The organism is Pseudonocardia sp. DR1-2 (assembly GCF_023717215.1).
In the GTDB taxonomy this organism is placed as follows: domain Bacteria; phylum Actinomycetota; class Actinomycetes; order Mycobacteriales; family Pseudonocardiaceae; genus Pseudonocardia; species Pseudonocardia alni.
Genome location: NZ_JAMQOF010000002.1, coordinates 55,048 through 112,328, shown reverse-complemented (window position 1 = coordinate 112,328; position 57,281 = coordinate 55,048). Strand labels below are relative to the sequence as shown.

General features: G+C 75.2%; 50 protein-coding genes (2 of these 50 only partly in view). 25 read left to right on the top strand and 25 right to left on the bottom strand.

All coding sequences use genetic code 11. The annotated features are described in order from the left end of the window. The 5 genes from topA to ND486_RS05200 all read right to left on the bottom strand — a co-directional run. Positions 1-2,505, bottom strand: partial view of a type I DNA topoisomerase gene (gene topA, locus ND486_RS05220; protein WP_308215808.1) — the 5' portion only. The gene continues 417 nt to the left of window position 1, outside the view; 2,505 of the gene's 2,922 nt are visible here — the first part of the coding sequence; it begins with the start codon at positions 2,503-2,505; the stop codon falls past the left edge of the window. A gap of 231 nt (positions 2,506-2,736) precedes the next feature. Further along, positions 2,737-3,327 carry a hypothetical protein gene (locus tag ND486_RS05215; protein ID WP_202417815.1) on the bottom strand — a complete coding sequence of 197 codons (591 nt, stop codon included), beginning with the start codon at positions 3,325-3,327 and terminating at the stop codon, positions 2,737-2,739. Between the two features lie 75 nt (positions 3,328-3,402). After that, positions 3,403-4,005, bottom strand: coding sequence for a hypothetical protein (locus ND486_RS05210; RefSeq protein WP_062399624.1), 603 nt, complete (start codon positions 4,003-4,005; stop codon positions 3,403-3,405). A gap of 74 nt (positions 4,006-4,079) precedes the next feature. Further along, entirely contained in the window at positions 4,080-4,685 is a 606-nt protein-coding gene (locus ND486_RS05205; RefSeq protein ID WP_251783083.1) for a hypothetical protein, read from the bottom strand. A 119-nt stretch (positions 4,686-4,804) separates the two neighbouring features. Further along, the gene (locus ND486_RS05200; protein ID WP_251783082.1) at positions 4,805-7,108 is read right to left on the bottom strand and encodes a sodium-translocating pyrophosphatase; all 2,304 of its coding nucleotides are present in this window, start codon (positions 7,106-7,108) and stop codon (positions 4,805-4,807) included. A gap of 367 nt (positions 7,109-7,475) precedes the next feature. On the opposite strand from ND486_RS05200, the gene ND486_RS05195 reads away from it, so the two are divergent. Further along, positions 7,476-10,019, top strand: coding sequence for a DEAD/DEAH box helicase (locus tag ND486_RS05195; RefSeq protein ID WP_251783081.1), 2,544 nt, complete (start codon positions 7,476-7,478; stop codon positions 10,017-10,019). 374 nt (positions 10,020-10,393) lie between these two features. Here the strand turns inward: ND486_RS05195 and ND486_RS05190 are convergent, their stop codons facing one another. From ND486_RS05190 to ssd, 7 genes are read right to left on the bottom strand one after another with little or no spacing between them, the layout of a single operon-like run. Next, entirely contained in the window at positions 10,394-10,828 is a 435-nt protein-coding gene (locus tag ND486_RS05190; RefSeq protein WP_251783080.1) for an Rv3654c family TadE-like protein, read from the bottom strand. Next, positions 10,825-11,340 (bottom strand): TadE family type IV pilus minor pilin, encoded by a 516-nt coding sequence (locus ND486_RS05185; RefSeq protein ID WP_251783079.1) that lies wholly within the window; start codon positions 11,338-11,340, stop codon positions 10,825-10,827. The genes ND486_RS05190 and ND486_RS05185 overlap by 4 nt, the downstream gene beginning before the upstream one ends. Then, positions 11,318-11,518 carry a DUF4244 domain-containing protein gene (locus ND486_RS05180; RefSeq protein ID WP_208823421.1) on the bottom strand — a complete coding sequence of 67 codons (201 nt, stop codon included), beginning with the start codon at positions 11,516-11,518 and terminating at the stop codon, positions 11,318-11,320. The genes ND486_RS05185 and ND486_RS05180 overlap by 23 nt, the downstream gene beginning before the upstream one ends. A gap of 58 nt (positions 11,519-11,576) precedes the next feature. Continuing rightward, on the bottom strand, positions 11,577-12,290 hold the full coding sequence (locus tag ND486_RS29570) for a type II secretion system F family protein (RefSeq protein ID WP_251783078.1): 714 nt from the start codon (positions 12,288-12,290) through the stop codon (positions 11,577-11,579). Further along, on the bottom strand, positions 12,287-13,108 hold the full coding sequence (locus tag ND486_RS05170; RefSeq protein ID WP_251783077.1) for a type II secretion system F family protein: 822 nt from the start codon (positions 13,106-13,108) through the stop codon (positions 12,287-12,289). The genes ND486_RS29570 and ND486_RS05170 overlap by 4 nt, the downstream gene beginning before the upstream one ends. Beyond that, complete coding sequence (locus ND486_RS05165) at positions 13,102-14,259, bottom strand: TadA family conjugal transfer-associated ATPase (RefSeq protein WP_251783076.1); 1,158 nt, start codon at positions 14,257-14,259, stop codon at positions 13,102-13,104. Before ND486_RS05165 ends, ND486_RS05170 begins: the two co-directional genes overlap by 7 nt. After that, positions 14,256-15,347 (bottom strand): septum site-determining protein Ssd, encoded by a 1,092-nt coding sequence (gene ssd / locus ND486_RS05160; protein WP_251783075.1) that lies wholly within the window; start codon positions 15,345-15,347, stop codon positions 14,256-14,258. Before ssd ends, ND486_RS05165 begins: the two co-directional genes overlap by 4 nt. A gap of 602 nt (positions 15,348-15,949) precedes the next feature. Here ssd and ND486_RS05155 point away from each other — a divergent pair. Next, positions 15,950-16,969, top strand: coding sequence for an HAD family phosphatase (locus ND486_RS05155; RefSeq protein WP_251783074.1), 1,020 nt, complete (start codon positions 15,950-15,952; stop codon positions 16,967-16,969). A 976-nt stretch (positions 16,970-17,945) separates the two neighbouring features. On the opposite strand, the gene ND486_RS05150 is transcribed toward ND486_RS05155, so the two are convergent. Further along, complete coding sequence (locus ND486_RS05150; protein ID WP_208823431.1) at positions 17,946-18,698, bottom strand: oxidoreductase; 753 nt, start codon at positions 18,696-18,698, stop codon at positions 17,946-17,948. Between the two features lie 336 nt (positions 18,699-19,034). Between ND486_RS05150 and acs the strand changes: the two genes are divergently transcribed. From acs to ND486_RS05115, 7 genes are all read left to right on the top strand, one after another. Then, a complete protein-coding gene (gene acs, locus ND486_RS05145) occupies positions 19,035-21,011 on the top strand; it encodes an acetate--CoA ligase (protein WP_208823434.1) in 1,977 nt (658 codons plus the stop codon). Between the two features lie 73 nt (positions 21,012-21,084). After that, entirely contained in the window at positions 21,085-21,510 is a 426-nt protein-coding gene (arfB, locus tag ND486_RS05140) for an alternative ribosome rescue aminoacyl-tRNA hydrolase ArfB (protein ID WP_062399635.1), read from the top strand. 133 nt (positions 21,511-21,643) lie between these two features. Further along, the gene (locus ND486_RS05135) at positions 21,644-22,165 is read left to right on the top strand and encodes a phage holin family protein (protein WP_251783073.1); all 522 of its coding nucleotides are present in this window, start codon (positions 21,644-21,646) and stop codon (positions 22,163-22,165) included. A gap of 6 nt (positions 22,166-22,171) precedes the next feature. Next, positions 22,172-23,122, top strand: coding sequence for an alpha/beta fold hydrolase (locus ND486_RS05130; RefSeq protein ID WP_224403772.1), 951 nt, complete (start codon positions 22,172-22,174; stop codon positions 23,120-23,122). Between the two features lie 50 nt (positions 23,123-23,172). Next, positions 23,173-24,441, top strand: coding sequence for a phosphoribosylamine--glycine ligase (purD, locus tag ND486_RS05125; protein WP_251783072.1), 1,269 nt, complete (start codon positions 23,173-23,175; stop codon positions 24,439-24,441). A 198-nt stretch (positions 24,442-24,639) separates the two neighbouring features. Then, complete coding sequence (locus ND486_RS05120) at positions 24,640-24,849, top strand: hypothetical protein (protein WP_139282823.1); 210 nt, start codon at positions 24,640-24,642, stop codon at positions 24,847-24,849. A 166-nt stretch (positions 24,850-25,015) separates the two neighbouring features. Next, the gene (locus ND486_RS05115) at positions 25,016-26,134 is read left to right on the top strand and encodes an aminotransferase class I/II-fold pyridoxal phosphate-dependent enzyme (protein WP_251783673.1); all 1,119 of its coding nucleotides are present in this window, start codon (positions 25,016-25,018) and stop codon (positions 26,132-26,134) included. Between the two features lie 7 nt (positions 26,135-26,141). Here the strand turns inward: ND486_RS05115 and ND486_RS05110 are convergent, their stop codons facing one another. From ND486_RS05110 to ND486_RS05100, 3 genes are all read right to left on the bottom strand, one after another. Next, on the bottom strand, positions 26,142-28,292 hold the full coding sequence (locus ND486_RS05110; protein ID WP_251783071.1) for a YhgE/Pip domain-containing protein: 2,151 nt from the start codon (positions 28,290-28,292) through the stop codon (positions 26,142-26,144). Next, positions 28,289-29,245, bottom strand: coding sequence for an ATP-binding cassette domain-containing protein (locus tag ND486_RS05105; RefSeq protein WP_251783070.1), 957 nt, complete (start codon positions 29,243-29,245; stop codon positions 28,289-28,291). The genes ND486_RS05110 and ND486_RS05105 overlap by 4 nt, the downstream gene beginning before the upstream one ends. Before the next feature lie 363 nt (positions 29,246-29,608). Continuing rightward, positions 29,609-30,664, bottom strand: a complete 1,056-nt coding sequence (locus ND486_RS05100; RefSeq protein WP_285898348.1) for a low specificity L-threonine aldolase — start codon at positions 30,662-30,664, stop codon at positions 29,609-29,611. A 222-nt stretch (positions 30,665-30,886) separates the two neighbouring features. Here ND486_RS05100 and ND486_RS05095 point away from each other — a divergent pair, with 222 nt between their 5' ends. Genes ND486_RS05095 through ND486_RS05085 form a run of 3 tightly spaced genes read left to right on the top strand, consistent with a single transcriptional unit; the run spans position 30,887 to position 33,797 of the window. After that, positions 30,887-31,471, top strand: coding sequence for a TetR/AcrR family transcriptional regulator (locus ND486_RS05095; RefSeq protein ID WP_251783069.1), 585 nt, complete (start codon positions 30,887-30,889; stop codon positions 31,469-31,471). Positions 31,472-31,524: 53 nt separating this feature from the next. After that, positions 31,525-32,943 (top strand): adenylosuccinate lyase, encoded by a 1,419-nt coding sequence (gene purB, locus ND486_RS05090; protein ID WP_251783068.1) that lies wholly within the window; start codon positions 31,525-31,527, stop codon positions 32,941-32,943. Next, the gene (locus ND486_RS05085; protein ID WP_251783067.1) at positions 32,940-33,797 is read left to right on the top strand and encodes a phosphoribosylaminoimidazolesuccinocarboxamide synthase; all 858 of its coding nucleotides are present in this window, start codon (positions 32,940-32,942) and stop codon (positions 33,795-33,797) included. Before purB ends, ND486_RS05085 begins: the two co-directional genes overlap by 4 nt. A 425-nt stretch (positions 33,798-34,222) precedes the next feature. On the opposite strand, the gene ND486_RS05080 is transcribed toward ND486_RS05085, so the two are convergent. Further along, positions 34,223-35,173, bottom strand: a complete 951-nt coding sequence (locus ND486_RS05080; protein WP_062404069.1) for a sugar-binding transcriptional regulator — start codon at positions 35,171-35,173, stop codon at positions 34,223-34,225. A 154-nt stretch (positions 35,174-35,327) separates the two neighbouring features. Here ND486_RS05080 and ND486_RS05075 point away from each other — a divergent pair, with 154 nt between their 5' ends. The 6 genes from ND486_RS05075 to ND486_RS05050 all read left to right on the top strand — a co-directional run bounded on the left by ND486_RS05075 (position 35,328) and on the right by ND486_RS05050 (position 41,550). After that, positions 35,328-36,419, top strand: coding sequence for an alcohol dehydrogenase catalytic domain-containing protein (locus tag ND486_RS05075; RefSeq protein ID WP_208820587.1), 1,092 nt, complete (start codon positions 35,328-35,330; stop codon positions 36,417-36,419). Positions 36,420-36,430: 11 nt separating this feature from the next. Continuing rightward, on the top strand, positions 36,431-37,753 hold the full coding sequence (locus ND486_RS05070; protein WP_178374790.1) for an RbtT/DalT/CsbX family MFS transporter: 1,323 nt from the start codon (positions 36,431-36,433) through the stop codon (positions 37,751-37,753). Then, positions 37,750-39,477, top strand: coding sequence for a dihydroxyacetone kinase family protein (locus ND486_RS05065; RefSeq protein ID WP_251783066.1), 1,728 nt, complete (start codon positions 37,750-37,752; stop codon positions 39,475-39,477). Before ND486_RS05070 ends, ND486_RS05065 begins: the two co-directional genes overlap by 4 nt. Next, positions 39,474-39,980: a ribose-5-phosphate isomerase gene (locus ND486_RS05060; protein WP_251783065.1), complete on the top strand. Its 507-nt coding sequence runs from the start codon at positions 39,474-39,476 to the stop codon at positions 39,978-39,980. Before ND486_RS05065 ends, ND486_RS05060 begins: the two co-directional genes overlap by 4 nt. Next, positions 39,980-40,702 (top strand): GolD/DthD family dehydrogenase, encoded by a 723-nt coding sequence (locus ND486_RS05055; RefSeq protein ID WP_251783064.1) that lies wholly within the window; start codon positions 39,980-39,982, stop codon positions 40,700-40,702. The genes ND486_RS05060 and ND486_RS05055 overlap by 1 nt, the downstream gene beginning before the upstream one ends. Before the next feature lie 89 nt (positions 40,703-40,791). After that, complete coding sequence (locus ND486_RS05050; protein WP_251783063.1) at positions 40,792-41,550, top strand: DUF2334 domain-containing protein; 759 nt, start codon at positions 40,792-40,794, stop codon at positions 41,548-41,550. Between the two features lie 77 nt (positions 41,551-41,627). Here the strand turns inward: ND486_RS05050 and ND486_RS05045 are convergent, their stop codons facing one another. The 3 genes from ND486_RS05045 to ND486_RS05035 all read right to left on the bottom strand — a co-directional run bounded on the left by ND486_RS05045 (position 41,628) and on the right by ND486_RS05035 (position 43,778). Next, positions 41,628-41,999: a VOC family protein gene (locus ND486_RS05045; RefSeq protein ID WP_251783062.1), complete on the bottom strand. Its 372-nt coding sequence runs from the start codon at positions 41,997-41,999 to the stop codon at positions 41,628-41,630. Next, the gene (locus ND486_RS05040; protein ID WP_208820596.1) at positions 41,999-42,631 is read right to left on the bottom strand and encodes an MBL fold metallo-hydrolase; all 633 of its coding nucleotides are present in this window, start codon (positions 42,629-42,631) and stop codon (positions 41,999-42,001) included. Before ND486_RS05040 ends, ND486_RS05045 begins: the two co-directional genes overlap by 1 nt. A gap of 136 nt (positions 42,632-42,767) precedes the next feature. Then, complete coding sequence (locus ND486_RS05035; RefSeq protein WP_251783061.1) at positions 42,768-43,778, bottom strand: NAD-dependent epimerase/dehydratase family protein; 1,011 nt, start codon at positions 43,776-43,778, stop codon at positions 42,768-42,770. A 60-nt stretch (positions 43,779-43,838) separates the two neighbouring features. Between ND486_RS05035 and purS the strand changes: the two genes are divergently transcribed. Both purS and purQ read left to right on the top strand, forming a co-directional pair. After that, a complete protein-coding gene (gene purS / locus ND486_RS05030) occupies positions 43,839-44,072 on the top strand; it encodes a phosphoribosylformylglycinamidine synthase subunit PurS (protein ID WP_251783060.1) in 234 nt (77 codons plus the stop codon). Further along, complete coding sequence (gene purQ / locus ND486_RS05025; protein WP_251783059.1) at positions 44,069-44,743, top strand: phosphoribosylformylglycinamidine synthase subunit PurQ; 675 nt, start codon at positions 44,069-44,071, stop codon at positions 44,741-44,743. The genes purS and purQ overlap by 4 nt, the downstream gene beginning before the upstream one ends. A gap of 64 nt (positions 44,744-44,807) precedes the next feature. Here the strand turns inward: purQ and ND486_RS05020 are convergent, their stop codons facing one another. From ND486_RS05020 to ND486_RS05005, 4 genes are read right to left on the bottom strand one after another with little or no spacing between them, the layout of a single operon-like run. Continuing rightward, positions 44,808-46,694, bottom strand: a complete 1,887-nt coding sequence (locus ND486_RS05020) for a serine/threonine-protein kinase (RefSeq protein ID WP_251783669.1) — start codon at positions 46,692-46,694, stop codon at positions 44,808-44,810. Between the two features lie 49 nt (positions 46,695-46,743). Beyond that, positions 46,744-48,738 carry a dynamin family protein gene (locus ND486_RS05015; RefSeq protein ID WP_251783058.1) on the bottom strand — a complete coding sequence of 665 codons (1,995 nt, stop codon included), beginning with the start codon at positions 48,736-48,738 and terminating at the stop codon, positions 46,744-46,746. Next, positions 48,735-50,615 carry a dynamin family protein gene (locus ND486_RS05010; protein WP_251783057.1) on the bottom strand — a complete coding sequence of 627 codons (1,881 nt, stop codon included), beginning with the start codon at positions 50,613-50,615 and terminating at the stop codon, positions 48,735-48,737. Before ND486_RS05010 ends, ND486_RS05015 begins: the two co-directional genes overlap by 4 nt. Continuing rightward, positions 50,612-50,800: a hypothetical protein gene (locus tag ND486_RS05005; protein ID WP_251783056.1), complete on the bottom strand. Its 189-nt coding sequence runs from the start codon at positions 50,798-50,800 to the stop codon at positions 50,612-50,614. The genes ND486_RS05010 and ND486_RS05005 overlap by 4 nt, the downstream gene beginning before the upstream one ends. Before the next feature lie 89 nt (positions 50,801-50,889). On the opposite strand from ND486_RS05005, the gene ND486_RS05000 reads away from it, so the two are divergent. Then, the gene (locus ND486_RS05000; RefSeq protein WP_251783055.1) at positions 50,890-51,453 is read left to right on the top strand and encodes an RNA polymerase sigma factor; all 564 of its coding nucleotides are present in this window, start codon (positions 50,890-50,892) and stop codon (positions 51,451-51,453) included. A gap of 56 nt (positions 51,454-51,509) precedes the next feature. Here the strand turns inward: ND486_RS05000 and ND486_RS04995 are convergent, their stop codons facing one another. Further along, complete coding sequence (locus tag ND486_RS04995; RefSeq protein WP_251783054.1) at positions 51,510-51,923, bottom strand: hypothetical protein; 414 nt, start codon at positions 51,921-51,923, stop codon at positions 51,510-51,512. Between the two features lie 150 nt (positions 51,924-52,073). On the opposite strand from ND486_RS04995, the gene purL reads away from it, so the two are divergent. The 4 genes from purL to purM form a co-directional block, all read left to right on the top strand. Continuing rightward, entirely contained in the window at positions 52,074-54,380 is a 2,307-nt protein-coding gene (purL, locus tag ND486_RS04990) for a phosphoribosylformylglycinamidine synthase subunit PurL (protein WP_208820616.1), read from the top strand. After that, the gene (locus ND486_RS04985; RefSeq protein WP_251783053.1) at positions 54,380-54,718 is read left to right on the top strand and encodes a sterol carrier family protein; all 339 of its coding nucleotides are present in this window, start codon (positions 54,380-54,382) and stop codon (positions 54,716-54,718) included. The genes purL and ND486_RS04985 overlap by 1 nt, the downstream gene beginning before the upstream one ends. Before the next feature lie 119 nt (positions 54,719-54,837). Beyond that, positions 54,838-56,424, top strand: a complete 1,587-nt coding sequence (gene purF, locus ND486_RS04980) for an amidophosphoribosyltransferase (protein WP_285898309.1) — start codon at positions 54,838-54,840, stop codon at positions 56,422-56,424. A 43-nt stretch (positions 56,425-56,467) separates the two neighbouring features. Then, positions 56,468-57,281, top strand: the 5' portion of a protein-coding gene (gene purM, locus ND486_RS04975; RefSeq protein WP_208820618.1) for a phosphoribosylformylglycinamidine cyclo-ligase. 284 nt of this gene lie beyond the right edge of the window; the window shows 814 of its 1,098 coding nt (coding positions 1-814); its start codon is at positions 56,468-56,470; its stop codon lies beyond the right edge, outside the window.

Below are 57,281 nucleotides of genomic sequence, written 5' to 3'. Positions count from 1 at the left end.
CTCCTCCAGGGTGACCGTGAAGAGCTGCTCCTCGCCGGAGAGCGACCGCGAGTCCGTGCCCTTCTTCAGGTACGGGCCGTAGCGGCCGTTCTGCGCGGTGATCTCGTCACCGGAGTCCGGGTCCGTACCGACGATCCGCGGCAGCGACAGCAGCCGCAGCGCGTCCTCGAGGGTGATGGTGTCGACCGTCATCGACTTGAACAGCGAGCCGGTGCGCGGCTTCGGCTTGGCCGGCTTCTTCCTGGCGCCCTCGGGCACCTCGGGCTCGGGCAGGAGCTCGGTGACGTAGGGGCCGAAGCGGCCCTCCTTGGCCACGATCTCGTGGCCGGTGACCGGGTCGGTGCCCAGCTTGCGGCCCTCCTGCGGCACCGAGAACAGCTTCTCGGCGATCTCCTCGGACAGCTCGTCCGGGGCCAGGTCGTCGGGCAGGTTCGCGCGCTGGGACTCGCCGTCGACGATCCGCTCCAGGTACGGGCCGTAGCGCCCCACCCGGACGACGACGTCGTTGCCCGCCGCGTCGGCGAACATCGGGATCGAGTTCACCGTGCGGGCGTCGATCTCCTCCAGGTTCGACCCGACGAGCTTCTTCAGCCCACCGGCCCGGGCGATCTCCGAGCCGCTGCTCGCGCCGTCGGTGCCGAAGTAGAACCCGGACAGCCAGTGCACGCGGGAGTCGTCACCGGAGGCGATGGAGTCGAGGTCGTCCTCCATCGCGGCCGTGAAGTCGTAGTCGACGAGCTGGCCGAAGTGCTGCTCCATCAGCCCGACGACGGCGAACGCCACCCAGGACGGGACGAGCGCGGAGCCCTTCTTCCAGACGTAGCCGCGGTCGAGGATCGTCTTGATCGTCGACGCGTACGTCGACGGCCGGCCGATCCCCATCTCCTCCATCGCCTTGACCAGCGCGGGCTCGGTGAACCGCGACGGCGGGCTGGTGGAGTGCCCGTCGGGCACCAGCTCGGTGGCGGTCAACGGCTGGCCCTCGGTCAGCTCGGGCAGCCGGGACTCGGCGTCGTCGGCCTGCTGGCCCGAGGCCTCGTCGTCGAGGGTCTCGACGTAGGCCTTGAGGAAGCCGGGGAAGGTGATCGTGCGGCCGGAGGACGCGAACACGACCTTCTCGCCGGTCCCCGCGGTGCCCGCGATCCGGACGCTCACGGTGGTCCCGCGGGCGTCGTTCATCTGCGAGGCGATGGTCCGCTGCCAGATCATCTCGTACAGGCGGAAGTCGTCGCCGTCGACCTCGCGGGCGATGGCACCCGGGGTCCGGAAGGTCTCGCCGGCGGGACGGATGGCCTCGTGGGCCTCCTGGGCGTTCTTCACCTTGCGCGTGTACTGGCGCGGCGAGTCCGCGACGTAGGCGTCGCCGTACAGCTCACGGGCCTGCGAGCGGGCCGCCTCGATGGCCGTCGCCGACAGCGTCGTCGAGTCCGTACGCATGTAGGTGATGTAGCCGTTCTCGTACAGACGCTGCGCGCTGCGCATCGTGCGCTCGGAGGAGAACCGCAGCTTGCGGCCCGCCTCCTGCTGCAGCGTCGAGGTCATGAACGGCGGGTACGGCTTGCGCGTGTAGGGCTTGGAGTCGACCGACGCGACCTCCATCGGACGGTCCTGCAGCCCCTCGGCGAGGCGGCGCGCCTCGGCCTCGTTCAGGGTGACGACCTCCGCGGAGCCCTTCTTCAGCTGCCCGAGCGAGTCGAAGTCGCGGCCGGTGGCGACGCGCTTGTCGTCGACCTGCAGCAGCCGCGCACCGAACGAGCGCGGGGTGGCCTTCTCCCCGGCGTCGAGGGTCGCGGCGATGTCCCAGTACTCCGCGGAGCGGAACGCGATGCGGTCCCGCTCGCGCTGCACGATCAGCCGGGTCGCGACCGACTGGACGCGGCCCGCCGACAGCTTCGGCATGACCTTCTTCCACAGCACGGGGGAGACCTCGTAGCCGTAGAGGCGGTCCAGGATGCGGCGGGTCTCCTGCGCGTCGACGAGGTGCTGGTCGAGCTCGCGGGTGTTCTCGGCGGCCGCGCGGATCGCCGACTCGGTGATCTCGTGGAAGACCATCCGCCGGACCGGGACCTTCGGCTGGAGGGTCTCCAGCAGGTGCCAGGCGATGGCCTCGCCCTCACGGTCGGGGTCCGTCGCGAGCAGGAGCTCGTCGACGGTCTTCAGCGCCTCGCGCAGCTCCGAGACGGTGCTGCGCTTCTCCGGCGTGACGATGTAGAGCGGGCTGAACTGGTTGTCGACGTCGACGCCGAGCCGCGCCCAGGACTCGCCCTTGTACTTGGCCGGGACGTCCGCCGCGCCGCGCGGCAGGTCACGGATGTGACCGACCGAGGACTCGACGACGTAGTCGTTGCCCAGGTAGGGCTGGATCTTCTTCGCCTTGCTGGGGGACTCGACGATCACCAGGCGGCGCGTCGGGCGGCCGGATGCGTTCGCCGTCGAGGTCGGCTTGCGCGTGCTGCCCCCCGACGTGCGTGCCGAACCCGTCGTTCCCGTTGTCGCTGCTGCCACGTGGTCCTACCTCATCTCCTCGGCTGCGTCGCGGTCCCTGCGACGTCGTAGCCGTTTCCCGACCCCGCACTGTTACACCGTGCGGTCCCGGAGCGTGCCGGGACGGTTGCGCTGAGCGTCTTCTCCGGGGTCGACGATCGCACGATCTCACACCGTCGTCGCCCCGTGTCGTGGCTCGTGCCACTGGGAGCGGGCGAGTCGCCAGCGTAGACCCGGCCGTGGTTCGGCAGGTCAGGCGGCCGGTCGGCCATGGTGCCGGGGCCACTCGGTCGGGCTTGTCATCCGCGGCGCGGGGCCCACCAGTTCCACCAGTCGGGCCAGTCGGCGCGCTCCGTGCAGACGCAACGCCGGGCCGGGCGCGCCGTGTTCCCCCGGGGCGAGCCGTGCCGGGGGAAGGCCGGCCCGGGTGGCGGCGGCGATCAGCGGGCCGTGCGTCCACGGGGCCTGCGGGTCGAGCAGCAGCAGGTGCCCGCCCCGCAGGTCGGGGGTGCCCGCGGAGAGCGCCCACAGCCGGAGTGTGGCGCCGTCGAGCTGGAAGTCCGGCGGGATCTGCTTGCGCCCGTCCGGCGTGCACCAGGCGCGGGCCAGCGGGACCAGGTCGCGCCGGAACGCGCTGCGCATCCCGGACGCGCCGGGGGCGAGGGTGACGCCGCGGGCCGCCGCCAGCGCGGCCAGCGCCGTCTCGCGCCCCTCGATCGGCAGCGGGACGTCGAACCGGGCCGTGTCACCGGCGCCGAACCGCTCGATCCGCCCGGGCCCGCAGAGCAGCCCGGCCAGGTCGGTCAGCCCGGCCGGCCGGGCCTCCGCGGAGAACAGCGACATCTGCGGCACCCGCGAAGCATAGAACGCATGTTCGAGCTTGCCCAGCAGGGAGCGCCGGACGGGTGACGCGCCGGGTCAGGCGGGACCGTTGATCTTCTTGAGGGCGACGCACTTCGGCGCGGTCGCGAACGCCTTGTCCAGCCGCGGGGTCGGGCCGATCTTGTCCAGGCCCTGGGCACCGGAGATCGTCCGCAGCTTCTGCTGGGCGCCGTCGAGCTTGCCCTTGAAGCCCTGGACGTCGTTCGGGTCGATCGCGTCGACGTCCTTCTTGGCCTGGGCGATCGTCGTGCCGGACCGGTCGAGCATGTCGCGCACCGCGGTCGCCCACGCGTCGCCGCCGCTCACCGGGGACTCGCCGGCCGCGGTCAGCTGCTTCTTGCCGGTGTCGATGCCGGCCGCGACCTTGCCGAGGTACTCCGACAGCCGCGTCTTGATGCCGGCGAGGTCGGCGCCGTCGTAGTTCGGCGGGGTGTTGAGCGGCTGGTAGTAGGCCAGGGTCGCGCCGCAGACCTTGTCGCCCCAGGCGACCGGGTCGGCGCCGACGCCCGCGGTCGGCCGCGGAGCCGGGTCCGCCGCGGGGGTGCCGGCCACGCTCGACGCGCAGCCGCCGGCCAGGAGCGCGGCGAGCAGGGTGGGGAGCAGGACCCGGGCGGTTCGCGCCGGGCGGGGGGTGGCCATCGTCGGGCTCCAGGGTCGGGGCCCGTCGGGGCCCGGGGCACGGACAGTGGTCGACGGTAGGACGCCGTCGCCGGTCAGCTGCTTCCACCCTCCCCGGTTGGCCCGTTCGGAGCAGCAGCGGGTGCGCCGGGCGGTGGTGTGGCGCGGGCCTGCTCCGCCGACCGGGTGAGATCTGTGCAGGTTGTCGAGGCCCGGAACGCCGAGGCGATCGCCGGGTTGCCGGTGACCTCGTCGAGGGGTCCGGTGGTGCCGCCGAGGCGGGCGAGCGGCTCCAGCGCGGCGGGCAGGTCGCGCTGCACCGCGGCCGGGTCGGCCGGGTCGATGGCGTCGACCCGCGAACGCGCCCCGGAGAACGCCGAGCGGATCTCGCCGAGCCCGCCCTGGAGCCGTGCGGAGAGGGCCTCGCCGTCGTCGACGGGGGCCGGGCCGAGCCGGTCCAGGTCGCCCAGCGCGCCGTCGGCGGCCTGGGTGGTGCGGGTCAGGTAGTCCGAGAGGGCCCGCAGCCGCTGCGCGGGGTCCGGGGTCTCGCCGGGGGTGTCGACGGCGGTGCGGACGAAGGGCAGCACGGCCGCGCACATCGACTCGGTCCACTGCTCGACGGTCGGCCCGGAGGGGCCGCAGCCCGCCAGCAGGACGGCCGGGGCGACGAGGAGTCCGGCGAGACCTCGCGATGTCCGCATCGCTCCTCCGTCGGGGTGATCACTGCCGTCCGGCGGAGAGTATCCGAATCGTCCCGCGACGCAGGACGACCGCCCGTCCCGATGGGACGAGCGGCCGCCGTGGTCCTGCGAGGTGTCGGTCAGCCGACCGAGCTCTCGGCCGGGGTGTCGGTGATCGCCGAGGTGCGCCGCTTCGAGACCACCACCGCGGCCGCGATGATCACCACGGCGACGATCGCGATGACGATCCGGATCACCGGGTTGGCGTCGGGGGTGGACAGCACCACGACCGCCGGGGCGATCAGCACCGAGACCAGGTTCATGACCTTGATCAGCGGGTTGATCGCGGGGCCCGCGGTGTCCTTGAACGGGTCGCCGACGGTGTCGCCGATGATCGTCGCCTCGTGGGCGTCGGAACCCTTGCCGCCGTGGTTGCCGTCCTCGACGAGCTTCTTGGCGTTGTCCCAGGCGCCGCCCGAGTTGGCCAGGAAGATCGCCATCAGGACACCGGTCGCGATGGCACCGGCCAGGTAGCCGGCCAGCGGGCCGACACCGAGACCGAACCCGACCGCGATCGGGGCGAAGATGGCGAGCAGACCGGGGGTGGCCAGCTCGCGCAGCGAGTCCCGGGTGCAGATGTCGACGACGCGGCCGTACTCCGGGCGCTCGGTGCGGTCCATGATCCCGGGGTGCTCGCGGAACTGGCGGCGCACCTCGTAGACCACCGCGCCCGCGGCGCGGGTCACCGCGTTGACCGCGAGACCGGAGAACATGAAGACCACCGAGGCGCCGATGATCACACCGACCAGGGTGTTCGGGCTGAACACCTCGTAGGCGAAGGCCGTCCCGGCGTCCTGCGCGGCGATGTTCACCCCGGCCAGGGCCTGGCTGATCGCGTCGCGGTAGGAGCCGAACAGCGCCGTCGCGGCGAGCACCGCGGTCGCGATCGCGATGCCCTTGGTGATCGCCTTGGTGGTGTTCCCGACCGCGTCGAGCTCGGTGAGGATGTCGACGCCCTCGCCCTCGACGTCGCCGGACATCTCCGCGATGCCCTGGGCGTTGTCCGAGACCGGGCCGAAGGTGTCCATCGCGACGATGACGCCGACCGTGGTCAGCAGGCCGGTACCGGCCAGCGCGACCGCGAACAGCGACACGACGATCGAGCCGGACAGCAGGAACGCGCCGTAGACGGCCGCGGAGATGACGAGGGCGGTGTAGACGGCGGACTCGAAGCCGATCGAGATGCCGGACAGGATCACGGTGGCCGCGCCGGTCAGCGAGGACTCGCCGACGTCCTTGACCGGACGGTCCTCGGTGCCGGTGTAGTAGCCGGTCAGCTTGAGGATGACCGCGGCCAGCACGATGCCGATGACGACCGCGACCGAGGCGATCAGGCGCGGGTCGCCGGCGAGGCCGACGACGCTGGTGTCGGTCGGGTTCAGCAGCTCGCCGAAGGTGCCCGGGAGGTAGACGTAGGCGGCGACGATCGAGAGCACCCCGGCGAACAGCGCCGAGAGGTAGAAGCTGCGGTTGATCGCGCGCAGGGTGTTCTCCCCGGCGCGGGCCTTGGTCAGGTAGACGCCGAGGATCGCGGTGATCACGCCGATCGCGGGGACGATCAGCGGGAACAGCAGTCCCTGCAGACCGAACGCCGCGGTGCCGAGGATTAGCGCGGCGACCAGGGTCACCGCGTAGGACTCGAACAGGTCGGCGGCCATGCCGGCGCAGTCGCCGACGTTGTCGCCCACGTTGTCGGCGATGGTGGCCGCGTTGCGGGGGTCGTCCTCGGGGATGCCCTGCTCGACCTTGCCGACCAGGTCGGCGCCGACGTCGGCGGCCTTGGTGAAGATGCCGCCGCCGACCCGCATGAACATCGCGAGCAGTGCCGCGCCGAAGCCGAAGCCCTCCAGGACGCGGGGCGCCTGGCCGGCGTAGACGAGCACGACGATCGCGGCCCCGAAGAGGCCGAGGCCGACGGTGAACATGCCGACGACGCCGCCGGTGCGGAACGCGATGCGGGTCGCCTTCTCGCGGCCGCCCGTCTCGCGCGAGGCGGCTGCGACCCGGATGTTCGCGCGCGTCGCGAGCCACATGCCCAGGTAGCCGATGATCGCGGAGAAGACCGCGCCGACGACGAAGAAGATCGACCGGCCGATGCGTTCGCCGAGGTCCTCGGCGGGGAGCGCGAAGAGCAGGACGAACACGATCGCGGCGAAGATCGCGAGCGTGCGGAACTGACGGTTGAGGTACGCCGTGGCGCCTTCCTGGACCGCGCGGCCGATCTCCTGCATGTTCGGGGTGCCCTCGCCGTAGGAGAGCACCTCCCGCAACAGGAGACCGCCGACGACCAGGGCGACGAGGGCGACCACCGCGACCACGCCGACGATGGCGAGGTCCCCGCCGCCGAGCTCGAGGCCCTGGGCGAGGTAGGTGGGCTGGGACATCCGTGTCCTCCCGGTGGAAAGGATCCGGCCGGCGAGGTCCCCGGCGGCCGGGACGGGCCGGTGTGGCTCGACCCGTCCGGGCGGCGACGGCCTCGTCGGCGTCGACTGGGCCCGGGCGGCGTCCACCGGTGACCGGGCTGGTGCAGTCTAGGAGTGTGGTGCATCCCTCAGTGCGATTGGGATCACAAGACGTAACGAACTGGCAAAAGTGATCAATCCCACACGATGTCGCGACGCAATCCGGGAACCTGCAGATCAACTGCGGTGCAACGACTTCCGCGATCCGACCGGCTGCGGGCCGGCGGTTCGGGTCGGCCACCGGGAGCGACGGCGGAGCGTTCGAACATCTGTGCCATCGTGGTCGGTCGTGGGAGCGACGGCGGAGAGCACGCAGGGCCCGGACGGGTCGCAGCGCGGGGTGGAGCTGCTGCGTCGCGTGCTGGCGGGCTCGGGGCTCGACCCGGCCCGCGCCGACACCACGTGGGCGTCCGGTGCCGCCGACACGGACGCGCCGGGGCCGGGGCCGGGTGCCGGGATGTTCGCCGCGCAGGACGGCTTCGACGGTCCTGACGGTCTCCGCGGTTCCGACCGTTCTCACGAATCCCGCGGCTCCGTCGACGACGGGGTCGGCGCCGTCGACGACCCGCTGCGGCACGTCGTGCGGATCCCGGCGCGGGCCGGGAACCCCGTCGACTGGCCGGGCTGGACGCCCGAGCCGCTGCGCACGGCCTGGGCGGCCCGCGGCGTGACCCGCCCGTGGTCGCACCAGGCGCAGGGTGCGGAGCTGGTGCACTCCGGCGCCGACGTCGTCGTCGCGACGGGGACGGCGTCGGGGAAGTCGCTGGTCTACCAGCTGCCGGTGCTCGCCGGGCTGGCCGAGGACCCGCGGGCCACGGCGCTGTACCTCGCCCCGACCAAGGCACTCGCGGCCGACCAGCTGCGGTCCCTCGACGGGCTCGCCCCGGACGGGGTCCGGCCCGCCGCGTTCGACGGCGACACCCCCATGGACCAGCGTGACTGGGTCCGCAGGCACTGCCGGTGGGTGTTCTCCAACCCGGACATGCTGCACCGGTCGATCCTTCCCCGGCACGGACGCTGGACGACCTTCCTCCGCCGGCTGCGCTACGTCGTGGTCGACGAGTGCCACACCTACCGGGGGGTGTTCGGCTCGCACGTGGCACTGCTGCTGCGCAGGCTGCTGCGCCTCGCCGCGCGCTACGGCGCGCGTCCCGTGATCGTGCTCGCGTCGGCGACGGTGGCCCGCCCGGAGGAGTTCGCGTCCCGGCTGACCGGACGGGGCGTCGTCGCCGTCACCGAGGACGGGTCCCCGCACGCCGGGCGCACCGTCGCGTTCTGGGAGCCGCCTCTGCTCGCCGAGATCACCGGGGAGAACGGGGCGCCGGTCCGCCGCTCGGCCGGGGCCGAGGTCGCCCGGATGCTCGCCGACCTCGTCCTGACCGACGCCCGCACCCTGGCGTTCGTCCGGTCCCGGCGGGCCGCCGAGCTCACCGCGCTCGGTGCGAAGCGCCAGGTCGCCGAGATCGCTCCGGAGCTGGCCGCGCGGGTGGCCGCCTACCGCGGCGGCTACCTGCCCGAGGAACGCCGCGCGCTGGAGGCCGACCTGATGTCGGGCGAGCTGCTCGGGGTCGCGACCACCAACGCGCTCGAGCTCGGCGTCGACATCTCCGGGCTCGACGCCGTGGTGCAGGCCGGTTTCCCGGGCACCCGCGCGTCGTTCTGGCAGCAGGCCGGGCGCGCCGGACGGGCCGCCGACGAGGCGCTCGTCGTGCTCGTCGCCCGCGACGACCCGCTCGACACCTACCTCGTGCACCACCCGCGCTCGCTGATCGGGGCGCCCGTGGAGAGCTGCGTGCTCAATCCGGTCAACCCGTACGTGCTCGCGCCGCAGCTGGCGTGCGCGGCCGCGGAGATGCCACTGACCACGGTCGACGTCGAGGAGATCTTCGGGGGAGCCCCCGCGGTGGAGGTCCTCGACGCCCTGGTCGACGAGGGCGTGCTGCGCCGACGACCGCACGGCTGGTTCTGGCCCGACACCGGCGACGCCCCCGCCGCGCACGTCGACATCCGGGGCTCCGGGCTCGGGCAGGTCGCCGTGGTGGAGGCGGCGACCGGGCGGATGCTCGGCACCGTCGACGGCGGCTCGGCTCCGGGCACCATCCACTCCGGTGCGGTGTACCTGCACCGCGGCGACAGCTTCGTCGTCGACGAGCTCGACCTCGACGACGGCGTCGCGCTCGTCCACGCCGAGGACCCGGACTGGCGCACCGAGGCCCAGTCGGTCTCCGACGTCACCGTGCTCGAGGTGATGGAGCACCGCGGGTACGGACCGGTGCAGGTCTGCTTCGGCGCGACCACGGTGACCAGCCAGGTCGTCGCCTACCGGCGACGCACCCCGGACGGGACGGTGCTCGACCAGACGGCGCTGGACCTGCCGCCGCAGAGCCTGGACACCCGCTCGGTCTGGTACACGATCGACCCCGACGCGCTCGCCGACGCCGGCATCGACGAGGCACGCCTCCCCGGCGCACTGCACGCCGCCGAGCACGCCGCGATCGGTCTGCTCCCGCTGTTCGCGATCTGCGACCGCTGGGACATCGGTGGCCTGTCCACCGCGCTGCACCCCGACACCGGGCTCCCGACGGTGTTCGTGCACGACGGGCACCCCGGAGGCGCGGGCCTGGCCGAACGCGGCCACGAGGTGCTGGGGCGGTGGCTGACGGCGACCCGCGCCGCGGTCCGGGACTGTGAGTGCCGCACGGGCTGCCCGTCCTGCGTGCAGTCCCCGAAGTGCGGCAACGGCAACAACCCGCTGGACAAGACAGGGGCGGTGCAGGTGCTGGACCTGGTCCTCGCCGCGCTGGAAGGCGGTGCCCCGACCGGTTCGCGATGATCGCGGAACCGGACGGGGTACCACCGGCCCGCCCGTCGGGGGCGGGGGCGGGCCGGTGGCAACCACGTGCGACGACATCGGACGGGGGCGCCAGGGGCGCTCCGACGTCGTCGCTGTCTGGGGAGCGTGGTCTTCGTGGCGGGAGCGGACCGGACCCTGCCCGTCCCTGCGACTCCCAGTAGGCCCGAGTGTCGCGACGGTGACCAGATGCGGGCCGCGCGACGTCGGTGATCGGTCAGGCCCCCACGACGAAACGCGGTCGCGCTGGGACGTTCGTCGTAAGCACTCGTGATGACGGTGTGCTCCGGGGTTCGCCGTCCGTTCATCCGGGGGCGTGGACCGCTCACCGAGATCGTGATCACGTCCGGGGGAGTTCACGACGGCTCCGCGGTGGGGTCGGAACCGTCCACGGTCCCGCTCGCCGGGGGCGGGCCGGTGTCCACGGGAGCCGGGCCTGCACGTGCCCTCGCCCGCGCGGGACCGCGCAGCGGGAGCAGCCCCGACCAGGCGACCCGGGTCTCGACCAGGGCGTCCCAGCCGTCGAGGCGGCAGGTCAGGAGCTCGGCGCCGTTGCGGTCGGCCAGGTCGGCGGCACGGGCGCAGGCAGCGGCCGTGCCGTCCACCGATCGGCCGGCGGCCGCGAGCGCGGACAGGTCCGCGGCGGCGGAGGCGACGTGCCGGGAGCGGGTGGCGGCGGCCAGGTCGACGCCGACGATGCCGACGAGCAGCAGCACCGCCGCCGCCGTCGCGGCCCACACCGAGGCGACGCCCGCGTCGTCGCCCCGGCGCGGAGGGGCCGGGCGGCTCATGACGCGCCGCCGGGCGGGGCCGACCCGGCTGTGACGCCGGGCCGGGCCGCCTGGGCCCCGGACCGGGCCGCGTCGGTCGCGACGCCGGGTTCGACCGCGGCGCTCGCGGTGCCGCTGATCGTGACCGGCAGCAGCCCGACCGGCTGGACCCGCACCGTCACGACGACGAGATCGCCGTCGAGACGCAGCTCCGGTTCGGCCCCGGCCGGGGCCAGCTGCGCGGCCACGGCCCGGCCCCGTTCGGTGTCGCCACGTGCGGCCTGGCGGGCCAGCTCGCGGGCGGCGTCGGTGCAGCGGACCCCGGCCGCCACCGCGGCGACGGCTCCGACCGCCGCCGCGGTGACCGCGACCAGGGTGCCGAGCGCCAGCGCCGCCTCGACGGTGACCGCACCGTCGTCGTCCGCCGCGGAGTTCGCCAGGCCGTTCGTGGCGCCGACGGCTGCACCCCGGCCGACGGTGGGGTGACCGCCGCGGCCGGTGCGGTGGGGGTCAGAGCGTCGTGGACAGCGCACGTTGCACGATCCCGGTGAGGGCGGCGAGGACGTCGCCGCCGCTGACGATCGCGTAGAGGAGCGCGGCGAACGCCGCAGCCGCGACGGTGCCGACGGCGTACTCGACGGTGGACATGCCGTCGTCGTCGGAGGCGAGTGCGTGCAGCCGGCGGTGCAGCTGGGAACGGGTGGGGGTCATCGGTGTCTCCTTCGTCGGGGGCCCGCGGGGTGCGGACCCGGTCGCCGCGCGGCGGTGGTCACCACCGCGCGAACGCCTCCCCGGCCAGCCCGATCACGACCGGCACGATGCCGAGGACCAGGAAGGCGGGCAGGAAGCAGAGCCCCAGCGGGGCGGTGATGCGGACCGCGGCGCGCTGCGCCCGCTCCTCGGCGAGGTCCGCCAGACCGGCGCGCAGCCGGGCCGCCTCCGCCGCGGCGGAGCGTCCGAGGGCGGCACCGGTACGGGCCGACCGGCCCGCCGCGCGGGCGAACCCGGCGAGTTCGGGGACCGGGGCGGCGGCGGCCCAGGCGTCGTCGGGGTCGGCGCCCAGGGCGAGCAGGCCCGCGACCCGGCGCAGCGCCTCACCGGCCGGGCCGTCGAGCCGCCGGGCCGCGGCTCCGACGGCGTCCGCGACGGCGAGACCGGCGGCCAGACACGTCGCCAGGAGGTCCCAGGCGGCGGCCAGGTCCGCGGAGTCCACCGGCGCGGCCGGCCCGCGGGCCGCCTGCCGGGCGAGCCACAGCAGCCCGCCGCCCGTCGCCGCGCCGACGACCGCGCCACCCGCCCCGCCGAGGGCTCCGCCGAGTGCGGCCCCGGCGGGGACCAGCAGTGCGAGGACCGCCGTGCGGGGCGGCGCCGCGGCCGCAGCCGTGCCGACGACGGCACGCAGCCCGCGCAGCCGTCCCGTCCCGGGACGCCCGCCGCCGACGGCCAGGGCGAGCGCGGCGAGCCCGAGCGCGGCCGCGGTCACGTCGGCACCGCCGCACGCAGGATCCGGTCGGCCCACGCCGCCCCGGTGACCGTGAGGACGACCCCCGTCAGCAGCAGCGCCGGCCCGTGCAGGCCGGTGCGCAGCACGGTCAGCGGCGCGATACCCATGAGCTGCCCGAGACCGATCCCGGCCAACGGCAACCCGGTCAGCACCGACGCCGTCGCCCGGGGTCCGGCCAGCTGGGCCCGCACCCGGGCGCCGTGCGCGATCCGCCAGCGGATGTCGTCGAGCAGCCCGGTGAGCAGGTCGGCGAGCGGGGCGCCGTGGGTGTCGGCGAGCTCCCAGGCCGCTGCGACCCGTTCGACGTCGCGCCGGGCGGGCCCCCGCGCCGTCCGGCGCAGTGCCTCCGGTACCGGTTCACCGATCCGCGCGGCGACGGCGGCCGGCTCGAGCAGCACGCGGGCGAGCGGCCCGTCGTGCACGTGTCCGGCCAGTGCGGCCGCGGGGTGCGCGCCGGTGCGCAGCTCGTCGGTGATCCGGGCGAGCGCGTCGGCGAGCTCGGCCGCCGTCGACCCGGCCCGTTCCGCGGCGCGGCGCGCGGCGACCCGGCGCCGCGCACCCCAGGCCACCCCCGCCGCGCACACCGCACCGGCGGGGCCCAGGAGCAGCCACCCCAGCGGCGCGGCGAGCAGGGGCAACGGCGGGGCGAGCAGCCGGGCCGTCGGGAGGCCGGCCGCGGTGCCGGTCAGGGCCCGCCACCGGGACCGGCCCGGGGCCGCAGGCAGTGCCAGCACCGCCAGCGCGAGCAGGGTGGGGACCGCCACGCCCTGCGCTGTCCCGGGCAGTGTGCTCAGCACGGCACACCGACCCCGCGCTCGCACAGCAGCGTGGCGAGCTCGTCGCGGCCCGGTCCGGCCCCGCTGCCGCGGCTCCAGGCGGCGGTGACGCGGGGGGCGCCGTCGTCGGAGCGGCCCAGCACGCCGATCTCGTCGAGCGTCCGGCCGGCGCCGGGGCGGCGTCGCATGTGCAGTACGACCTGGACGGCCGCGGTCAGCTGCCCGTCGAGCGCGGCGGGGGACATGCCGCCGAGCCCGGCGAGCGCGCGCATCCGGGCCGGGATCTCGCGGACCGAGTTGGCGTGCACGGTGCAGCCGCCGCCGTCGTGACCGGTGTTCATCGCGGCCAGCAGGTCGCACACCTCGGCGCCGCGGACCTCGCCGACGACCAGCCGGTCCGGACGCATCCGCAACGCCTGACGCACCAGCTCGCGCAGCGGCACGCCACCCGAGCCCTCGATGTTCGGCGGCCGCGCGACCAGCCGCACGACGTGTGGATGGCGCGGGGAGAGCTCCTCGGCGTCCTCGACGGTGATGAGCCGCTCGCCCGGGTCGACCGCGCCCAGCAGCGCATTGAGCAGCGTGGTCTTGCCACTGCCCGTCCCACCGGCCACGAGCACGGCCAGCCGGGCGGCGACGATCGCGCGCAGCAGGGCCTCGCCGGTCGCGTCGAGGGTGCCGGTCCGCCGGAGGGCGGCCAGGTCGTGTCCGGCGGGGCGCAGCACCCTCAGCGAGATCGCGGTCCCGGCGGCCGCCACCGGTGGGAGGACGGCGTGCAGCCGGACCCCGGCGTCGGGGAGTCTGCCGTCGACGCAGGGACTCGCGTCGTCGAGCCTGCGGCCCGCGGCGAGCGCCAGGCGCTGGGCGAGCCGCCGGACCGCGGCCTCGTCGGTGAAGGTGATGCCGGTGCGGCGCAGCCCGTCGCCGCGGTCGACCCAGACGGCGTCGGGCGCGGTGACCAGCACGTCGGTGGTCGCCGGATCGCGCAGCAGCGCGTCGAGCGGGCCCGCTCCGGTGAACTCCTGGCGCAGGGTGCGGAGCGCGGCGAGGACGTCCAGATCGGACGCGACCCCACCGGACTCGGCCCGCACCGCCGCGGCGACGGCGGCCGGCCCGGTCTCGCCGCCGGCGTCGGCCAGTCGGGCCCGCACCCGGTCGACCAGCGGGTTCACGACGCCACCCGCCGGGAGCCGGCCGAGCCGGAGAGACGCTCGTGCACGGCCCGGGCCGCGGTGGCGAGCGGGCCCCGCCCGGAGCCGGGGGGTCGCCCCCGTTCGAGGGCACCGGCGAGGTCCCGCTCCGGGCGCATGGTCGTGAGCAGCGGCAGCCCGAGGGAGGCGACGACCTCGTCGGGGGTGATGCCGCCGGGGGACGGCCCGCGCACGACCAGCTCCACGGCCCGGGCGTGTTCGGCGAGCACGTCGGCGACCCGGGCGGCCGCGGCGCAGGACCGCAGCCCGGCGGGGACCACCAGGACGGTCAGATCGGCGGTGCCGAGAGCGGTGAGTGCGGCGTCGGTGGGGTAGCGGGGCAGGTCGCACACGACGGTGCCGCCCGCGCGACGCCCGGCGTCGAGGACCGCGGTGACCGCGGCCGGCTCGGGGCCGTGCGGGGAGCGCGCGCAGGACAGCACCGACAACGCGGTGCGTCCGGACCCGGCCCGCGGCAGCGCGGCGTGCAGCGACGCGGCGCGCACCCGGCCGTCGCCGACCGACAGCTCCGGCCAGCGCAGCCCGGCCTCCTGCTCCAGACCGACCATCAGGTCGAGGCCGCCGCCGAGCGGGTCGCAGTCGACCAGCAGCGCGGACTCCCCGGCCCGCGCGGAGGTCAGTGCGACGGCGGTGGCGAGCACCGAGGCGCCCGCCCCACCGCTGCCGCCGACTACGGCCAGCACCCGGCCGGCCCGCCCGTCGCCCGCCGCGCGCTCCCGGGCGTCGGCGAGGATCCCGGCCAGCCCGGCCTCGCCCTGGGGAAGCTGCACGACCCGGTCCGCGCCGAGGGCGACCGCGATCCGCCAGTCCTCCGCGGCGGGCTCGCCGGGGACGGTGATCACGACGCCGTCGCGGCGTGGGAAACCGGCCTCACCGCAGCGCCGGGCCCCGGCCCGATCGAGCAGCACGACCGGTGCGCGGGCCCAGGCACGGCGGGCGTCGGCCGCGTCGACCGCGCGCTGGGCGTCCATGTCGGCTGCCGCGGCGAGCCGCAGCAGCGCGTCGAGCAGCTCGGGATCGTCGGCCACGATCAGGCAGCGCCGGTCCATCGCGTCGTCCTCCACACCGGCCCGCCGGTGCGGGCCCCGGTGTCGAGCGTGCGGTCCCGGGACGGCCCCGACGGCCCCGATCGCGGGCCTGTGGACAACGTGGTGGAAACGGCCCGACCTGTGGACAACCCACCGGTTCCGTCGGTGTCGTGCGGGAGGATGGAGCACGGGGGAGGGCCCTCGCGGGCGCGCCACGGAGGAGCAGAACCGGAGCGCCGGGGAGGCGGGCGACCGACACGACCGTGTCGTCCGACCCCGGACGTAGGACGACCCCCGCCAGGGGGGATTGGCGGGGGCCGTCGGGCGGTTCAGCCCCGGGGGGTCGAGCTGAACCCGCTCGGACCACGTCCGAGCTCGGTCAACTGTAGCCGGAACATGCCGGTCGCGCCCATACTCCGGCCGTGGCCTGCGCCGACCGGTACCGGCGGCGATGTCGCTCTCGACCCCGACGGGGTGAACTGCGCCACTGACCGGTGAGCCCGTCCGGGCGACCGTTCGCGTACGGTCGATTACTCTCCGCTGCTGGTCACCGGCGTGGTCGTACCCCCGGCCGGGCGGTGCGGGGACGGGCGGCGCCCACCGTGGGGCCGACGGTCGGCGGGATGTGGACGGAGCCGGGGACCGCGGACGAGCCGCGTCCCGGTTCGGGCAGGCTGGACGTCGTGCCCGAGTCCTCCACAGCCCCCGTCGCGCCGGACCGGACCGCCGGTGCCGCCGTCCCCCGGGCGGTGTTCCTCGATCTCGACAACACGATCATCGCCGGGTCGAGTGCGCTGGCGTTCGCGCGTCCGTTCGCCCGCGCCGGTCTGATCGACCGCGCGACCGTACTGCGCGGGGCGTGGGCCCAGCTGCTGCTCGTGCTCGCCGGCGCGGACGCGTCCACGATGGACACCCTGCGCCGGCGGATGGTGCTGGTCTGCCAGGGCTGGGAGGTGGCGCGGGTCCGTGCGATCGTCGCCGAGACGTTGCAGGAGATCGTGGGCCCGCTCGTCTACCCCGAGGCGGTCCGGCTGATCGAGCACCACCGCGCGCAGGGGGCGGAGATCGTGCTGCTGTCGGCGTCGGGGCTGGAGGTCGTCGAGCCGATCGCCGAGCTGGTCGGGATCACGCGCTTCCGGGCGACCCGGATGCACATCGAGGACGGCCGCTACGCCGGGGAGATCGCGTTCTACTGCTACGGCGAGGGCAAGGCCGTCGCTGCCCGGGAGATCGCCGAGGAGCTGGGACTCGACCTCGCGCGGTGCGCCGCCTACACCGACTCGATCACCGACCTGCCGCTGCTGGAGGCGGTCGGGCAGCCCTCCGTGGTGAACCCGGACCGTGAGCTGCGGGCGATCGCCCGTGAGCGGGGGTGGCCGGTGCTCGCGTTCGTGCGCACCGCCTCCCGCCGGGACCGGCTGTTCCGGCTGCGCGACCGGCTGTCCGACCGGTTCGCGGCCGGGGCCCGCGGTGGTGTCCACGCCGGGCGGGCGACCGAGGGGACCGGGGAGGACACCGGTGGGGCCGGTGCGGGCGGGCCGTGGCGGGACCCGGCGCTGCTCGGTGCGGCGGCGGTCGGCGGGGTGCTCGCGGCGCTGGTGGCGGGGGCGGCCGTCGCCCGGTCCGCCCGCGGTGGCCGCTGACGCGACGGCCGACCTGTGGGCAGGGCGTCGCCGGCCGCGCCGAGCGGCGCGCTGCCCGGCTCGTCCGGCACCCCCGCCCGTCCCCGCCGCGACCCCGCCGCGACCACCGCGGACCCGACCGCGTCGCGACCGTCGATCAGTACGCCGATGCTGTCCGGGCAGCCTGCGAGCACGCTCGTGTACTGATCGACACGCGGTGAGCGGACTGCCGGGGGGCGAGGCGCGGGACGGTGCGGAGCGCCCCGGGGACCGACCGTCGATCAGTACACGACTGCTGCCCGACCGCCGTCGGACAGCGCTGATGCACTGATCGACGGAGCCGTGCGGCTCGGTGGCGGAATCCGGCCGGTGCGGCGTGGCCGGCCGTGCCGGTGCGGGCGGTGGGGCCGGTCGTGCCGGTGCCGGTGGCGGGGTGGCCGTGCGGGCAGCGCGGTGGCGGTGCGGGTAGCGGGGCGGCGACCCGGCGCCGGCAGTGTCGGGCCGGAAAGCGGCCCGTATGCCGCGCGCGACCGCCGACCGGGCGTCGTCGTGCACCCACCCGGCGGCCGTCGACGGTCACCCTGTGCTGCTGAACCGGTGCATCCCGGTGCGAGGGTTGCCCGCATCACGTTCCGGGTCTACGAAGGAGGCACGGACCCCGGCCGGTCCAGGGGCGTCTCGGAGGAGAAGAGGCGTCTCCCCTGACCGGGCTCCGTACGTGGGAACCGGATCACGTCCACGCCGAGCACGCCGCGGGAGGCATGTCGTCGTGGGCCTGCGAACCGGGACGCCGGGCGCCGAGGCCGCACAACACGACACGTAGTGCACGCCAGGACGCCGGTTCCCACGTCGGGCCGGGTGGCGCCCCTCGGGGCACCACCCGGCTCTGTCGTGTCCGAGCCCGGCCGGAGTGCGGGAGCGCGGCCGGGGGTGCAGCGGCTCGGCCGGGGTGCAGCGGCTCGACCGAGGGCGCGAGGCCCGTGCCGAGTGCGGGGGCTCAGCCGGACTGCGCGGCGGCGATCGACAGGCCCTCCCGGCCGCCCGCCTCCCACTCCGCGCAGGTGTGGACGATCCAGCGGGCCAGACCGTCGGGCGTCCCGGACGCGAACGCCGCCGCGGCCTCCCGGTACTCCGCGGTGCGGCGCAGGAACCCCACCTCGGGCACCGACAGACCGCGCGGGTCCAGCCCGGTCGACATCGCGGTCAGCCGGGCCGCGGCCCGGGCCACGACGCCGTCGGCGGTGCCGAACGGGGCCAGGGTCAGCAGCTCGCCGTGCACGACGGCGACCAGCACCGGTGCCGGCACGGAGGTGCCCCCGCCGATCAGGTCGGCCAGCGCCGCGAGCCGTCCCGACGTCGCCGGGCGCGGCCTGCCCAGCACCTGCTCGTGCTCGGCGGCGGGCACGAGGTCGCCCGCGGCCAGCACGTGCAGCCGGGCGAGCCCCTGCAGCGGTGCGCGCCCCCAGGTGTCGAGGAGCTTCGCGCGCTCGTCGGCGATCCGGACGGCGCCTGCGAGGACCGGGTCCGAGACGTGGTCGGCGGTGACCGGCCGCAGCGGGGCACCGTCGACCGCGGCGGAGGAGCGGGCCGCGCGCAGGGCGGCCTCGGCCGCCGTCGCGGGCCAGCCGCGCCGGTTGACCGGCTGGTTGTGCACCTCGGTGGCCGCGTCGCGGGCGCGGGAGACCGCCTCGGGGACGCCGGGGAGGGCGGCGAGCGGGGCGAGCGGATCGGCTGCTGCGGGGCGGGCCATGGGCGTCATCGTCCCAACCCGTGGGTTACCGTCGGGTAGTACCCCTGCGGTGCGGACCGCTCGGCGACCGGTCGTGGTGATCCACCGACCGCCGGACGTCCGTCCGTCCACCGCCGAGGGTCTCGCGAACCCCCGTGACGCACCGGGGAGCGGGCCCCGACCTGCGCGGACGGTCAGGTGCAGCAGTCGTCTCCTGTCCGTACCTGTCCCGACAGACGGTGCACGGGCCACGACGTTTCACTAGCGTCGTACAGCACACGTGTGCGCACACCGAGTGCGACCGAGGCCGCCACACCGGCCCGAAGTGACCCGCCGCGTCGAGGAGGACACGAGGACATGGCCGAGTCCGAGAAGAGCTCTGCGCTCAGCGCACTCTCCACCGAGAGCCGGTCGTTCCCTCCGCCGGAGGAGTTCGCCGCGCAGGCGAACGCCACCGCCGAGTGGTACGACCGCGCCGATGCCGACCGCGAGGGCTTCTGGGCCGAGCAGGCGGACCGTCTGCACTGGACGACGAAGTGGGACCGGGTCCTCGACTGGGAGCCCCCCTTCGCGAAGTGGTTCGTCGGCGGCGAGCTCAACGTCGCCTACAACTGCGCCGACCGGCACGTCGAGGAGGGCAACGGCGACCGCGTCGCCATCCACTGGGAGGGCGAGCCCGGCGACTCCCGCACCATCACCTACGCCGACCTGCAGCGCGAGGTCTCCAAGACCGCGAACGCGCTGACCGAGCTGGGCGTCGGCAAGGGCGACCGGGTCGCCATCCAGCTGCCGATGATCCCCGAGGCCGTCTTCTCGATGCTGGCCTGCGCCCGCCTGGGCGCGCTGCACAGCGTCGTGTTCGGCGGGTTCTCCCCGGGCGCGCTCAAGGCGCGCATCGAGGACGCCGAGGCCAAGGTGCTGATCACCAGCGACGGCCAGTACCGCCGCGGCAAGCCGGCACCGATGAAGGAGAACACCGACGAGGCCGTCGAGGGCACCTCGATCGAGAAGGTCCTCGTCGTCAAGCGGACCGAGACCGACGTGCCGTGGACCGACGGCCGCGACGTGTGGTGGCACGACGCCGTCGACGGCGCGTCCGACCAGCACACCCCGGAGTCCTTCGACTCCGAGCACCCGCTGTTCATCCTCTACACCTCGGGCACCACCGGGAAGCCGAAGGGCATCCTGCACACCTCCGGCGGCTACCTCACGCAGTCCGCCTACACCCACAACGTGGTGTTCGACCACAAGCCGGGCGAGAGCGTCTACTGGTGCACCGCCGACATCGGCTGGGTCACCGGGCACACCTACATCGTCTACGGGCCGCTCGCGAACGGCGCCACGCAGGTGATCTACGAGGGGACGCCGAACACCCCGCACGAGGGCCGGCACTGGGAGATCGTCGACAAGTACAAGGTCTCGATCTACTACACCGCCCCGACGCTGATCCGCACGTTCATGAAGTGGGGCGAGGACATCCCCGCGAAGTACGACCTGTCCTCGCTGAAGGTGCTCGGCACGGTCGGCGAGCCGATCAACCCCGAGGCCTGGATGTGGTTCCGGGAGAAGATCGGCAAGGAGAACTGCCCGATCGTCGACACCTGGTGGCAGACCGAGACCGGCTCGCAGATGATCGCGCCGCTCCCGGGCGTCACCGCGACCAAGCCGGGCTCGGCCATGCGTGCGCTGCCGGGCATCTCCGCCACCGTCGTCGACGACACCGGCACCCCGGTCGGCAACGGCGAGGGCGGCTACCTGGTCCTCGACAAGCCGTGGCCGTCGATGCTGCGCGGCATCTGGGGCGACACCGAGCGCTACAAGGACACCTACTGGTCCCGCTTCGCCGAGCAGGGCTACTACTTCGCCGGTGACGGCGCCAAGTACGACGACGACGGCGCCATCTGGCTGCTCGGCCGCGTCGACGACGTCATGAACATCTCCGGGCACCGCATCTCGACCACCGAGGTGGAGTCGGCGCTGGTCAGCCACCCGACCGTCGCCGAGGCCGCGGTCGTGGGCGCCTCGGACGAGACCACCGGCCAGGGGATCGTCGCGTTCGTGATCCTGCGCGGGAGCGCGTCGAAGGACGAGGCGAAGGGCGAGGAGGCCATCAAGGCGCTCCGCGACCACGTCTCCAAGGAGATCGGCCCGATCGCCAAGCCGCGCCAGATCCTGGTCGTGGAGGAGCTGCCGAAGACCCGCTCCGGCAAGATCATGCGCCGCCTGCTGCGCGACGTCGCCGAGAACCGGGACGTCGGCGACGTCTCGACCCTCGCCGACTCGTCGGTGATGGACCTGATCTCGTCCGGCATGAGCGAGTCCAAGGAGGACTGACCCTCCGGTCCCGGCGGCCCGGGTCCCGTGCTCACCGCACGGGTCCCGGGGCCGATCGGCGACACTGGTCGGTGTGGACGACCCGATCGAGGTGCGGCGGGGCTTCGTCGTGCCCGCCCGCGAGCTGCACTGGCGGTTCTCCCGCGCCTCGGGGCCCGGCGGGCAGGGCGTCAACACCACCGACTCGCGGGTGGAGCTGTCCTTCGATCTCGCGGCCTCGCCGAGCGTCCCCGACGACCTGCGCGACCGCGCCCTGTCGCGGCTGGCGAACCGGCTCGTCGACGGCGTGCTGACCGTCGTCGCCTCCGAGCACCGCAGCCAGCTCCGCAACCGCGAGGCCGCCCGCGGGCGGCTCGCGACCCTGCTCGGCGAGGCGACCGCGGCGGGCCCGCGCACCCGTCGCCCGACCCGTCCGACGCGCGGTTCGCAGCGTCGCAGGCTCGACGCCAAGAACCGGCGCGGACAGATCAAGAAACTGCGCGGCCGCCCGGACGAGTGAGGCCGTGTCCCCGGCGTGGCGCAGCCGAGCGGGTCGCCGGGCCCCGTGGCACGATGGCGGCTCACCGAACGACGGCCGTCCGGGGGATCCCCAGCGCCCCGGGTAGGCGAGTGCACCAGCAGGAGGGAAGACGGTGGCCAGCAACAGCCAGTCGGGCAACGCGGAGGTTCCGCCGGTCCTGCCCTCGATCCCGCTCACGAACGAGCCGGGGCCGCGCGACGCGTCCCTCGGTGCCCTCGCGAAGGACGTCACCACCCACCTCTCCACCCTGGTCCGGTCGGAGGTGGAGCTCGCCAAGGCCGAGGTCACGGCCGAGGTGAAGAAGGGCGTGCAGGGCAGCGTCTTCTTCGTGATCGCCGCGGTGATCGGGCTGTTCAGCCTGTTCTACCTGTTCTTCACCCTGGCCGAGTTCCTGTCGCTGTGGCTCAACCGCGCCGCGGGCTTCGGGATCACGTTCCTGTTCATGCTGCTCGTCGCCGGCCTGTTCGGCTTCCTCGGCTACCTGCGGGTCCGCAAGATCCGCAAGCCCGAGCGCACCATCGACTCGCTCAAGGACTCCGCCCAGGTGCTCGCCCAGCGCGGTCACCGCAGCGACCGCGACAACGTCCGCGAGATCGCCGACGGCACCTCCGGGCGGCACGCCGCCGCGGGCTGACCCGGCGTGTCCGCGGCGACCGGTACCCCGCCCGACCCCTCGGTCGTCCGGGTGCCCGGCCCGTGGACGCACCGTGCGGTGTCGGCCAACGGCATCCGCATCCACCTCGCCGAGTACGGCCCGCCGACCGGCCCGCTGGTCGTGCTGCTGCACGGCTTCCCGGAGTTCTGGTGGACCTGGCGCCACCAGCTCCTCGCCCTCGGCGACGCCGGCTACCGGGTCGTCGCGCCCGACCTGCGCGGCTACGGCGACACCGACAAGACCCCCCGCGGCTACGACCTGTGGACCCTCGCCGGTGACTGCGCCGGGCTGATCCGGGCACTGGGGGAGCCGCGTGCCCACGTCGTCGGGCACGACTGGGGTGCCGCGATCGGCTGGACGGTGGCCACGCTGCACCCGCGGCTGGTCGTCTCGCTCACCGGGCTCGGGGCGCCGCACCCGGTCGTGATGCGCGACGCGGTGCTGCGCGACCCGCTCGGCCAGGGTCGCGCGAGCCGCTACATGGCCGGGTTCCAGCTGCCACGGCTGCCGGAGCGTTCCCTGCGTGCCGACGGCGGCGCCCGGGTCGGGCGGATCATGCGGGCCTGGGCGGGTCCGGAGTGGGTCGCCACCACCGACTTCGCCGACGCCGTCGCCCGCAACGCGGAGGCGATGCGGATCTCCACCGTCGCCCACTGCAGCCTCGAGTACTACCGCTGGTCGATGCGTTCCCAGGTGCGCCCCGACGGCCGCCGGTTCGCCCGCGAGCTCTCCCGGCCGGTCGGGGTGCCGGTGCTGCAGGTGCACGGCGCCGACGACCCGTGCGTGCTCGACACCACCATGCGCGGCGACGAGCGGTTCGCCGGCGCCGGGCTGACCCACCACACGCTCCCGGCCACCGGGCACTTCCCGCAGCAGGAGCACCCCACCCACGTCACCGCGCTGATCGGGGCCCACCTGCAACGCTGCGACGGCTGAGCGGACACCGGTTCCCCGTCGTCCGACGTGCACGGATACGCTCGGCCACCGTGCGGATCCTGATCGTGGGAAGCGGTGCGCGTGAGCACGCCATCGCCGTGGCTCTGGCGCAGGACCCGGAGGTGACGGCGCTGGCCGTCGCCCCCGGCAACGCGGGGACGGCCGCGGTGTCCGAGCAGCTCGGGCTCGACGTCACCGACAACGGCGCCGTCGTCGACCTGGCGCGGACCTGGCAGGCGGACCTCGTGGTCGTCGGGCCGGAGGGCCCGCTGGTCAACGGTGCGGCCGACGCGGTGCGCGAGGCCGGCATCCCCTGCTTCGGCCCGAGCGCCGAGGCGGCCCGGATCGAGGGGTCCAAGGCGTTCGCGAAGGCCGTCATGAGCGCGGCCGGGGTGCCGACGGCCTCGTCGGTCGTCGTCGACAACCCGGCGCACCTCGACACCGCGCTGTCGGTGTTCACCCCGCCCTACGTCGTCAAGGACGACGGACTGGCCGCGGGCAAGGGCGTCGTCGTGTCCGGCGACATCGAGGTGGCCCGCGCACACGCCCTCGGGCTGCTCGACGCCGGCCACCCGGCGCTGCTGGAGTCCTTCCTCGACGGGCCCGAGGCGTCGCTGTTCTGCCTCGTCGACGGCGCCACCGTCGTGCCGCTGCTGCCCGCGCAGGACTTCAAGCGCGTCGGCGACGACGACTCCGGCCCCAACACCGGCGGCATGGGCGCCTACTGCCCGCTGCCCTGGGCGGGCGAGGACCTCGCCGAGGAGCTGGTCGCCCGGGTCGTCGCGCCGGTCGCCGAGGAGATGGTGCGCCGCGGCACCCCGTTCACCGGGCTGCTCTACGCCGGTCTCGCGCTGACCTCGCAGGGCCCCGCGGTCATCGAGTTCAACTGCCGCTTCGGGGACCCGGAGACCCAGGCCGTGCTGGCGCTGCTGCGCACCCCGCTGTCGCAGCTGCTGCTCGCCACCGCGACCGGCACCCTCGCCGACCAGCCCGCGATCGAGTGGGCCGACGGGTCGGCGGTGACGGTCGTCGTCGCCGCGGAGGGCTACCCGGCCACCCCGCGGCTCGGTGACGTCATCACCGGCGCCGAGGGGGAGGGCGTGCTGCACGCCGGTACCCGTCGCCGCGAGGACGGCGCGGTCGTCTCCTCCGGTGGGCGCGTCCTGTCGGTCGTGGGCACCGGCTCCGACCTCGCCGCCGCCCGGGCCGAGGCCTACGCCCGGCTGGAGCCGGTCCGCCTCGCGGGCTCGCACCACCGCACCGACATCGGGCTGAAGGCCGAGCGCGGAGAGGTCAGCGTGCCCGTCGCGCAGGCCTGATGTTGCGCGGGTGTTACCGCCGTATGGCGTAACCCCAATAGTCCGAATGGCCTGACCTGGCCCTTCGTTCCCGGTTGTTCGATGATCATGAAGAGCCGGTAAAACCGGACACCAGGGTTTGATCTCCACCGGTCCGTCGAGGAATCGTCCTGTGGCACAGGGACACAGCCCGTGTCCCTGAACCACAGGAGGATCACCATGGCCCACGCTCCCCAGCAGGCCCGTCGTCGTCGCGCCCTCGCCCTCGTGGGTGGCGTCGTCGCCGCGCCGCTCGCCGCCCTGGCGCTCACCGGCACCGCGCAGGCGGCCGAGCTGACCCCGGTCGCCGAGTACCTCGACGACACCGTCGCCGACACCGACGCGCAGATCGGCGCCGTCGTCGACGCCCTGGGCTTCGAGGCCGAGTGACACCGGGCGGGCCCCGCGCCCGCTCCGGTTCGTGACCGACCGCGCGCCCGGGAGTGGGCTCCCGCCCGGGCGCGCGGTCCGGTCCCGTGCGGGGCCGCCGCCTAGGCTCGGCGGCGTGACCCGCCTGACCGTCGCCGCCCGTGCCGCCGTCGCCCCGTTCCACGTCATGGACGTCTGGGCGGCCGCCGCCGAACGGGCCCGCACCCACGGCGACCTGATCAACCTGTCGGCCGGGCAGCCGTCGACCCCGGCGCCGGAACCCGTGCGCGCGGCCGCCGTCGCCGCGGTGCAGTCGGAGGTGCTCGGCTACACCGTCGCCCCCGGCATCGCGGAGCTGCGCGAGGCCGTCGCGGGGCACTACCGGCGCACCCGGGAGCTGGAGGTCGACCCGGGCGACGTCGTGCTCACCACCGGGTCCTCCGGCGGGTTCCTGCTGGCCTTCCTCGCCGCGTTCGACGCGGGTGACCGCGTCGCCATGGCCCGCCCCGGCTACCCCTGCTACCGCAACATCCTCGCCGCGCTGGGCTGCGAGGTCGTCGAGCTGCCGTGCGGGCCGGCGACCCGGTTCCAGCCCACCGTGGAGATGCTGGAGGCGCTCGACGAGCCGGTGAAGGGCCTGATCGTGGCCAGCCCGGCGAACCCCACCGGCACCGTCCTCGACCCCGCCGAGCTGGCGGCACTCGCGTCGTACTGCGAGGAGCAGGGCATCCAGCTCGTCAGCGACGAGATTTACCACGGCATCACGTTCCCGGGCAGTCCCGCGACGAGCAGCGCCTGGGAGACCTCGCGGGAGGCCGTGCTGGTCAACTCGTTCTCGAAGTACTTCTCGATGACCGGCTGGCGGCTCGGCTGGCTGGTGTGCCCGCCGCGGCTGCGCCGCACCGTGGAGGGGCTGGCCGGCAACTTCACCGTCTGCCCGCCCGCGCTGCCCCAGCACGCGGCGCTCGCCGCGTTCGACGAGGCGAGCTACGCCGAGGCCGACTCCCACGTCGTGCGCTACGGCCGCAACCGGGACCTGCTGCTCGACGGCCTGCGCGGGCTCGGGATCACCCGGCTCGCGCCCGCCGACGGCGCGTTCTACGTCTACGCCGACATCGCGCACCTGCTGCGGGAGGGCGAGGACTCGATGGCCCTGACCTACCGGTTGCTCGCCGACACCGGTATCGCCGTCGCACCGGGACAGGACTTCGACCCGGTCGACGGCGGCGCCTACATCCGCTTCTCCGGCGCCGGGACGCCCGAGGGCATCACCGAGGCGCTGGAGCGGCTGCGGGCCTGGGTCTGAGCGGGCCTCAGAGCACCAGCTCGGGCTTCACCGCCGTCGCCGTCCACACCCGCTTGCGGTACGCCGCGAACGTCGCCAGCGCCAGCGCCCCCACGAACCAGGCCAGCAGCACCGGCACCGCCGTCCCGACGACACCGGCCAGCTCACCGCCGTACATCAGGTGGCGCAGCGCGTCGACGGCGTAGCCCATCGGCATCACGTGGTGCACCGGGTAGAGCGGCCCGGGGATGGTCTGCCACGGGAACGTGCCGCCTGCCGAGACGAGCTGCAGCACCATCAGGACCAGCCCGAGGAACTGCCCGACCGCGCCGAGCAGGGCGTTGAGGGCGTGCACGATCGCGGTGAACGTCATCGAGGTCAGCCACAGCAGCGCCAGCGTCGCGAACGGGTGCACCGGGATGATCCCCAGCAGCAGCGACACCACCGCGTACATGCCGGTGACCTGCATGACTCCCAGCAGGCCGGCCGGGATCCAGCCGCCCAGCGCGATCCGCAGCGGGCTCTGCCCGGCCGCGATCGCCCGTCGGGACAGGGGCTGGACCAGCAGGAACAGCACGTAGCCGCCGATCCAGGTGGCGAGTGCCATGAAGAACGGGGCCAGCCCGGCGCCGTAGGTGTCGGCCTGGGAGTAGGCGACGTCGCGGGTGGCGACGGGGTCGCCGATGTTCGCGGCGGTGGCCTCCCGGACGCCCGGGGCCGGGTTCGGGATGTCGTCCAGGCCCGAGGCCAGGCCGTCGTGCAGCTGCGTCGCGCCGGTGGCGAGCTCACCGGTGCCCGAGTCGAGCCGGCGCGCCCCGTCGGCGAGCCGGTCGGTCCCGTCGACCGCGGTGCGCTCCCCGTCGGCGAGCCGGTCCGCCCCGGTCCGCAGCGCCGTGGCGCCGGTGGACAGCTGCGTGGCGCCGTCGGAGAGCCTCCGGACGCCGCCGGACAGCTCGGTCGCGCCGTCGCGCAGGGTCCCGGCGCCGTCGGCGGCGCTCGCGATGCCCTGGCTGAGCTGCGGGGCCGACGCGGCGAGCTGCTCGGCGCCGTCGGCGACCTGCCCCGCGCCGGAACCGAGGCGGTCGAGCCGGCCGGACACCTGCTGGACGCGGGCGTTGCCGTCGACCAGCGGCTGCTTCGCGGTCGCCAGCGCGGCCAGGGCCTGCTGCACCTGCTCGTCGGTGAACCCGCGCTCGCGCAGGCCCGCCGCGATGGTGCCGTCGGCGGCGTCGAGCTGGTCGGCCAGCCGGGCACTCTCCTGCGCGACCCGGTCCCCGGCCGCGGCCAGCTGCGCATTGCCGTCGGCGACCTGGCGGGCGCCGTCGGCGAGGCGCCGCGACTGCGCGGGCAGGTCGGCGGTGGCCTGGCGCAGGGTGCCCAGCCCGGTCGCGAGCTCCCCGGCGCCCGCGGACAGCCGGTCCGCGCCGGACGCGGCGGTGCCCGCCCCGGTGGCGAGGGTCCCGGCCCCGGTCGCGAGCTCGCCCGCGCCGCCGGAGAGCTGCTGGGCGCCGTCGAGGAGCGTGCGCTGGCCGGTCGCCAGCTCACCGGCGCCGGACGCCAGCCGGGCGGCCCCGTCGTGGGCGGTGGCCGCGCCGTCGGCGAGCCTCCCGGCGCCGTCCGCGGCCTCCTGGGTCCTGGTGTGGATGGTGGAGAAGCCGGTGAGGAACCGGTCCGCCGCCTGCGTCCCGACCTCCTTGGCGACCGACTCGCGGACCCGGGTGGTGAGGGTGTCGGCGATCGTGCGGGCCAGGTAGTTGTTGGCGTCGTTGGTGGTGAGCACGAGGATCCCCTGGCGCGGGGTGAACTCGCCGGAGGACTGCAGGGCCGCGGTGAAGTCGCGCGGGATCGTCACGGCGAAGGTGTAGACGTTGTCGCGCACACCGCGGTCGGCCTCGGCGGCCGAGACCCGGTGGAAGTCGAACGAGCCGGAGTCGGTCAGCTCCGTCGCGACGTCCTGGCCGACGTTCTGTGCCTTCCCGTCGGCGTCGGTGCCGCCCGCGTCGTCGACGACGAGTGCGGCGGGCACCTGGTCCAGGCGGGAGTAGGGGTCGCCGTTGGCGTAGAGGTAGAAGCCCGCGTAGAGCATCGGGATCATCAGCAGCGCGAGCACGGCCAGGACCGGCAGGCGCCCGGCGGTGATCCGCCGCAGCTCGCTGATCGCCATCCGGATCGCGCTCATGAGGTCCGCTCCGTGCTCTCGTCGCCGTCGGTGGTCCCGGGGGTGAGGTCGGGCCCGGGCAGGATCGCCGTACCCGCGTCCTGCGGTGGCTCCCCGGTGCCGGGCGGCGGAGCGTCCGCGGTCCCGGCGGGGCGGCGGCGCAGCAGGCGCCGGGTCCAGCCCTGGGGCAGGTCGTCGGCCCCCTGCGGCGCGACGACGGTCAGCGGCCCCGTCGGGTCCTCGGGCCTGCTGTGCCGCCCGGGCGGCTCCGGCAGCGCGCCGGCGTCGCCGCCACCGAGCCGCACCGCGGGCACCCCCAGCAGCGCCGCCGACCCCTCGGTGCAGGTCACGACGACGGCGAACCCGGCGCGGGCGTGCTCGGAGGCCACCTGCCACCAGGTCACCGGGGTGCCGCCGTGTCGGTCCGGCGCCGTCAGCACGAGCACCCGCACCCCGGGCCGGGACGCTGCCAGCGCGGTCATCAGCCCGATCCGCACGGGCGCGGGCACGTCCTCGAACCGCGAGCGCACCCAGCTCTGCGCGCCCCGCGCGCCCAGCCACTCGGTCACCGCCCGCGGGGTGGTGCCGCGACCGGCCATCGCCAGCTCCTCGCCGACGACGGTCCGCAGCGGCAGCACCGGCTCCGGCTCGCTGACCCCGGGCGTGTCGACGACGGCGACGGCGCGGCGCAGGCGGCGCGGGTCGTCGTCGCCGTCGAGGGTGACGGTGCCGTGGTCGGGCCGCATCCGCCCGGCCAGCGCCAGGGCCAGCGCGGTGTGCCCGGAGCCGGGGGTGCCCGCGACCAGCAGCACCGAGCCGGGGACGGCGCGCAGCGAGGTCGGCGCGAGCAGCACCCCGTGGGTGCCGTCGACGGCGACGCCCTCGGCGACGAGGGCGGCCTCGGGGGCGGGGGCGCCCCCGGGGACGGCGGCGGTCTCGGTATCGGGGGCGGGCGAGGGGGCGGAGCTGGTCATGACGGTCCTGCTGTCCTGGGCGCCCCGGGCCGCACGACACCCGGCGATCGCGGGTCCGCGCAGCTCACCGGCACCGGTCGTGGGTCGGAGCCACCGGCGCCCGGCGGTGCGTACGCACGGGCGCGACGGCGGCGGAAGCCTAGGCCGACGCCTGCTCCGGCGTCCGGCCGTCGCCCAGTGTGGACCCGATCGTGCGGGCCGACTTGACCTCGGACGACAGTGAGTTGACCCGGCGCGACACTGTGACGGCGGCGACGAGGGACGCCCGGGGCGCCCGGCCCGGGTGCCGCGGGCACGTCCGGCGCCGGGGCCGCAGGCGGCCCGGAGCGCCGGCGGAGGGCGGCGCGGGGTGGGACCGGGGACTCAGCCGCCGAGGGCGGTGCGGGGCAGCGGCGCAGGGCCGCCGGGGGAGCCGGTGCTGGACGGGCCGACCTCGCCGATCCGGTCCAGCGCCGCCCTGATGTGCTTGTCGCCGACGTCGCGGTGGGTCATCAGCCGCAGCTTGCCCGCGATGGCGCCGGCGCGGACACCGGCCTCGGCGAACGCGGCGATCGTGCCGCGCACGTCGGCCACGTCCACCAGCACGATGTTGGTCTGCGGCTCGCGGACCCGCCAGCCGCGCTCGCGCAGTCCGGCGGCGAGCCGCGTCGCGAGGTCGTGGTCCTCGGCGAGCCGGTCGACGTCCTCCAGCGCGACGAGGCCGGCCGCGGCCAGCACCCCGCCCTGCCGGACGCCGCCGCCGAGCATCTTGCGCAGCCGCCGGGCGTGCTCGACGAACTCCGCCGACCCCGCGACGACCGACCCGACCGGCGCGCCGAGCCCCTTGGACAGGCACACCGCGACCGTGTCGGCGCCGACGGTCAGCGCGCCCGGCGGGACCCCGAGCGCGACGGCAGCGTTCCACAGCCGGGCGCCGTCGAGGTGCACCGAGAGCCGGGCGGCCCGCGCCGCGGCGGCGACGGAGGCGTGCTCCTCCGGTGCGGTCACGGTGCCGCCCGCGGAGTTGTGGGTGTTCTCCAGGCACAGCAGCACCGGGCGCAGGGAGGCGTAGAAGCCGTCGTCGGCGGCGGCCCGGCGCACGGCGGACGCGGTGACCTTGCCGGGTCCCGCGTCGTGCGGCAGCGGCCGCGGCATCCCGCCGGCCAGCCACGCGGCCGTGCCCAGTTCGAAGTCGAGCACGTGCGCGCCCTGGGGGGCGAGGAAGGAGTCGCCGCGGCCGAGCCGGCTCATCAGCGCGATGAGGTTCGCCATCGAGCCGGTGGGCGTCCACAGCGCGTCGGCGGCGCCGAGCAGGCCGGCGACCCGTTCCTCCAGCTCGCGCATGGTGGGGTCGCCGTCGAGCACGTCGTCGCCGACCTCGGCCTCGGCCATCGCCCGGCGCATCGCCTCGGTCGGCAGCGTGACGGTGTCCGATCGCAGGTCGACGGGCTCGCCGGGGGCCGGGGCGGCCGCTGCCCCGCGCGCACCACCGCGCGGTGACCAGCGGCTTCTGGGTGACGGACGCACACCACCAGTGTGTTCCATCGCGGCGGCGGTGAGAACGGCAGGGTCACGAAACGGTCACGGTCACCCCGTCCGACCTGGGCGTCGAGTCCGGTATCTCACTCGTCCGGACGGGTCCCGTCTTGGCACTATGTGGCGATGGCGGCCCCGAAGCAGACCGAGAAGGGTGAGCGTCGCCGCGCCCTGCTCGTCGCGGCGGCCGCGGAGCTGCTCGCCGAGAGCGGGTTCGACGCGATCCGCCACCGTGCCGTCGCCGAGCGCGCCGGGGTGCCGCTGGCGGCCACGACCTACTACTTCTCCTCGCTGGAGGACCTGGTGTCCGCCGCGCTCGACCGGCTCGCGCACACCGAGCTGGCCGACGCCCACGACTGCCTCGCCCGGCGCGACGACCCGGCCGAGATCGTGCTCGACCTGCTCCTCGGGCCGCGCTCGCGCACCGGCGGCCTCGACGCCGTCCTGGGCCGGTTCGAGCGGCTGATCGGGTCCGGCCGGCGCCCGTTCCTGGCCGGGCTGCTGCGCGCCCAGCGCGTCGAGTTCGACGCCCTGCTCGACGAGGCCCTCACCCGCGCGACCGGCCGTCGACCGGGGCCGGGGGAGGTGCGCAGGCTCACCGCGCTCGTCGACGGCGTCGTGCTCACCGCGCTGATCGAGGCCGACCCCGACCCGCGCGCGGTCGGCCGGGAGGCGCTGCGCGAGGTGCTGGAGTCCCTGCCCCGGGTGTGAGGCCGCGCTCCCGCCGGTCACAGGGCCCCCACCAGCCATTATCATCGCGCCACGTGATTCCCAACGTGCTGGCCGCGCGCTACGCGAGCCCCGAGCTGGTCCGCCTCTGGTCTCCGGAGTACAAGATCCAGCTGGAGCGACGGCTGTGGATCGCGGTGCTCCGCGCCCAGCGCGACCTCGGCATCGAGGTGCCGTCGTCGGTCGTCGACGACTACGAGGCCGTCGTCGAACAGGTCGACCTGGGCTCGATCGCCGCCCGCGAGCGCGTCACCCGGCACGACGTGAAGGCCCGCATCGAGGAGTTCAACGCCCTCGCCGGCCACGAGCACGTGCACAAGGGCATGACCAGCCGCGACCTCACCGAGAACGTGGAGCAGCTGCAGATCCGGCTGTCGCTGGAGCTCGTCGCCGACCGGACCGTCGCGGTGCTGGCGCGGCTCGGGCGTCGCGCGTCGGAGTACGCCGAGCTGGTCATGGCCGGGCGCAGCCACAACGTCGCCGCGCAGACCACCACCCTGGGCAAGCGGTTCGCCTCCGCCGCCGACGAGCTGCTCGTCGCGCACGCCCGCCTGGAGGACCTGCGCTCGCGCTACCCGCTGCGCGGCATCAAGGGCCCGATGGGCACCAGCCAGGACATGCTCGACCTGCTCGACGGCGATGCCGCGAAGCTGGACGAGCTGGAGCAGCGCGTCGCCACCCACCTGGGGTTCGCCGAGGCGTTCACCAGCGTCGGGCAGGTCTACCCGCGCTCGCTCGACCACGACGTCGTCACCGCGCTGGTGCAGCTGGCGGCGGCGCCGTCGTCGCTGGCCACGACGATCCGGCTGATGGCGGGCGCCGAGCTCGCCACCGAGGGCTTCGCCCCCGGCCAGGTCGGGTCGTCCGCCATGCCGCACAAGATGAACGCGCGTTCCGCGGAACGCATCAACGGCCTCATGGTGATCCTGCGCGGCCTGTCGGTCATGACCGCCGAGCTCGCCGGCTCCCAGTGGAACGAGGGCGACGTCTCCTGCTCGGTGGTGCGCCGCGTCGCGCTGCCGGACGCGTTCTTCGCCCTCGACGGCCTCTACGAGACCACGCTGACCGTGCTCGACGAGTTCGGCGCCTACCCGGCCGTGATCGCCCGCGAGCTCGACCGCTACCTGCCCTTCCTCACCACGACCGCCGTGCTGATGGCCGCCGTCCGCGCCGGGGTCGGCCGGGAGACCGCGCACGAGGTCATCAAGGAGCACGCGGTCGCCGTCGCACTGGCGATGCGCGAGCAGGGCCAGGCCGACAACGACCTGCTCCAGCGGCTGGCCGGCGACGACCGGCTCGGCCTGCCCGCCGGCACGCTGGACCGGCTGCTGGAGGACCCGCTGCGCTTCACCGGCGCCGCGTCCGCGCAGGTGGCCACGGTGACGGAGAAGATCGCCGCGATCACCGCGAAGCACCCCGAGGCCGCCGCCTACACCCCCGGAGGGATCCTGTGAGGCTCGTCCACTCCGGCAAGGTCCGCGAGCTCTACCTCGACGAGTCCCGCGACCCGGCCCAGCTGCTGCTCGTGGCCTCGGACCGGCTCTCGATCTACGACGTCGTGCTCCCGACGCCCGTCCCGGACAAGGGCGCGATCCTCACCGCGCTGTCGCTGTACTGGTTCGAGCGCACCGGCGACCTCGTGCCCAACCACGTCATCGGCACCGACGACATCCCCGCCGGGTTCGCCGGGCGCGCCGTCCGCTGCCGTCCGCTGGAGATGCTGCCGGTCGAGTGCATCGCCCGCGGCTACCTCACCGGGCTCGGGCTGAAGGAGTACCAGCGCACCGGCGCCGTCTCCGGCGTCACGCTGCCCGCCGGCCTGGTCGAGGGCTCGAAGCTCCCCGAGCCGATCTTCACCCCGACCACCAAGGCGCCGGTCGGTGAGCACGACGAGTTCATGACCTTCGACGACGTCGTGGCGCAGCTGGGCGCCGACACCGCGACCCGGCTGCGGGACCTGACCCTGGAGGTCTACCGGCGCGGCGCGGAGTCCGCGGCCGAGGGCGGGATCATCGTCGCCGACACCAAGCTGGAGTTCGGCCGGGACACCTCCGGCGAGATCGTCCTCGGTGACGAGGTGCTCACCCCGGACTCGTCGCGGTTCTGGCCCGCCGACTCCTACGAGCCCGGCCGGGTGCAGTTCTCCTTCGACAAGCAGTACGTCCGCGACTGGTCCGCCGGGCTGGACTGGGACCGCACCGCCCCCGGCCCCGAGGTCCCCGACGAGGTCGTGAAGGTCGTCCACGACCGCTACGCCGAGGTCTACCGCCGCATCACCGGCACCGCCTGGACCTCACCCACCGCCTGACCCGCCGCGGCCACACCCCTCGTCGGCCCCCACACCCCTCGCGACGGGTGTGGACGTCGGACGAGGGGTGTGGACGTCGGGTGTGATCGGCCCGTCGGTGGGGCCGGCCGTGCGGCAGGCCCTTCCGCGCCGAATCCGCTCACCGGGTGAGCGAGTTCTCGGCCGACGACGGCGGACCGTGGGATGGCCGTCCGGGCGACGGTCCGACCCGAGCGCCCGCCCTCTGGGATCCGCTTACCGGGTAAGCGGATCGGCGGAAGGGCAGAAGCTCGATGTGACGGCGCAGTGTGCTCCCGCGCGCCGAGCCGGCGACGACGCCTCCTCGGAACCGGGTGGATGGCGGGCCTCGTCCGATCACGCCGAGCGGTGCGAGGACTCGCTCCGCTCACCGGGCACCTTCGCCGCCGTCCGACGTCGTCGGTGGGTCAGCCGGGGCCGAGGGCGTCCAGCAGGGCCTGGGCGGTCGGGGCGTCGGTCACCAGGCGGTTGAACAGGCCCGCCCGCGCCCCGCCGACGATGCTCGGCACCTTCTCCTCCCCGACGGCGACGGCGATCGTCCGCGGCACCCGTCGCAGCTGCTCCGGGGAGATCCGCACCATCCGGTCGCTGCCCGGGAAGGCGATCGGGCGGCCGTCGGCGCGGTAGAAGTTCAGGCAGACGTCGCCGACGCCGTCCTGGAGGCCCTCGTCGTCGAGCGGGACCGAGGTCGAGATCGACGCGCGGCCCGCGGGCGGGGCGCCGACGCCGACCAGCGCGGCCTGTGCGCGCATCCAGAACCCGGTGACCCGCCGGAACTCCGGGTCCTCGGCGAGCGTGCGGCTCATCGCCGGTGACGGCATGGCCTGGGTGAACAGGAAGTGCGGGCGTCCGTGTCCGCGTTCGGCGACCGACCGGACGATCTCGTTGGTCTGGTGCCACGCCTCGGGTTCGGCGACCCCGCCGACGGTCGGCACGATCTCGCAGCCGGCCAGCGCGGGCAGCGCGGTGTGGCTGAGCTCCCACACGGTGCGCCCGGAGGAGACGAGCAGGACGTCACCGGCGCGCAGCCCGGCCTCCCGCAGCGCCTCGCCGACCGGCTCGGCGAGCGACTGACCGAGGTCGGTGGCGGGGCGCGGGGCCAGCCACACGCGGTCCAGCCCGAGCGCGGCGGCGAGCCGGGGTGCGTCGTCGCCACCGGTGTGCAGCGAGTCCGGGTCGTGCACGGTGATCTGCACGATCCCGACCCGGCGGGCCTCGGCGAGCAGCCGGGAGACGGTCGGACGCGACACGGTGAGCCGGTCGGCGATCGCGGCCTGGTTGAGCTCGTCGACGTAGTACAGCCGCGCGGCCCGGTGCATCAGCCCCAGGTCGCGCCGGGAGACGTCGTGCGGCGCCATCGCCACCTCCTCCGCCGGTCCGGATCGGTACCAGTCAAGCGTACTGCACGTTTGTTCAAGTCGGAACCGATGTGTTGACGGATGTTCACACTGGAACGCATGCTCAACGCCAGTCGCATGCAGCACCCCGCATGGCACCAACGGAGGTTTCGCCGTGGGAGAGAACATCCCGACCCGGATGCAGGCGGTCGTCGTGCACGGCCCCGAGGACTACCGGCTGGAGGAGGTGGACGTCCCCCGGCCCGGCCCCGGCGAGCTGCTGATGCAGGTCGAGGCCGTCGGCGTGTGTGCCAGCGACCTGAAGTGCTACCACGGCGCCGCGAAGTTCTGGGGCGACGACAACCGGCCCGCCTGGGCCCAGACCGGTGTCACGCCCGGTCACGAGTTCGTCGGCCGGATCGTCTCCGGTGACGACGAGGGCCTCGCCCTGCACGGCGTGTCCGTCGGCGACCGCGTCGCCTGCGAGCAGATCGTCCCGTGCGAGCAGTGCCGCTACTGCCTGCGCGGCCAGTACTGGATGTGCGGGCCGCACGACATGTTCGGCTTCCGGAACTTCGACGGCGCGATGGCCCAGTACATGCTGGTCCCGACGCGCGCCCGGGTGCACCGTGTCTCGCCGGACCTGGAACCGCAGCACGCCGCGTTCGCCGAGCCCCTGTCCTGCGCGCTGCACGCCGTCGAGCGGGGCACCATCGGGTTCGACGACGTCGTGGTCGTCGCCGGGTGCGGCCCGATCGGCCTCGGCCTGATCGCCGGCGCCCGCGCGAAGAACCCGCGGCTGCTGATCGCGCTCGACCTCGACGACGAGAAGCTGGAGCTCGGCCGCCGCACCGGCGCCGACCTCACGATCAACATCGCCCGCGAGGACGCCGTCGCGAAGGTCAAGGAACTCACCGACGGCTACGGCGCCGACGTCTACCTGGAGGGCTCCGGCGCCGTCCCGGCCGTCGCGCAGGGGCTCAACCTGCTGCGCAAGCTCGGCACCTACGTCGAGTACTCGGTCTTCGGGTCCGAGGTCACCGTGGACTGGTCGATCATCTCCGACGACAAGGAGCTCGACGTCCGCGGCGCCCACCTCGGCCCGCACTGCTGGCCCGCCGCGATCAAGATGCTGGAGGACGGCAAGCTCCCGATCTCCGACATCTGCACCCACCAGGTGCCGCTCGCGGAGTTCCAGAAGGCCCTCGACCTCGTCGGCGACACCTCCGGTGCGTCGGTCAAGGTCTCGATCCTCCCGAACGCCTGAGGGGGTCGACGATGAGCAGCGCCGCTCCGCAGCACGAGACCTTCCTCGACCGCATCGGCATCCCGCACTCCCTGCGCTGGGGCTTCCTCGGCGTGCTGGTCTTCATGACCGGCAACGGGACCGAGTCCAACTTCATCTCCCCGCACATCGAGGCGGTGCTCGGCTCGCCCGAGGCCACCGTCGCGACGATCATCACCGGCTACAGCCTGGCCGTGCTCGTCGCCAGCTACCTGTCCGGCGCGCTGGCCGACCTGTGGGGTCCGCGCCGCGTCATGACCCTCGGCGTCGCCGTCTGGGTCGTGTTCGAGGTGCTGTTCCTGCTGAGCCTGCAGATCGGCAGCCTCCCGCTGGTCGCCGCCACCTACTTCCTGCGCGGCTTCGGCTTCCCGCTCTTCGCGTTCGCGTTCCTGGTGTGGATCAACGTCGTCACGCCGTACTCGCGCAACGGCGTCGCCGTCGGCTGGTTCTACGTCATGTTCACCGGCGGCCTGCCCACCCTGGGCTCTCTGTTCGCGCTCGGCATGATCCCGGCCTTCGGCGGGGGCACCGGCGGCGAGACCGCCGCGATGGTCGGCTCGACCGCGCTCGTCGTCGCCGGGTACCTGATCGCCCGCTTCGGGGTGCACGAGCCGCACGCCACCCGTCGGCTCGCGCCGGCGGGGGAGACCACGGGCCAGGTGCTCAGCGCCGGGCTGCGGCTCACCGCGGCCAACCCGAAGATCCTCATGGGCTTCCTGGTCCGGCTGATCAACACCGCGCCGCAGTACGGCATGTTCATCATCCTGCCGACCGTCATCGCGGTGGACCTCGGCTGGGGCCAGAGCCGCTGGCTGACCATGACCGTGTTCGTCTACGCGACGAACATCCTGGTCAACGCGGTGTTCGGGGCCGTCGGCGACCGGTGGGGCTGGCGCCGCACGGTGCAGTGGTTCGGCGTCTTCGGCTCCGCCGTCGGCCTGCTGCTGTGGTGGTACGTCCCGCAGCTCGTCCCGGCCGGCTCGACCTGGGGCTTCTGGGTCTCGGTCGCCGCGGGCTGCGTGTTCGGCTGCCTGCTCGCCGGGTTCGTCCCGATGGGCGCGATCATGCCCGCGCTCGCACCCGACCACAAGGGCGCCGCGATGGCCATGTACACGACCGCCGCGGGCGGTGCCGCGTTCCTCGGGTCCGGCGTCGTCGCGCTGATGCTCGGGGTCGGGGCCGGGAACGTCGGTGTCGTGTGGGCCTTCGTCGCCCTCTACGCGGCCGCCTTCGTGATGGTCTCGTTCCTGAACGTCCCGCAGGACGCCCCCGAGCCGCGCGCCGCCGTCGCGACCCCGGTGAAGGAGACCTCGTGACCAGGATCTACGACGACCCCGCCACGTTCGCCGACGACCAGCTCGACGGCTTCCTCGACCTCTACGCCGACCGTGTCCGAGGGGTGCACGGCGGCGTGGTCGCCCACCGTGGCGACGGCGGCCCGCAGGTCGCCGTCGTCATCGGGGGCGGGTCCGGCCACTACCCGGCGTTCTGCGGGACGGTCGGGCCGGGGATGGCGCACGGCGCCGTCGTCGGCAACATCTTCACCTCGCCGTCGGCGGCCCAGGCGTACTCGGTCGCGAAGGCCGCCGACCAGGGCCGCGGTGTGGTCTTCAGCTTCGGCAACTACGCCGGCGACACGATCAACTTCGGGATCGCGGCCGACCGGCTGCGCGAGGAGGGCATCGACACCCGCATCGTGGTCGTCACCGACGACGTCGCCTCCGCCGACGAGGAGTCGCGGCGCCGCGGGATCGCCGGCGACTTCACCGTGTTCAAGGCGATGGGCGCCGCCGCCGCGCGCGGTGCGGACCTCGACGAGGTCGAGCGGCTCGGCCGGGCCGCCAACGCGGCCACCCGCAGCCTCGGCGTCGCGTTCACCGGCTGCACGATGCCCGGCGAGGACGAGCCGCTGTTCTCGGTGCCCGAGGGACATCTCGGGCTCGGCCTGGGCATCCACGGCGAGCCCGGCATCCGCGACGTCCCGATGCTGCCCGCCCGCGAGCTGGCGGAGCTGCTGGTCGACGACGTGCTGAAGCACGCGCCCACGGGAGCGCCCGGCCGGGTCGGGGCGATCCTCAACGGGCTGGGCACCACGAAGTACGAGGAGCTGTTCCTGCTGTGGCGTCACGTCGCGCCGCGGCTGCGCGACGCCGGGTACGAGATCGTCGACCCGGAGGTCGGCGAGCTCGTGACCAGCCTCGACATGGGCGGCTGTTCGCTCACCCTGATGTGGCTCGACGACGAGCTGGAACCGCTGTGGCGGGCGGACGCCTACACCCCCGCCTACCGCAAGACCGCCGCACCGCTGGCGGCGCTGCGCGAGCCGACCGCCGACGAGCTCGCCGAGGCCGACGCCGTCGTCACCGCGCCCGCGGCGAGCGATGCGGCCCGGGACGTCGCCGGCGCCGTCCGCGCCGCGCTGGCGGCGGCGGAGTCGACGATCCGCTCCCACGAGCACGAGCTGGGCCGGATCGACGCCGTCGCGGGCGACGGCGACCACGGCCGCGGCATGCTCAAGGGGATCACCGCCGCCACCGCCCGGGTCGGCGAGCTCGGCGACGACGTCGGCGGCGGCTGGGTGCTCCAGCAGGCCGGGCAGGCCTGGGCCGAGCGCGCCGGCGGCACCTCCGGGGTGCTGTGGGGCGCCGCGCTCGAGGCGTTCGGGCGGCACCTCGGCGACACCGCCGACGGCTACCCGGCCGCGACCGTCGCCGCCGGCGTCCGCGGGTTCGCGACGACCATCGAGCAGCTCGGCGGCGCACGGGCGGGGGACAAGACCCTGCTCGACGCGCTGCTGCCCTTCGTCGACGAGCTGGAGCGCCGGGTCGGCGACGGCGATCCGCTCGCCGGGGCGTGGGCCGCGGCCGCCGAGGTCGCCACGGCCCGGGCGCGGGACACCGCCGACCTGCGGCCCCGGATCGGCCGGGCCCGCCCGCTGGCCGAGAAGAGCGTGGGCACACCCGACGCCGGGGCGGTCAGCCTCGGCCTGATCGTCACGGCCGTCGCCGACGTCCTGACACCGCAGGAGGAGCAGACGTGAGCGAGAAGCTCCGCATCGTCGTCGGCGCGGACGACGCCGGGTACGAGTACAAGGAGGCGCTGAAGGCCGACCTGGAGGCCGACGACCGCGTCGCCGAGGTCGTCGACGTCGGCGTCGGCGCGGACGGGCACACCGCCTACCCGCACATCGGCGTCGCCGCGGCACGCAGGGTCGCCGACGGGCAGGCCGACCGCGGCCTGCTCATCTGCGGGACCGGGCTGGGCGTCGCGATCTCGGCGAACAAGGTGCCGGGTGTCCGCGCGGTCACCGCGCACGACCCGTTCTCCGTCGAGCGCTCGGTGAAGTCCAACAACGCGCAGGTCCTCTGCATGGGCCAGCGCGTGGTCGGGCTGGAGCTGGCCCGCACGCTCGTCGACGGCTGGCTCGACCACCGCTTCGACCCGGGCAGCGCCTCGGCGGAGAAGGTCGCCGCGCTGGACTCCTACGACCGCCGCGACGGTGACCGGCTCGCCGAGGCGGGCACGGTCGGGACGGACTGCTGATGTTCGATCTCACCGGTTCGGTCGCGCTGGTCACCGGCGCGGCGTCGGGCATCGGCGCCGAGGCGGCCCGGGCGCTCGCCGGGCAGGGCGCCGTGGTCGCCGGTGCGGACCTGCGCACCGACGGCGTCCCGGAGGTCTGCGCGTCGGCGCACGTCGTCGACGTCGCGGACCCCGACGCGGCCCAGGCCTGCGTCGACGAGGTCGTCGCCCGGCACGGCCGGGTCGACGTGCTGGTCAACTCGGCCGGGATCGCGCTGCTCGCCCCGGCGCTGGAGCTGGGGGTCGACGACTGGCGCCGCACCCTGGACGTCAACCTCACCGGGTCCTGGCTGATGGCGCGGGCCGCGGGCCGGGTCATGGTGGAGTGCGGGTACGGGCGGATCGTGAACCTCGCCTCGCAGGCGGCGAGCAGCGGGCTGGAGCAGCACGCGGCCTACTGCGCGTCCAAGGCGGGGATCACCGGGCTGACCCGCACCCTCGCCGTCGAGTGGGGGCCGTACGGGGTGACGGTGAACGCGGTGTCGCCGACGGTCGTGCTCACCGACCTGGGGCGGGCGGCGTGGGACAACCCGGCCGGGGACGCCCACCGCGCCGAGATCCCGGCGCGGCGGTTCGCGGAGCCGTCGGAGATCGCCGCGGCCGTGGTCTACCTGGCCTCGGCCGAGGCCGCGATGGTCAACGGCGCCGAGCTGCGGGTCGACGGCGGGTTCACGGCCCGCTGAGGACGGCTGCCGAGAACGCCCGCCGATCGTCGTCCGCGCGATCCGGCGGCTCCACGCGGGGTTCACCTCGGTCGGGTCGGATGGGGGCCATGAGCACGCTGCTGGTCTCGCTGTCCGGCCTGACCGACTCCGACGACGCCGACCGCGCCCGCGCCGCCGCGTTCGCCGCGGAGCTGGACCGGCGCGCCGTGCCGCTGACCCACCTCGTGCAGCCCAAGGGGCCCGACGGGCCGCTGCGCCGCGGCGACGACCTGGTCCGCTGGATCGCCGGCCGCGTCCGCGCCGGGGACGACCTGCTCCTGCACGGTTTCGACCACACGAGCGACCCGGTGGGCGCCTGGCAGAACGGCTCCGTGCCGCGGATCGGGCGCCGCACCGAGTTCGGGGCGCTGCCCCGGCACGAGGCGGGCCTGCGGCTGACCGGCGCCCGGCGGATCCTGCTCGCGACCGGGCTGTCCACCGACGGCTTCGCCCCGCCCGGCTGGATCGCCTCCGAGGGCACCCTCGACGCGCTCGCCGACCTCGGCTTCGGCCTCTGCGCCGACGAGACGACCGTCCGCGCGACCGGCGGTCCGGTGCTGCGCTCGCGCGTGCTGACCTTCCGGGCGTCCGAGCCCTGGCGGGGCGGGCGCCGCGCCGGGGAGCGCCGCCGCGGACGGGCACTGGAGCAGCAGGCCGTGCGCACCGCCGAGCGCGGCGGGCTCGTCCGGCTCGCGCTGCGGGCCAAGGACCTGCGTCGCGAGCACCGCGTCGAGGCCGCGCTGGCCGCCGTCGACGCGGCGTGCGGGGCGGGCGCCGTCGGCGCCGTGCACCGCACGCTGTTCCCCGCCGCGGCCCCGGCCGCCTAGGAACTCCCCGGCGATCGGCCCGGTTGTCCACAGTGTGTGCTCTCCTGTGGACAACCGGTGCCACCTGTGGACAGGTGTCAGGCCCGCCGCTCGCCGAGCACGCAGAACTCGTTGCCCTCGGGGTCGGCGAGCACCGTCCAGGACACCTCGTCGGCCGGGGCCCGGTGCTGGCCCACGTTGACCCGGGTGGCACCCAGCATCAGCAGCCGGGCGACCTCGGAGTCGCGGACGCCGTCCGGCCGCAGGTCGATGTGCAGGCGGTTCTTGGTCCGCTTCCCCTCCGCGACCGGCACGAAGATCAGCCCCGGGACGACGCCCTCGGCGGGCTGGATCTCGAACTCCGTCGCCGAGGCGTTCACGACCGTCCAGTCCAGGGCCTCGGCCCACCAGCGGCCGAGCCGGACCGGGTCCCGGGCGTCGACGACGACCTGCTCCCACTGCAGGGCCATCAGACGTCGACCGCCGTCTCCCGGTCGGGGACCAGGAGCGTCGTGGCGTCGGGCCCCAGGTTGTCGAAGAACCGGTAGTGGAGCGTGGGGTCGGCGAGGGTGCCCTCGTGGATCGGCACCACCGTCCGCGGGGCGACCGACCGCAGGTAGTCGACGGCCTCGGACACCTTCAGCCAGGGGGCGCCGGTGGGGAGCAGCAGCGTCGCCAGCTCGTCGACGCCCGGCGGGACGTACGCGTCGCCGGGGTGGAGCAGCGCGCCGTCGACGAGGTAGCCGTTGTTCGCGACCAGCGGGATGTCCGGGTGGATCTGCGCGTGGTCCCCGGACCCGACGACGGACACCTCGGCGCCGCCGAGGGCCAGCACGTCGCCGGGCGCGGCGGTGCGGGCGTCGATGCCGTCGAGCTGCCCGGCGGTCTGGCCGTCGGTGACCAGGGCGGCGTCGGGGTTGGCGCGCAGCAGGGTGCGCAGCGCGTCGGCGTCGACGTGGTCGAAGTGCTGGTGGGTGACGAGGATCGCGTCGAGGCCCTCCAGGCCGCTGAACCCGGAGGAGAAGGCACCGGGGTCGAACAGCAGGCGTGCGGCTCCGGTGTCGACCAGGACGCAGGCGTGGCCGTAGTGCGTCAGCTTCATGGGCACAGCATCCCGCCTCGCGGCGGCGCGGCGCCCGGCGGCCGCGCCGACGAGTTCGGGTGGCCCGGCACGCCGGCGGAGTTCGCGGTCCGGCTGCGCGAGCCGTCCGGCTGAGCGGTCTTCCCGGCCGACGGCGTCAGCCCCCGGTGTGCGCCATCAGCACCGCCCGTTCCTCGGCGGCGGTCAGTCCGGCGGCCCGTCCGCGGTCGAGACCGAGCTCGCGTTCCCACGCCAGCGCCGCCCGGGCTGTGGCGGCGAGCGGGCGGGTCTCCAGCCCGGCGGCGACGGTCGCGGTGACGTCGCGGTCGGCGATGCCCCAGTGCGTCTCCGGCAGCCACAGGGGCAGCGATCGCGGGCCCGCCCAGATCGCGACGTCCAGCGACCGCAGGGTCTCCCCGGGCACGCGGACCAGCTCGAGGTCGTCGGCGCCGACGGCCTCCGCGGTCGCCGCGAGCACCCGGTCCAGGGTGGACCGCGGACCGGTGCCGTCGTGGGTGCCCGTGGCGCCGGTCTCGGCGCGCGCCACGACCCAGGCCGCCAGGTCGTCGACGTCGACCACCTGCATCGGCTGCGCGGGCGCGTCCGGCACCACCACCCGGCCGCCGCGGGCGAACCGGTTCGCCCAGTAGCCGTAGCGGTCGTGCCGGTCCCCGTGCCCGCACAGCAGCCCGGCGCGGACGACGTGCGCACGGTCGCCCGCCCGCTCGCGCACCGCGTGCTCGCTGCCGACCTTCGCCGCGCCGTAGACGTCGGGATCGGTGCGGGACCGCTCCGGGCCGGGTTCGTCGTGCAGCGGCGCCAGGGTCGGCTGGTCGACGGTCCCGCCACGCACCGCCGGGTCGGCGTAGGCGTTGATCGAGGACACGAACGTCCAGTGCCCGAAGCGGCCGTCCAGGGCGTCGAGGGCGTCGCGGACCCAGGGCGCGGACATCGTCGCCACATCGACGACGGCGTCGGCGGTCCGCCCGTCCAGCGCCGCGGCGAGCGACCCGGGCCGCGAGCGGTCCGCCACCAGCACCTCCGCGCCGTCCGGCGGCGCCCCGGACACACCCCGCGACACGCACGTCACCGCATGCCCGGCCGCCAGTGCGGCCGCGGCGACCGCGCGCGAGAGGAAGACCGTCCCACCCAGCACCAGGAATCGCATGCGCCGATGGTGAGGGCACGCACGTCGAGTTGTCCGCCCCGTTCACCGTAGGCTGACCCCGTGGCCAGAGTGGTGGTGGACGTGATGCCCAAGCCCGAGATCCTCGACGTGCAGGGTCAGGCCGTGACCCGGGCGCTCGACCGGATCGGTGTGTCCGGCGTGAGCGGGGTGCGGCAGGGCAAGCACTTCGAGCTCGAGGTCTCGGACGGCATCGACGACGAGACCCTGCACCGGCTCGCCGGCACGCTGCTGGCGAACCCGGTGATCGAGGACTGGACGGTGACCCGGCTGTGAGCACCCGCGTCGGTGTGATCACCTTCCCGGGTACCCTGGACGACGTCGACGCCGCCCGCGCGGTCCGCCGCGCCGGCGCCGAGGCCGTCCCGCTGTGGCACGGCGACCACGACCTGCAGGGTGTGGACGCCGTCGTCGTGCCGGGCGGGTTCTCCTACGGCGACTACCTGCGCGCCGGCGCGATCGCGAGCCTGGCGCCGATCATGACCGAGGTCGTGGCCGGAGCCGGGCGCGGTCTGCCGGTGCTCGGCATCTGCAACGGCTTCCAGATCCTCTGCGAGGCGCACCTGCTCCCCGGCGCGCTCGTCGCGAACGCCGGGATGCACTTCCTGTGCCGCGATCTCGAGCTGACCGTGGAGAACGCGCAGACCGCGTGGACCCGTGACTACACCGCGGGGGACCGGCTGACGATCCCGCTGAAGTCGCAGGAGGGCCGCTACGTCGCCGACGCCGCGACCCTCGACGAGCTGGAGGGCGAGGGCCGCGTGGTCTTCCGCTACGCCGAGCCCGCCCCCAACGGCTCGACCCGCGACATCGCCGGCATCACCAACGCGGCGGGCAACGTGGTCGGCCTCATGCCGCACCCGGAGCACGCGACCAGCGAGCTGACCGGCCCGTCCGCGGACGGCCTCGGCCTGTTCATCTCGGTGCTGGCCCGGGTCACCGCCTGACCCGCCGACGAGGCACGGCCCGGCCGGCGGTCCCCGCGGACCACCGGCCGGGCCGTCTCCGTGTTCAGCCCGGGATCTCCGACGCCGGGGCGGCCGTCGTCGCGGCGAAGCCGGCCTGCGCCTGCTCCTGGGTGGGCGCGACCACGTAGATCGAGAACCGCTTGTCCGCGCAGAGCGCGACGGCGACCGCGTTGCGGCTCAGCGTCGGTCCGCGGGAGAAGAACGGCCCCTGCACGGTGGCGTCGTCGCCGGAGCTCCAGGTGTCCGAGCCCGGAGGCAGCGAGGCACCCGCGCGGACGTGGTCGTAGAAGGCGCGGGCGTCGCCCGCGTCCGACCACATGTCGTAGAACACCGTCGCGCCGTCCGCGGGGTCCTCGCAGCGGATCGAGGCGATCGAGGCGTAGCCGGTGTCGTCCGCGGGGACGGTCACGCAGCCGGGCGCGGCCGCGGAGCCGAAGACCTGCCGCAGCACGGTGAGGTCGGCCTCCCGGTTGGGGATCGGCGTGGTCGCGGCCGGTGCAGCCGACGCCGGTGCCGCCGCGGGGGCCGTGGTGGGTGCCGCGGCGGGCGCGGCCGTGGGGACCGGGGGAGCGGTCCCGTCGTCCGGGTCCTCCAGGGCGGTGCCGACGACCATCAGCGCGCCGAAGCCCAGCACCACGGTGGCGAGCACCGCGGTCACCGCGACCAGCGCCGGGTGGGTGCGCCGCCGCGGCTGCGGCGGGACCCACGGGCCCTGCGGCCCGGAGTACGGGCCGCCGAGCCCGGCCGGGGCGGCGAGGCCGGGTGGGACGCCGTGGCCGCCGGGCGGGGTCGCCGGTGCCGCCCACGGGCCGTGGGCCGCGTTGTCGTGTCCCGCCTGTCCCCACGGCGGCCGCCCCCACAGCGCGGCCGTCCCGCCGGGCCCGGTGCCCCCCTGCACCCCGGGCGCGGTCCCGGCCGGAGCCGGGACCGTGCCCACGGACGCCGCGACCCCCGCCGCGGCGGGCACCGTGCCCGCCGCGCCCGCGGCCCCGGCGGCGACCGGGACCGGCCCCGACCCCGGGGCGGCGACCCGGACCGGCAGGGAACCCGGCGCCGGGGCCTGGGACGGGGCGCCGGACAGCACCCGGGTCGGCCCGGAGGCCGTCGACCGCTCGGGATCCGCACCCAGCGCCTGCGCCAGCGAGGCGGCGAACTCCGGCGCCGTCGCGAACCGCTCGTCCGGGTCGACGGCCATGCCGCGGACCAGGACGTCGTCGGCATCGGCGAGCTCGGGGCGCACCGCGGAGATCCGCGGCCGCTCGGCGCTCAGGTGCTGGTACATCAGCGCCGGCCCCTCGGCCCGGAACGGGGCGGCACCGCTCAGCGCCTCGTAGGTGAGGCAGGCCAGCGCGTACACGTCGACCCGCCGGTCCGCGGCCGCGCCGAGGAACAGCTCGGGGGCCATGTAGGCCAGCGTCCCGATCGCGGTGCCCGTCCCGGTCAGCGCCGTCCCGGTGCCGGCGTCGGTGGACTTGGCGATGCCGAAGTCGACGAGGTAGGCGAAGTCGCGGTCGCCGTCGGCGAGCAGGACGTTGGACGGCTTGACGTCGCGGTGCACCAGGCCGTCGGCGTGCGCGGCGTGCAGCGCATCGGCGACCTGCCCGACCAGCCGGACGACCCGGTGCGGGTCGAGCGCGCCCGACTCCCGGACGGCCTCGGCGAGGTCGCGCCCGGCGACCAGCCGCATGTCGATGAACAGCCTGCCGTCGATCTCGCCGACGTTGTGGATCGGGATGACGTGCGGCGACGACAGCCGCGCCGCGGTCCGCGACTCGCGCTGGAACCGCGACCGGTACTCCGGCTCGTCGGCCAGCTCCGGGCGCAGCCGCTTCAGTGCGACCACGCGCTCGGTGCGCGTGTCGTAGGCCCGGCTGACCTCCCCCATGCCGCCCCGGCCGAGGACCCCCTCGATCCGGTAGTGACCGAACATCTCCGCCACCGCGCCCACCTCCACCCGTGCCGTCGTCGCGGTGCTGTCGTCACCGTGTCGGGGAGGGGGACGCCGGGCGCGCGCCCGGCGTTTCAGCGTCGACGACACCCGTCCCGGACCTCACCCGGACGGAGCAGGTCGGCGGGGCGGCGAGCCGGTCGTCGAGCGCGTCGCGCAGCTGCTGCGCCCGCCCGGTGAGCTCCCGCACCGCGCCGGCCCGCCGCTCCGCACGGGCGGTGGCGTCGCGGCGGCGTCCGGCGTCGCGGCGGTGCTCCTCGGCGACGGCCGCGCGCCGCTGCTCCAGCTCGGCGCGACGGGCGCCGAGCAGCTCGTCGACGGTCTGGTCGACCGTGGACCGCCAGGTCGCGACGGCCTGCTGTGCGGTCAGCACCATCTCGCCCGCGGCCGCACCGACGACGTCGTTCACCCCCTTCGTCAGCGCGGTCCGGGTGTGCGCGGCCTCGGTCAGCCGTCGCTTGTGGACCAGGAACACCCCGGCGACGGCGACGCCGACGGCCACCGGTCCGGCGAACGCGAGCCCCACGCCCAGACCCAGCAGGTGCGCCGAGGCGAAGCTGATGCTGCTGGCCATCATCACCGACGGCAGCCCGTCGGCGATCACGTCGACGCCCCGCGCGGCCGGACCGTCGGTGACGCGGACCGCGCCGTCGGGACGGGGCCGCCGGTCCAGCAGCCCGGTGTCGAGCCCGACCGGGGGCAGGCCGAGCCGCCGGACGTGCTCGGCCAGTCCGGTGGCCGCGAGGTCACGGGTGTCGGCGGCGATCTCCTCCCAGGCCGCGGTGAGCGTGCCCTCCAGCGCCTCCGGGAGCCGCTCCCGGTAGCGGCGCAGCTCCCGCAGCGAGTGCAGCCCGGCGATCTCGATCTCGTACGCCCGCCGGTGGCCCTCCATCCGCACCCGGGCGCGGCGGGCCGCCTCCTGGCCGAGGAACTGCTGGTCGATGCCGCTGCGACGCCGGGCCCGGCGCAGCTCGCGCAGCCGCTCGAGGTCGTCGTCGATGCCGGCGCGACGCCGGTCGAGCGCGTCGTCGTCCCCCGAGCCGACGGCGGCCTCGTCGCGGGCCAGGTCGTCCAGTGCGCGGGCGACGCCCTCGACCAGGGTGAGGACGGCGGCGGCCCGGGCCACGCGTCGTCGCCGGGACCAGCTCCCCAGCAGCGCGGTGAGCGCGGGCAGCCCGCTGCGCTCACGGCGGGTGCCGGCCCGGGCGTCGCGGCCGCGGGCGGCGAGGTCGTCGGCGGCCTCGGCCAGCGCCGCGCTCACCGGCACCCAGGGGGCCTGCTCCAGGCGGCGCGCGGTCGCGGCGTCGAGCCTGCCGTCGGCGACGGCGGCCGCGGTGAAGGTCGCGAGCCGGGCCCGGTTCTCGGCCAGGAGCTCCGGCCAGGCCGCGGAGTCGTCGATCTTGGTGAGGACGAAGGCGACCGACGGCACCCGGGCGGCGGCCTCGGCGGCGAACTCCAGCTCGTGCCGCAGCACCGGCTGGTCCTGCGCGCCGACGCACAGCAGCAGCCCGTCCGCGGTGTGCAGCGCGGAGACGGTGGTGTGCCGGTGGCCGAGGGTCAGGCCGTCCACGCCGGGGGTGTCGACCAGCCGCAGGCCCCGCAGCCGCTCCCGGGGCACGCCGACGACGACCTCGACCACCCCGGCCCGATCGGCGCCGTCCACCGCGACGTGCGCGGCGACCCGGTCCGCCGCGACGACCGAGCGGACCGGCCGGCCCGCCTCGTCGCGGCGGGTGACGGTCACGGCCGGGGTGTCGGCGTACTCCAGGTGGACCCGGGTCCCGGTGGCGACGTCGGCGTCGACCGGGAGCAGGTCGCGGTGCCCGCCCAGCGCGTTGAGCAGCCTGCTCTTGCCGCGGTTCTGCGCCCCCGCGACGACGACGGTCAGCACGTCGTCCTTCCACCGCCCGGCTGCGGCGGCGAGCGCGTCGCGCCAGTCGGTCAGGCCGGCGTCGGCGGCCTCGGTGTGGGCGCGGTTGGCCAGGGTCAGCACCGCGGTGACGGTGTCGGCGGGGGTGGCGGTCACGGGGTCTCCCGGGGTCGGGGGCCCGCGATCCGGTCGTAGAGGTCGCAGACCGCGTGCAGGGTGGCCCGCTCGGGGCCGGGCAGGGGCGCGGCGGCCAGGCGTCGCAGCCGGGTGGCGAGGCCCGCGGCGGCGGCCCGGCGCTCGTCGGGGGTCGCGCCGCGCAGCCCGACCGCGCGGTGTGCGGTGCGGGAACGGGCCAGCCGGGTGAGCGCGTCCCGGTCGTCCTGGGGCACCGACGGGTGCGCGGCCAGCGCCAGCAGCCGGCCCCGGTCCAGCGGTGAGCCGCCGGGCGCCGGTCCCGGGCGGGGCGCGGCGGGGCCGCCGAGGGAGTCGGCGATCGACTCCAGGACGGCGAGCACGTCGCGGGCCCGCCGCCCGCCGACCGTCCGGCCCGCGGCGTCGGCCACGGCCCGCCAGCGCGCGGCCGCGGCCCGCGCCCGGGCCACGACCTCCCCGGCGCCGGCCGTCGGGGGCAGCCCCAGCTGGGCGGCGACGTCGTCCTCCCGGACCATCCGCATCAGCTCGTCGGTCATCGGTCCGTCCAGGAGCAGGTCCCCGCGGGCGACGGCGGCGCCGGCGGCGGGCAGGGCGAGTGCCCGCAGCTCGGTCGCGATCCGCCGGTCGGCGTCGACCACCCGGTGCAGCCCGGCGACGGCGGCCCGGTCCGCCGGGTGCCGTGCGGGCTGTGCGGCGAGGCGGCGGATCCGGGCCACCGCGGCGTGCGCGGTGAGCCGGTGCGCGTGCCGCCGGAACCGGTCGACGGCCGGGCCGAGCCCGTCGTCGTGGCCGGAGGCGGCGAGCAGCGCGGCGTGCAGCGCGTCGGGCCCGGCGTCCGGCCGGGAGCGCAGCAGGTCGACCGCGACCCGGATGCCGTAGCGGTGCAGCCTGCCGGTCAGCGCGGCCCGCACCGGCGCGGGCAGGGCCGCGTCGAGGGCGGCGGCGGGGCCGTCGCCGAGGTCCGCGGTGAGGTCGGCCGCGCCGTGCCCGGTGAAGTCGTCGAGGTCCAGCAGGAGGTCGTCGAGCAGGTCGTCGTCGAGGGCGGCCAGCGCGCGGAGCCCGGTGAGCTCGGCGGGGCCCAGCAGCCGGCAGCGCGCGGTCTCGGCCAGCAGGCCCGACACCGGCGCGACGTCCAGCGCCACCCCGCGCAGCGCCGCCCGTGCCCGCCCGGCCACCCGGTGCGCGTCGGGCCAGGGGTCCCTACCCGGGACCCGGTCGACGTGGCTGAGCACGGCGGCGGTGTCGACGGCGGTCATCCCGGCCGCCCCGGACAGCGCGCGGAACTCGGCGAGCACGTCGGCGTCGAAGCGCTGCAGGTGGCGCAGCACGTAGACGAGCGCCTGGGCGTGCCCGGCGGCGTCGTCGCCGAACAGCAGCCGCCGCGTCGCCTCCTCGGTCGCGGCACGGACGGTGTCGACGCCCGGGGTGTCGATCACGGTGAGCACCCGCAGCCGCGGGTCGTCGAGCAGGACGCGCACCCGCAGCACCTCGGCGACCGGGCAACCGAGGTCCTCGGGCATCCGGCCGTCGACGAGCCGGCGCAGCACCGGAGCGCCGTGGCGCCGCTCGACGACCACCAGCCCGTCGTCGGGGCCGTAGGAGTACCAGGTGACGACCCGGGTGCACTCGCCCGCGTCGGCGGGGGCGACCGGGCGGCCGAGGATCGCGTTGATCAGCGTCGACTTCCCGGCGCCGACCGCCCCGGCGACCGCGAGCTGCAGCGGCCTGCCGAGCGTGTCGGCGATCCGGGTCAGCTCGGCGCGCAGGCCGGGGTCGTGGGCCCGACCGGCCGCGGTGCGGCACGCGGTCCGCAGGACGACGGCCGGGTCGGGCAGCCCGAGCAGCGCCCGGGTGTCGACGAGCGCGGTCGCGGTGGTCACGCCGCACCGTCCGGGGTCGCGTCGTCGGGCCCGGAGAGGACCCCGCCCGGCAGCAGTGCCGCCAGCTCCGGCCGGTACGCGGCGGCGAACGTCGTCGCGAACCGGTTCTCCTCGGCCGCCGGGTCGTCCGGCCCGGCGGTGCCGAGCAGCAGTCGCTGCAGCTCACGGTCGTCGTTCAGGTCCATCTCGCGCTCCTCGACAGTCCGCTGCAAGTCGCTTGCAAGCCCGTGGTCCGACGGTGCAGCGGACACCACGGACGAGAGGCACACCGACGATGACGACCACGACCGGCGCGACGACCCTGCTCCGCCCGCTGCACGCGAGCGACACCACCGAGCTGCTGGAGCGGGCCCGGGCCGGCGACGAGCAGGCCTTCCGCGCGCTGTGGGCGCCCGCCCACCGCCAGGCCCACGCGCTGTGCCTGCGGCTGACCGGCAACCGGGCCGACGCCGACGACGCGCTGCAGGACACCCAGATCGCGGTCTGGCAGAACCTCGACCGCTTCGACGGCCGCTGCCCGTTCACCGCCTGGGTGCAGGCGATCGCGCGCAACGCCGCCCGGTCGGTCCTGCGGGCCCGGTCGCGCCGCCCCGAGCCGGTCGAGGACCTCGAACCGGTCGGCGGGGCCGTCGACCCGTTCGCCGGGGCGGTCACCGAGGTCGACGCCGTGCAGCGGGCGCTGGGCCTGCTGCCCGAGAAGCACCGTGAGGCCCTGCTCCTGCGGGCCGGTGACCTGTCCTACGAGCAGATCGCGGCCCTGATGGGGGCGACCCCGGCGAGCGCGCGGGTCTGGGTCCACCGGGGCCGGCTCCGGCTGGCGGCCGAGCTCGGGCGCTGAGCCCCGGCCGTGCGGACCGGGTGGCTCCCCGGTCCGCACGACCTCCGGTCCGCGGGTCACGCGACGGAGAAGATCCCGCTGCCGGTCCCGCCGGAGGAGACGACGTCGTCGGCGCTGCCGTCCCCGTCGCCGTCGACCGCGACGGTGGTGGTGTCGAAGACCCCGTCGCCGTCGGTGTCGGTGAACACCGCGGCGCTCTCCAGGTAGCCGTCGCCGTCGGTGTCGGTCCGGCCGGCGTCGAACACGCCGTCGCCGTCGGTGTCGCGGACCTCGGTGTCGGCGACGCCGTCGTAGTCGGTGTCGAGCACGCCGTAGTCGGCCGCGCCGTCGCCGTCGGTGTCGCTCGCGACCAGGTCGATCTCGCCGTCGCCGTTCGTGTCGGCGAGCACCGACTCCTGGTAGCCGTCGTGGTCCAGGTCGGCGGCCCGCACGTCGTCGACGGTGGCGGTGGTGGTGTCGAAGTCGCTCATGGTGTTCCCCTCGTCCGTGGCCCGGTGGGCCTGTGCACGAGGGGATGCCGCGGGCGGCGGGTGCGTTTCACCCCGCTGTGGGGAACCCCGCCTGTGGGCCCCGGCACCGTGCAGGGACGCGGGCGGGGGAGCCCCGTCTACCCTGACCCCGTGACGCAGTCCCAGGTGCCGGTCGATTCCGTCAAGCACGCCGAGGCCACTCCGGAGCAGCCGCAGCCCTTCCGGGAGCTGGGGCTCAAGGACGACGAGTACGCCCGTATCCGGGAGATCCTCGGCCGCCGGCCCACCGACGCCGAGCTGGCGATGTACTCGGTGATGTGGAGCGAGCACTGCTCCTACAAGTCCTCCAAGGTCCACCTGCGCTACTTCGGTGAGACCACCACCGAACAGATGCGCTCGACGATGCTCGCCGGGATCGGCGAGAACGCGGGCGTCGTGTCCGTCGGCGACGGTTGGGCGGTCACCTTCAAGGTCGAGTCGCACAACCACCCGTCCTACGTCGAGCCCTACCAGGGCGCGGCGACCGGTGTCGGCGGCATCGTCCGCGACATCATGGCGATGGGCGCGCGCCCGATCGCGGTCGGCGACCCGCTGCGTTTCGGCCCGCTCGACGCCGACGACACCGGCCGGGTGCTGCCCGGCATCGTCGCCGGTGTCGGCGGCTACGGGAACTGTCTCGGCCTGCCGAACGTCGCGGGCGAGGTCGTCTTCGACCCGTCCTACGCGGGGAACCCGCTGGTCAACGCCCTGTGTGTGGGAGCGCTGAAGACCGAGGACCTGCACCTCGCGTTCGCCTCCGGCACCGGCAACAAGATCATCCTGTTCGGTGCGACGACCGGGCTCGACGGCATCGGCGGCGTGTCCGTGCTGGCGTCGGAGACCTTCGACTCCGCCGGCGGCGGCACCGGGCGGAAGAAGCTCCCGAGCGTCCAGGTCGGCGACCCGTTCACCGAGAAGGTCCTCATCGAGTGCTGCCTGGAGCTGTTCGCGGCCGGGCTCGTCGTCGGCATCCAGGACCTCGGCGGCGCCGGGCTGTCCTGCGCGACCTCCGAGCTCGCCTCCGCCGGTGACGGCGGCATGCACGTCGACCTCGACGCCGTCCCGCTGCGCGCCACCGGCATGACCGCCGCCGAGATCCTCTCCTCGGAGTCCCAGGAGCGGATGTGCGCGGTCGTCACCCCGGAGAACGTCGAGGCCTTCCTCGCCGTCTGCCGCAAGTGGGACACCATCGCCACCGTGATCGGCGAGGTCACCGACGGCGACCGCCTGGTGATCACCTCCCAGGGCGAGACCGTCGTCGACGTGCCGCCGCGCACGGTCGCCCACGAGGGCCCGGTCTACACCCGCCCGGTCACCCGCGACGACGCGAAGCAGGACGCGCTGAACGCGGACTCGCCGGAGGCGCTGCCCCGCCCGGAGACCCCGTCCGAGCTGCGCGCGGAGATCCTGCGGATGGCCGCCGCCCCGAACCTCGCGTCCCGGTCGTGGGTCACCGACCAGTACGACCGCTACGTGCGCGGCAACACCGTCGCCGCGCACGGCGCCGACTCCGGGGTCGTGCAGGTCGACGAGTCCACCGGCCGCGGCATCGCCGTCGCCACCGACTGCAACGCCCGCTTCGTGGCGCTCGACCCGTACGTCGGCGCGCAGCTCGCGCTGGCCGAGGCCTACCGCAACGTCGCGACCTCCGGCGCCGTGCCGCTCGCCGTCACCGACTGCCTGAACTTCGGCTCTCCGGAGGACCCGCACGTCATGTGGCAGTTCGAGCAGGCCGTGCGCGGTCTCGCCGACGGCTGCGCGGTGCTGGGCACCCCGGTCACCGGCGGCAACGTCAGCTTCTACAACCAGACCGGGACGACGGCGATCCTGCCGACCCCGGTGGTCGGCGTGCTCGGCGTGATCGACGACGTCACCACCGCGGTCCGGTCCGGGTTCGCCGGCGCCGACGGCGACACGGTCGTCCTGCTCGGCACCACCGCCGCCGAGTTCGGCGGGTCGGAGTGGGCGCACGAGGTGCACGGGCACCTCGGCGGACGGCCGCCCGCCGTCGACCTGGAGCACGAGCGGCGCCTCGCGCAGCTCCTCGCCGCCGCGGCCGCGGACCGGGCGCTGACCGGCAGCCACGACCTGTCCGACGGTGGCCTCGCCCAGGGACTGGTCGAGGCCGCGCTCGCCGGGGGCCGGGGCGCCCGCGTCGACCTGGCCGGGGTGCACGAGGACTCGTTCACCGCGCTGTTCGCCGAGTCCGCCGGACGGGTGCTGGTCACCGTGCCCGCCGACGGCGCCGAGGCGTTCCTGGCCCGCGCCGCCGAGGCCGGTGTCCCGGCGCTGCGGCTCGGCGAGACCGGCGGCGACGTCCTCGACCTGGGCGACGCCCTCGGTACGCTGGCGCTCGACGAGCTGCGCGCCGCCTGGGAGGGCACGCTCCCGGCGCGGTTCGGCGCCGTCTCGGTCTGATGTCCGACGTCCTCCTGGACTGGGTCGACGACGGGGTCGAGCCGGACCGGGCGACACGGAAGTCGGCGGTGAAGGCGTCGCTCGACGAGCTGGCCCGGCGCGCGCCGGGCCGCAGCGTCGAGGTGCGGGTCCCGCCGTTCGGTGCGGTGCAGTGCGTCGAGGGGCCTCGGCACACCCGCGGCACCCCGCCGAACGTCGTCGAGGCCGACCCGCGGACCTGGATCGCGCTCGCCGTCGGCCGCCTGACCTGGGACGACGCGCTCGCCGCCGGGCGGGTGTCGGCGTCCGGATCGCGGGCCGGCGAGATCGCCGCGTTCCTGCCGCTCCGCACGCCGTGACCGGACGGGTGCGGTGTGCGACCCCGACGTGACCCCTGTCCCCGTACCTGGGGATACGTGATCTCGGGGCGTACAGTCGTCCCCTGGTCCCGGTACGCCGCCAGCCGAGGAGCGCCGCGTTGAGTTCCGTACGGAACGAGCACGTCAGCCCTGAACGAACCCTCTCCCTCACCCCCGTCACACCCCCCGCCGCCGAGCCCGACGAGCAAGGACCCCGCGAGGAGTGCGGTGTGTTCGGCGTCTGGGCCCCCGGCGAGGACGTCGCGAAGATGACCTACTACGGCCTCTACGCGCTGCAGCACCGCGGCCAGGAGGCCGCAGGCATCGCCGTGTCCGACGGCCGCCGCACCGTGGTGTTCAAGGACCTCGGCCTGGTCAGCCAGGTGTTCGACGAGCAGACGCTGTCCTCGCTGCGCGGGCACCTCGCCGTCGGCCACTGCCGCTACTCGACGACCGGCGCGACGACCTGGGAGAACGCCCAGCCGACGTTCCGCACCACGGCCGCGGGCTCCGGTCTGGCGCTGGGTCACAACGGCAACCTGGTGAACACCGCCGAGCTGCGCGAGGACGTCGCGAAGCTGGAGAACCGCAAGCGGTCCGGGCTGCGCGCGACCACCGACTCCGACCTGCTCACCGAGCTGCTGGCCGCGGGCGCCGCGGACCTCGGCGTCTACGAGGCCGCGATGCGGCTGCTGCCGCGGCTGCGCGGCGCGTTCTCGCTGACCTTCGCCGACGAGAGCACCCTCTACGCCGCCCGCGACTCCCACGGCGTCCGCCCGCTGGTCCTGGGCCGCCTGGAGCGCGGCTGGGTCGTCGCGTCGGAGACGGCGGCGCTGGACATCGTCGGCGCCTCGTTCGTCCGCGAGGTCGAGCCGGGCGAGCTCATCGCGATCGACGCCGACGGCATCCGCAGCCAGCGCTTCGCCGCCCCGGAGCCGAAGGGCTGCGTGTTCGAGTACGTCTACCTGGCGCGCCCGGACACCACCATCGCCGGCCGCTCGGTCTACGACACCCGGGTGGAGATCGGCCGCCGGCTCGCCGAGGAGCACCCGGTCGAGGCCGACCTGGTCATCCCGGTCCCGGAGTCCGGCACCCCGGCCGCCATCGGCTACGCCCAGGGCTCCGGCATCCCCTACGGCCAGGGCCTGGTGAAGAACGCCTACGTCGGGCGCACCTTCATCCAGCCCAGCCAGACCATCCGCCAGCTCGGCATCCGGCTGAAGCTGAACCCGCTGCGCAACGTCATCCGGGGCAAGCGGCTGGTCGTCGTCGACGACTCGATCGTCCGCGGCAACACCCAGCGCGCGCTGGTGCGGATGCTGCGCGAGGCCGGAGCCCTCGAGGTGCACGTGCGGATCGCCTCGCCGCCCGTGCGCTGGCCCTGCTTCTACGGCATCGACTTCGCCAGCCGGGCCGAGCTGATCGCCAACGGCGCCGACACCGAGGGCGTCCGACGCTCGATCGGCTCGGACAGCCTCGGCTACGTCTCGGTCGAGCAGATGGTCGCCGCCTCCGAGCAGCCGCGGTCGCGGCTGTGCTGCGCCTGCTTCGACGGGGAGTACCCGATCCCGCTGCCGGAGGAGGCCCAGCTCGGCAAGCACCTGCTGGAGGACGTCCCGGAGCCGACGGCGTCCGGCGCCGCCTCTGGCGATCCCGGCCCGCTGTCCGTCGGATACGGTGCCGGAGAAGCGCTGACCCGCCCGTAGCGGCACCCGATCACGACCCCGTCCCGACCTGGAGAGACCTCGCATGCCCTCGACCGAGCCCGGCCCCGCCAGCTACGCCTCCGCGGGGGTGGACATCGACGCGGGGGAGCAGGCGGTCGAGCGTTTCCGTCCGTTCGCCGAGAAGGCCACCCGGCCCGAGGTGCGCGGCGGCATCGGCGGTTTCGCCGGTCTGTTCGCGGCGAAGTTCGGCAAGTACTCCGAGCCGGTGCTGGCCGCCTCGACCGACGGCGTCGGCACCAAGGTCGCGATCGCGCAGGCGATGGACAAGCACGACACCATCGGCCAGGACCTCGTCGCGATGGTCGTGGACGACCTGGTCGTCTGCGGGGCCGAGCCGCTGTTCCTGCAGGACTACATCGCCATCGGCAAGATCGTCCCCGACCGGGTGGCGACGATCGTGCGCGGCATCGCCGAGGGCTGCCAGACCGCGGGCTGCGCGCTGCTCGGCGGCGAGACCGCCGAGCACCCCGGGCTGATGGAGGAGGGCGCCTACGACCTCTCCGCCACCGGTGTCGGTGTCGTCGACGCCGAGAAGATGCTGCGGCCCGAGCGCGTCCGCCCCGGCGACGTGCTGGTCGCGCTCGGCTCCTCCGGGCTGCACTCCAACGGCTACTCCCTGGCCCGCCACGTGCTGCTCGACATCGCCCGGCTGCCGCTGGCCGGCGAGCTGGAGGAGTTCGACCACTCCCTCGGCGAGGAGCTGCTCGTCCCGACCCGGATCTACGCCAAGGACTGCCTGGCGATCACCGCCGAGACCGGCGTGCGGACGTTCTCCCACATCACCGGCGGCGGGCTGGCCCGCAACCTGGAGCGGGTGCTGCCGGAGGGCCTCGCGG

Excerpts from the sequence above, each read along its gene's own strand:
- ND486_RS05215 (WP_202417815.1), bottom strand. The coding sequence starts at position 3,327 with ATGTCGCTGTTCTCCGCGGAGGCCCGGCCGGCCGGGCTGACCGACCTG.
- ND486_RS05210 (WP_062399624.1), bottom strand. The coding sequence starts at position 4,005 with ATGGCCACCCCCCGCCCGGCGCGAACCGCCCGGGTCCTGCTCCCCACC.
- ND486_RS05205 (WP_251783083.1), bottom strand. The coding sequence starts at position 4,685 with ATGCGGACATCGCGAGGTCTCGCCGGACTCCTCGTCGCCCCGGCCGTC.
- ND486_RS05200 (WP_251783082.1), bottom strand. The coding sequence starts at position 7,108 with ATGTCCCAGCCCACCTACCTCGCCCAGGGCCTCGAGCTCGGCGGCGGG.
- ND486_RS05190 (WP_251783080.1), bottom strand. The coding sequence starts at position 10,828 with ATGAGCCGCCCGGCCCCTCCGCGCCGGGGCGACGACGCGGGCGTCGCC.
- ND486_RS05180 (WP_208823421.1), bottom strand. The coding sequence starts at position 11,518 with ATGACCCCCACCCGTTCCCAGCTGCACCGCCGGCTGCACGCACTCGCC.
- ssd (WP_251783075.1), bottom strand. The coding sequence starts at position 15,347 with ATGGACCGGCGCTGCCTGATCGTGGCCGACGATCCCGAGCTGCTCGAC.
- ND486_RS05155 (WP_251783074.1), top strand. The coding sequence starts at position 15,950 with ATGTGGACGGAGCCGGGGACCGCGGACGAGCCGCGTCCCGGTTCGGGC.
- ND486_RS05150 (WP_208823431.1), bottom strand. The coding sequence starts at position 18,698 with ATGGCCCGCCCCGCAGCAGCCGATCCGCTCGCCCCGCTCGCCGCCCTC.
- acs (WP_208823434.1), top strand. The coding sequence starts at position 19,035 with ATGGCCGAGTCCGAGAAGAGCTCTGCGCTCAGCGCACTCTCCACCGAG.
- ND486_RS05120 (WP_139282823.1), top strand. The coding sequence starts at position 24,640 with ATGGCCCACGCTCCCCAGCAGGCCCGTCGTCGTCGCGCCCTCGCCCTC.
- ND486_RS05115 (WP_251783673.1), top strand. The coding sequence starts at position 25,016 with ATGGACGTCTGGGCGGCCGCCGCCGAACGGGCCCGCACCCACGGCGAC.
- ND486_RS05110 (WP_251783071.1), bottom strand. The coding sequence starts at position 28,292 with ATGAGCGCGATCCGGATGGCGATCAGCGAGCTGCGGCGGATCACCGCC.
- ND486_RS05105 (WP_251783070.1), bottom strand. The coding sequence starts at position 29,245 with ATGACCAGCTCCGCCCCCTCGCCCGCCCCCGATACCGAGACCGCCGCC.
- ND486_RS05095 (WP_251783069.1), top strand. The coding sequence starts at position 30,887 with ATGGCGGCCCCGAAGCAGACCGAGAAGGGTGAGCGTCGCCGCGCCCTG.
- ND486_RS05080 (WP_062404069.1), bottom strand. The coding sequence starts at position 35,173 with ATGGCGCCGCACGACGTCTCCCGGCGCGACCTGGGGCTGATGCACCGG.
- ND486_RS05070 (WP_178374790.1), top strand. The coding sequence starts at position 36,431 with ATGAGCAGCGCCGCTCCGCAGCACGAGACCTTCCTCGACCGCATCGGC.
- ND486_RS05055 (WP_251783064.1), top strand. The coding sequence starts at position 39,980 with ATGTTCGATCTCACCGGTTCGGTCGCGCTGGTCACCGGCGCGGCGTCG.
- ND486_RS05050 (WP_251783063.1), top strand. The coding sequence starts at position 40,792 with ATGAGCACGCTGCTGGTCTCGCTGTCCGGCCTGACCGACTCCGACGAC.
- ND486_RS05045 (WP_251783062.1), bottom strand. The coding sequence starts at position 41,999 with ATGGCCCTGCAGTGGGAGCAGGTCGTCGTCGACGCCCGGGACCCGGTC.
- ND486_RS05040 (WP_208820596.1), bottom strand. The coding sequence starts at position 42,631 with ATGAAGCTGACGCACTACGGCCACGCCTGCGTCCTGGTCGACACCGGA.
- ND486_RS05035 (WP_251783061.1), bottom strand. The coding sequence starts at position 43,778 with ATGCGATTCCTGGTGCTGGGTGGGACGGTCTTCCTCTCGCGCGCGGTC.
- ND486_RS05020 (WP_251783669.1), bottom strand. The coding sequence starts at position 46,694 with ATGTTCGGTCACTACCGGATCGAGGGGGTCCTCGGCCGGGGCGGCATG.
- ND486_RS05005 (WP_251783056.1), bottom strand. The coding sequence starts at position 50,800 with ATGGACCTGAACGACGACCGTGAGCTGCAGCGACTGCTGCTCGGCACC.
- ND486_RS05000 (WP_251783055.1), top strand. The coding sequence starts at position 50,890 with ATGACGACCACGACCGGCGCGACGACCCTGCTCCGCCCGCTGCACGCG.
- ND486_RS04995 (WP_251783054.1), bottom strand. The coding sequence starts at position 51,923 with ATGAGCGACTTCGACACCACCACCGCCACCGTCGACGACGTGCGGGCC.
- ND486_RS04985 (WP_251783053.1), top strand. The coding sequence starts at position 54,380 with ATGTCCGACGTCCTCCTGGACTGGGTCGACGACGGGGTCGAGCCGGAC.